This window comes from Streptomyces sp. NPDC091272 (genome assembly GCF_044757485.1).
GTDB lineage: Bacteria > Actinomycetota > Actinomycetes > Streptomycetales > Streptomycetaceae > Streptomyces.
Genome location: NZ_JBIVVC010000005.1, coordinates 455,183 through 510,737 on the forward strand (window position 1 = coordinate 455,183; position 55,555 = coordinate 510,737).

51 protein-coding genes and 4 tRNA genes (1 of these 55 only partly in view) are annotated in these 55,555 nt (G+C 72.2%); 32 read left to right on the forward strand and 23 right to left on the reverse strand.

From position 1 onward, the window contains the following. On the forward strand, positions 1-855 hold the 3' portion of the coding sequence (locus ACIQM4_RS17580; RefSeq protein WP_401592151.1) for an ABC transporter substrate-binding protein. 177 nt of this gene lie to the left of the window's left edge; the window shows 855 of its 1,032 coding nt (coding positions 178-1,032); its start codon lies beyond the left edge, outside the window; the stop codon is at positions 853-855. Between the two features lie 156 nt (positions 856-1,011). Here the strand turns inward: ACIQM4_RS17580 and ACIQM4_RS17585 are convergent, their stop codons facing one another. Beyond that, on the reverse strand, positions 1,012-2,583 hold the full coding sequence (locus tag ACIQM4_RS17585; protein ID WP_401592367.1) for a beta-N-acetylhexosaminidase: 1,572 nt from the start codon (positions 2,581-2,583) through the stop codon (positions 1,012-1,014). A gap of 193 nt (positions 2,584-2,776) precedes the next feature. Between ACIQM4_RS17585 and ACIQM4_RS17590 the strand changes: the two genes are divergently transcribed. From ACIQM4_RS17590 to glmS, 3 genes are all read left to right on the forward strand, one after another. Beyond that, positions 2,777-3,652, forward strand: coding sequence for a DUF4429 domain-containing protein (locus ACIQM4_RS17590; RefSeq protein ID WP_401592153.1), 876 nt, complete (start codon positions 2,777-2,779; stop codon positions 3,650-3,652). 141 nt (positions 3,653-3,793) lie between these two features. Then, complete coding sequence (locus ACIQM4_RS17595) at positions 3,794-4,075, forward strand: hypothetical protein (protein WP_401592155.1); 282 nt, start codon at positions 3,794-3,796, stop codon at positions 4,073-4,075. 63 nt (positions 4,076-4,138) lie between these two features. Further along, positions 4,139-5,956, forward strand: a complete 1,818-nt coding sequence (gene glmS, locus ACIQM4_RS17600) for a glutamine--fructose-6-phosphate transaminase (isomerizing) (protein ID WP_401592157.1) — start codon at positions 4,139-4,141, stop codon at positions 5,954-5,956. Between the two features lie 224 nt (positions 5,957-6,180). On the opposite strand, the gene ACIQM4_RS17605 is transcribed toward glmS, so the two are convergent. Beyond that, on the reverse strand, positions 6,181-6,726 hold the full coding sequence (locus ACIQM4_RS17605; protein ID WP_401592159.1) for a universal stress protein: 546 nt from the start codon (positions 6,724-6,726) through the stop codon (positions 6,181-6,183). Between the two features lie 569 nt (positions 6,727-7,295). Here ACIQM4_RS17605 and ACIQM4_RS17610 point away from each other — a divergent pair. The 4 genes from ACIQM4_RS17610 to ACIQM4_RS17625 all read left to right on the forward strand — a co-directional run bounded on the left by ACIQM4_RS17610 (position 7,296) and on the right by ACIQM4_RS17625 (position 10,335). After that, positions 7,296-7,607, forward strand: a complete 312-nt coding sequence (locus tag ACIQM4_RS17610; RefSeq protein WP_401592161.1) for a hypothetical protein — start codon at positions 7,296-7,298, stop codon at positions 7,605-7,607. A gap of 499 nt (positions 7,608-8,106) precedes the next feature. After that, entirely contained in the window at positions 8,107-9,297 is a 1,191-nt protein-coding gene (locus ACIQM4_RS17615) for a helix-turn-helix domain-containing protein (RefSeq protein WP_401592163.1), read from the forward strand. A gap of 249 nt (positions 9,298-9,546) precedes the next feature. After that, on the forward strand, positions 9,547-10,161 hold the full coding sequence (gene orn, locus ACIQM4_RS17620; RefSeq protein ID WP_401592165.1) for an oligoribonuclease: 615 nt from the start codon (positions 9,547-9,549) through the stop codon (positions 10,159-10,161). 101 nt (positions 10,162-10,262) lie between these two features. Continuing rightward, positions 10,263-10,335: transfer RNA gene (locus tag ACIQM4_RS17625), tRNA-His, on the forward strand. A 62-nt stretch (positions 10,336-10,397) separates the two neighbouring features. Here ACIQM4_RS17625 and ACIQM4_RS17630 read toward each other — a convergent pair. After that, positions 10,398-11,477 (reverse strand): LacI family DNA-binding transcriptional regulator, encoded by a 1,080-nt coding sequence (locus ACIQM4_RS17630; RefSeq protein ID WP_401592167.1) that lies wholly within the window; start codon positions 11,475-11,477, stop codon positions 10,398-10,400. A 200-nt stretch (positions 11,478-11,677) separates the two neighbouring features. Between ACIQM4_RS17630 and ACIQM4_RS17635 the strand changes: the two genes are divergently transcribed. Genes ACIQM4_RS17635 through ACIQM4_RS17650 form a run of 4 tightly spaced genes read left to right on the forward strand, consistent with a single transcriptional unit; the run spans position 11,678 to position 16,478 of the window. Then, entirely contained in the window at positions 11,678-13,018 is a 1,341-nt protein-coding gene (locus ACIQM4_RS17635) for an ABC transporter substrate-binding protein (protein ID WP_401592369.1), read from the forward strand. 37 nt (positions 13,019-13,055) lie between these two features. Further along, complete coding sequence (locus tag ACIQM4_RS17640) at positions 13,056-14,105, forward strand: carbohydrate ABC transporter permease (protein ID WP_401592169.1); 1,050 nt, start codon at positions 13,056-13,058, stop codon at positions 14,103-14,105. Next, the gene (locus ACIQM4_RS17645; RefSeq protein WP_401592171.1) at positions 14,102-15,004 is read left to right on the forward strand and encodes a carbohydrate ABC transporter permease; all 903 of its coding nucleotides are present in this window, start codon (positions 14,102-14,104) and stop codon (positions 15,002-15,004) included. The genes ACIQM4_RS17640 and ACIQM4_RS17645 overlap by 4 nt, the downstream gene beginning before the upstream one ends. Before the next feature lie 55 nt (positions 15,005-15,059). After that, positions 15,060-16,478, forward strand: coding sequence for a GH1 family beta-glucosidase (locus tag ACIQM4_RS17650; protein WP_401592173.1), 1,419 nt, complete (start codon positions 15,060-15,062; stop codon positions 16,476-16,478). A gap of 35 nt (positions 16,479-16,513) precedes the next feature. Here ACIQM4_RS17650 and ACIQM4_RS17655 read toward each other — a convergent pair whose 3' ends face one another. Further along, complete coding sequence (locus ACIQM4_RS17655; protein ID WP_401592175.1) at positions 16,514-17,398, reverse strand: hypothetical protein; 885 nt, start codon at positions 17,396-17,398, stop codon at positions 16,514-16,516. A 181-nt stretch (positions 17,399-17,579) separates the two neighbouring features. Between ACIQM4_RS17655 and ACIQM4_RS17660 the strand changes: the two genes are divergently transcribed. After that, on the forward strand, positions 17,580-18,017 hold the full coding sequence (locus tag ACIQM4_RS17660; RefSeq protein WP_401592177.1) for an SRPBCC family protein: 438 nt from the start codon (positions 17,580-17,582) through the stop codon (positions 18,015-18,017). Positions 18,018-18,068: 51 nt separating this feature from the next. On the opposite strand, the gene ACIQM4_RS17665 is transcribed toward ACIQM4_RS17660, so the two are convergent. Then, the gene (locus ACIQM4_RS17665; protein WP_401592179.1) at positions 18,069-19,481 is read right to left on the reverse strand and encodes an ATP-binding protein; all 1,413 of its coding nucleotides are present in this window, start codon (positions 19,479-19,481) and stop codon (positions 18,069-18,071) included. Continuing rightward, entirely contained in the window at positions 19,478-20,191 is a 714-nt protein-coding gene (locus ACIQM4_RS17670; protein WP_401592181.1) for a response regulator transcription factor, read from the reverse strand. The genes ACIQM4_RS17665 and ACIQM4_RS17670 overlap by 4 nt, the downstream gene beginning before the upstream one ends. A gap of 123 nt (positions 20,192-20,314) precedes the next feature. Between ACIQM4_RS17670 and ACIQM4_RS17675 the strand changes: the two genes are divergently transcribed. Then, entirely contained in the window at positions 20,315-20,857 is a 543-nt protein-coding gene (locus ACIQM4_RS17675) for a hypothetical protein (protein ID WP_401592183.1), read from the forward strand. 110 nt (positions 20,858-20,967) lie between these two features. Here the strand turns inward: ACIQM4_RS17675 and ACIQM4_RS17680 are convergent, their stop codons facing one another. Both ACIQM4_RS17680 and ACIQM4_RS17685 read right to left on the reverse strand, forming a co-directional pair. Beyond that, entirely contained in the window at positions 20,968-21,873 is a 906-nt protein-coding gene (locus ACIQM4_RS17680; protein WP_401592185.1) for a spermidine synthase, read from the reverse strand. A gap of 83 nt (positions 21,874-21,956) precedes the next feature. Next, positions 21,957-22,712: a hypothetical protein gene (locus ACIQM4_RS17685; protein ID WP_401592187.1), complete on the reverse strand. Its 756-nt coding sequence runs from the start codon at positions 22,710-22,712 to the stop codon at positions 21,957-21,959. A 266-nt stretch (positions 22,713-22,978) separates the two neighbouring features. On the opposite strand from ACIQM4_RS17685, the gene ACIQM4_RS17690 reads away from it, so the two are divergent. After that, positions 22,979-24,448: a hypothetical protein gene (locus tag ACIQM4_RS17690; RefSeq protein ID WP_401592189.1), complete on the forward strand. Its 1,470-nt coding sequence runs from the start codon at positions 22,979-22,981 to the stop codon at positions 24,446-24,448. 79 nt (positions 24,449-24,527) lie between these two features. On the opposite strand, the gene ACIQM4_RS17695 is transcribed toward ACIQM4_RS17690, so the two are convergent. Beyond that, complete coding sequence (locus tag ACIQM4_RS17695) at positions 24,528-25,130, reverse strand: histidine phosphatase family protein (protein WP_401592191.1); 603 nt, start codon at positions 25,128-25,130, stop codon at positions 24,528-24,530. 163 nt (positions 25,131-25,293) lie between these two features. Here ACIQM4_RS17695 and ACIQM4_RS17700 point away from each other — a divergent pair, with 163 nt between their 5' ends. The 6 genes from ACIQM4_RS17700 (at position 25,294) to ACIQM4_RS17725 (ending at position 31,093) form a co-directional block, all read left to right on the forward strand. Beyond that, positions 25,294-26,457 carry a hypothetical protein gene (locus ACIQM4_RS17700; RefSeq protein ID WP_401592193.1) on the forward strand — a complete coding sequence of 388 codons (1,164 nt, stop codon included), beginning with the start codon at positions 25,294-25,296 and terminating at the stop codon, positions 26,455-26,457. Between the two features lie 241 nt (positions 26,458-26,698). Continuing rightward, positions 26,699-28,333, forward strand: a complete 1,635-nt coding sequence (locus ACIQM4_RS17705) for a hypothetical protein (RefSeq protein WP_401592195.1) — start codon at positions 26,699-26,701, stop codon at positions 28,331-28,333. Continuing rightward, a complete protein-coding gene (locus tag ACIQM4_RS17710) occupies positions 28,330-29,685 on the forward strand; it encodes an AAA family ATPase (RefSeq protein ID WP_401592197.1) in 1,356 nt (451 codons plus the stop codon). The genes ACIQM4_RS17705 and ACIQM4_RS17710 overlap by 4 nt, the downstream gene beginning before the upstream one ends. 124 nt (positions 29,686-29,809) lie before the next feature. Further along, complete coding sequence (locus ACIQM4_RS17715) at positions 29,810-30,154, forward strand: hypothetical protein (protein ID WP_401592199.1); 345 nt, start codon at positions 29,810-29,812, stop codon at positions 30,152-30,154. Positions 30,155-30,426: 272 nt separating this feature from the next. Beyond that, complete coding sequence (locus ACIQM4_RS17720) at positions 30,427-31,029, forward strand: hypothetical protein (RefSeq protein WP_401592201.1); 603 nt, start codon at positions 30,427-30,429, stop codon at positions 31,027-31,029. Further along, positions 31,020-31,093: transfer RNA gene (locus tag ACIQM4_RS17725), tRNA-Lys, on the forward strand. Before ACIQM4_RS17720 ends, ACIQM4_RS17725 begins: the two co-directional genes overlap by 10 nt. An 87-nt stretch (positions 31,094-31,180) precedes the next feature. Here the strand turns inward: ACIQM4_RS17725 and ACIQM4_RS17730 are convergent. Continuing rightward, positions 31,181-32,389, reverse strand: a complete 1,209-nt coding sequence (locus ACIQM4_RS17730; RefSeq protein WP_401592371.1) for a M6 family metalloprotease domain-containing protein — start codon at positions 32,387-32,389, stop codon at positions 31,181-31,183. Between the two features lie 617 nt (positions 32,390-33,006). Here ACIQM4_RS17730 and ACIQM4_RS17735 point away from each other — a divergent pair. Beyond that, positions 33,007-34,896: a putative bifunctional diguanylate cyclase/phosphodiesterase gene (locus ACIQM4_RS17735; RefSeq protein WP_401592203.1), complete on the forward strand. Its 1,890-nt coding sequence runs from the start codon at positions 33,007-33,009 to the stop codon at positions 34,894-34,896. A 3-nt stretch (positions 34,897-34,899) separates the two neighbouring features. Here ACIQM4_RS17735 and ACIQM4_RS17740 read toward each other — a convergent pair whose 3' ends face one another. The 4 genes from ACIQM4_RS17740 to ACIQM4_RS17755 form a co-directional block, all read right to left on the reverse strand. After that, positions 34,900-36,012: an LLM class flavin-dependent oxidoreductase gene (locus tag ACIQM4_RS17740; RefSeq protein WP_401592205.1), complete on the reverse strand. Its 1,113-nt coding sequence runs from the start codon at positions 36,010-36,012 to the stop codon at positions 34,900-34,902. Between the two features lie 217 nt (positions 36,013-36,229). Next, positions 36,230-37,669: a serine hydrolase domain-containing protein gene (locus tag ACIQM4_RS17745; RefSeq protein ID WP_401592207.1), complete on the reverse strand. Its 1,440-nt coding sequence runs from the start codon at positions 37,667-37,669 to the stop codon at positions 36,230-36,232. Between the two features lie 172 nt (positions 37,670-37,841). Next, positions 37,842-38,558: a decarboxylase gene (locus tag ACIQM4_RS17750; protein ID WP_401592209.1), complete on the reverse strand. Its 717-nt coding sequence runs from the start codon at positions 38,556-38,558 to the stop codon at positions 37,842-37,844. A gap of 1 nt (position 38,559) precedes the next feature. Next, complete coding sequence (locus ACIQM4_RS17755; RefSeq protein ID WP_401592211.1) at positions 38,560-39,531, reverse strand: decarboxylase; 972 nt, start codon at positions 39,529-39,531, stop codon at positions 38,560-38,562. 106 nt (positions 39,532-39,637) lie between these two features. On the opposite strand from ACIQM4_RS17755, the gene ACIQM4_RS17760 reads away from it, so the two are divergent. Together ACIQM4_RS17760 and ACIQM4_RS17765 are read left to right on the forward strand one after the other, a co-directional pair. Then, positions 39,638-40,588, forward strand: coding sequence for a D-2-hydroxyacid dehydrogenase (locus ACIQM4_RS17760; RefSeq protein WP_401592213.1), 951 nt, complete (start codon positions 39,638-39,640; stop codon positions 40,586-40,588). After that, positions 40,581-42,014 carry an amidase gene (locus ACIQM4_RS17765; RefSeq protein ID WP_401592215.1) on the forward strand — a complete coding sequence of 478 codons (1,434 nt, stop codon included), beginning with the start codon at positions 40,581-40,583 and terminating at the stop codon, positions 42,012-42,014. Before ACIQM4_RS17760 ends, ACIQM4_RS17765 begins: the two co-directional genes overlap by 8 nt. A gap of 18 nt (positions 42,015-42,032) precedes the next feature. On the opposite strand, the gene ACIQM4_RS17770 is transcribed toward ACIQM4_RS17765, so the two are convergent. Further along, a complete protein-coding gene (locus ACIQM4_RS17770) occupies positions 42,033-42,965 on the reverse strand; it encodes a D-alanyl-D-alanine carboxypeptidase family protein (RefSeq protein WP_401592217.1) in 933 nt (310 codons plus the stop codon). Here ACIQM4_RS17770 and ACIQM4_RS17775 point away from each other — a divergent pair. Then, positions 42,922-43,131: a hypothetical protein gene (locus ACIQM4_RS17775; protein ID WP_401592385.1), complete on the forward strand. Its 210-nt coding sequence runs from the start codon at positions 42,922-42,924 to the stop codon at positions 43,129-43,131. The two genes, ACIQM4_RS17770 and ACIQM4_RS17775, sit on opposite strands and share 44 nt — an antisense overlap. Before the next feature lie 106 nt (positions 43,132-43,237). On the opposite strand, the gene ACIQM4_RS17780 is transcribed toward ACIQM4_RS17775, so the two are convergent. From ACIQM4_RS17780 to ACIQM4_RS17790, 3 genes are all read right to left on the reverse strand, one after another. Further along, a complete protein-coding gene (locus ACIQM4_RS17780; protein ID WP_401592219.1) occupies positions 43,238-43,825 on the reverse strand; it encodes a hypothetical protein in 588 nt (195 codons plus the stop codon). An 81-nt stretch (positions 43,826-43,906) separates the two neighbouring features. After that, the gene (locus tag ACIQM4_RS17785; protein WP_401592221.1) at positions 43,907-44,491 is read right to left on the reverse strand and encodes a hypothetical protein; all 585 of its coding nucleotides are present in this window, start codon (positions 44,489-44,491) and stop codon (positions 43,907-43,909) included. Between the two features lie 102 nt (positions 44,492-44,593). Next, positions 44,594-45,094, reverse strand: a complete 501-nt coding sequence (locus ACIQM4_RS17790; protein WP_401592223.1) for a DUF3830 family protein — start codon at positions 45,092-45,094, stop codon at positions 44,594-44,596. A gap of 105 nt (positions 45,095-45,199) precedes the next feature. Here ACIQM4_RS17790 and ehuB point away from each other — a divergent pair, with 105 nt between their 5' ends. The 6 genes from ehuB to ACIQM4_RS17820 all read left to right on the forward strand — a co-directional run bounded on the left by ehuB (position 45,200) and on the right by ACIQM4_RS17820 (position 49,360). Next, positions 45,200-46,096 (forward strand): ectoine/hydroxyectoine ABC transporter substrate-binding protein EhuB, encoded by an 897-nt coding sequence (ehuB, locus tag ACIQM4_RS17795; RefSeq protein WP_401592225.1) that lies wholly within the window; start codon positions 45,200-45,202, stop codon positions 46,094-46,096. Beyond that, entirely contained in the window at positions 46,093-46,776 is a 684-nt protein-coding gene (gene ehuC / locus ACIQM4_RS17800; RefSeq protein WP_401592227.1) for an ectoine/hydroxyectoine ABC transporter permease subunit EhuC, read from the forward strand. The genes ehuB and ehuC overlap by 4 nt, the downstream gene beginning before the upstream one ends. Further along, complete coding sequence (ehuD, locus tag ACIQM4_RS17805; protein WP_401592229.1) at positions 46,773-47,426, forward strand: ectoine/hydroxyectoine ABC transporter permease subunit EhuD; 654 nt, start codon at positions 46,773-46,775, stop codon at positions 47,424-47,426. Before ehuC ends, ehuD begins: the two co-directional genes overlap by 4 nt. After that, entirely contained in the window at positions 47,416-48,198 is a 783-nt protein-coding gene (gene ehuA, locus ACIQM4_RS17810) for an ectoine/hydroxyectoine ABC transporter ATP-binding protein EhuA (protein ID WP_401592231.1), read from the forward strand. Before ehuD ends, ehuA begins: the two co-directional genes overlap by 11 nt. 252 nt (positions 48,199-48,450) lie before the next feature. Continuing rightward, positions 48,451-49,221 (forward strand): IclR family transcriptional regulator C-terminal domain-containing protein, encoded by a 771-nt coding sequence (locus ACIQM4_RS17815; protein WP_401592233.1) that lies wholly within the window; start codon positions 48,451-48,453, stop codon positions 49,219-49,221. Positions 49,222-49,286: 65 nt separating this feature from the next. After that, positions 49,287-49,360 (forward strand) — tRNA-Lys (locus ACIQM4_RS17820). 42 nt (positions 49,361-49,402) lie between these two features. Here the strand turns inward: ACIQM4_RS17820 and rfbB are convergent. The 5 genes from rfbB to ACIQM4_RS17845 all read right to left on the reverse strand — a co-directional run bounded on the left by rfbB (position 49,403) and on the right by ACIQM4_RS17845 (position 55,059). Further along, positions 49,403-50,356, reverse strand: coding sequence for a dTDP-glucose 4,6-dehydratase (rfbB, locus tag ACIQM4_RS17825; RefSeq protein WP_401592235.1), 954 nt, complete (start codon positions 50,354-50,356; stop codon positions 49,403-49,405). A 180-nt stretch (positions 50,357-50,536) separates the two neighbouring features. Further along, positions 50,537-51,472 carry an SGNH/GDSL hydrolase family protein gene (locus tag ACIQM4_RS17830; RefSeq protein WP_401592237.1) on the reverse strand — a complete coding sequence of 312 codons (936 nt, stop codon included), beginning with the start codon at positions 51,470-51,472 and terminating at the stop codon, positions 50,537-50,539. 257 nt (positions 51,473-51,729) lie between these two features. Continuing rightward, positions 51,730-52,323: a lytic polysaccharide monooxygenase gene (locus tag ACIQM4_RS17835; RefSeq protein ID WP_401592239.1), complete on the reverse strand. Its 594-nt coding sequence runs from the start codon at positions 52,321-52,323 to the stop codon at positions 51,730-51,732. A 241-nt stretch (positions 52,324-52,564) separates the two neighbouring features. Continuing rightward, positions 52,565-53,839, reverse strand: coding sequence for an SPFH domain-containing protein (locus tag ACIQM4_RS17840; protein ID WP_401592241.1), 1,275 nt, complete (start codon positions 53,837-53,839; stop codon positions 52,565-52,567). Beyond that, positions 53,836-55,059, reverse strand: a complete 1,224-nt coding sequence (locus ACIQM4_RS17845; RefSeq protein WP_401592373.1) for a peptidoglycan-binding protein — start codon at positions 55,057-55,059, stop codon at positions 53,836-53,838. The genes ACIQM4_RS17840 and ACIQM4_RS17845 overlap by 4 nt, the downstream gene beginning before the upstream one ends. A 197-nt stretch (positions 55,060-55,256) precedes the next feature. Here ACIQM4_RS17845 and ACIQM4_RS17850 point away from each other — a divergent pair. Further along, positions 55,257-55,330: transfer RNA gene (locus ACIQM4_RS17850), tRNA-Lys, on the forward strand. Positions 55,331-55,555: the final 225 nt, after the last annotated feature.

The window sequence follows — 55,555 nt, forward strand, 5'->3', positions numbered from 1 at the left end:
AAGGTCGAGACGAAGTCCTTCCCGAAGAACATCGTCGCCTTCACCGGCACGGCCGCGGCCCTCCACGACTACGGCATCGAGGTCAAGGGCGTCTTCGGCCCGACCAAGGGCAAGGACGGCAGGGCGGACGTCCAGGCCGGCGACATGGACGTCTCGAAGGTCGAGGTCATCGGCAACGTCTACGGCGAGTTCGACGTGGAGAAGTACGCCAAGCTGATGCCCGAGCTGCTGGTCACCGACATGTGGCAGAAGGACGTCCTGTGGTACGTCCCCGAGCAGTCCGCCAAGAAGATCGCCTCGCTCGCCCCGAGCGTCGCCCTGTGGGCCTCCGGCACCAACATGGAGAAGGCCCTGGCCCGCCGCGCCGACCTGGCCGCCTCGCTCGGCGCCGACCTCAAGGCCAAGAAGACCGCCGACGCGAAGGCCCGCTTCGAGAAGGCCGCGGCCCGGCTGCGCGCCGCCGCGAAGGCGCACCCCGACATCAAGGTCATGATCGGCTCCGCCTCGGCCGAGCTGTTCTACGTCTCGCTCGCGAAGATGAGCGCCGACACGCTCTACTTCCAGGAGCTGGGTGTGCGGTTCATCGAGCCGAAGGTCGACGCCCAGGGCTTCTTCGAGAGCCTGAGCTGGGAGAACGTCGGCAAGTACCAGCCCGACGTCATCATGATGGACAACCGCTCGGCGGTCCTGCAGCCCAAGGACATCGCGAACAAGCCGACCTGGGCCGGGCTGGCGGCGGTCAAGGCGGGCCAGGTCGTCCCGCGCGTCACGGAGCCGATCTACTCCTACGACAAGTGCGCGCCGATCCTGGAGGACCTGGCCAAGGCGATCGAGACGGCCAGGAAGGTCTCCTAGGCCGGGGCCCGTCCGGGCGGGGTGGGCCAACCCGGGGGGGCTCGCCTGCACGCTGGGCGGGGTGGGGGCGTGCGGGTGCGTCGCGGCTGGTCGCGCAGTTCCCCGCGCCCCTGAAAGCCTGCCCCCGAGCCCTCGCCCCTCCCGTTCGTTCGTCTCCTACTCGTTGACCCACGGCACCTGCGGTGACCGGTAGAAGTCGATGCCCATTGCCGTCAGCCGCGGGCCCTGCTGGGCGAGCCGCGTCTTGTACCGGTCCCAGTCGTGCGTGGCCTCGGGCGACCAGCCGAGCTCGGCGACGCCGGGCAGCCGCGGGAAGGCCATGTACTCGATCTCCTCGGACGTCCGGATGTTCTCGGACCAGATCGGGGCCTCGACGCCGAGCACGGAGCCGGGGGCCGCGTCCTCGATGTACGTGCCCGGGTTCCAGTCGTACGAGCGCTGCGCCTCGACGTAACCGGCCCAGGCCAGGCCGGGCTTGGTGTTCTTGTTGTACTTCATGTCGAGGTAGGTGCGGTCGGCGGGCGAGATGACGACCTGCACGCCGTTCTCGTGCGTCGCCTCGGCCACTGCCTTGCGGTCCGCGGCCGCCCCCTCGGTACCCCAGTACTGCATGATCGCGCCCTCGACCGGGTTCGCGGAGGCCAGCTGGTGCCAGCCCATCACCCGCTTGCCGTACTTGCCGACGATGGCCTGGGCCTTCGTCATGAACTTCACGTAGTCCTCGTGCGGCGTCGCGTGCGCCTCGTCGCCGCCGATGTGGATCACGTCACCCGGGGTCATCCGGGCGATCTCTCCGATCACGTCGTCGAGGAACTTGTAGGTGAGGTCCTTGTCCACGCACAGGGAGCTGAAGCCGACCTCGGTGCCGGTGTAGAGCGGCGGGGCGACGCCGTCGCAGTTCAGGTCGGCGTACGAGGCGAGGGCGGAGTTCGTGTGGCCCGGTGTGTCGATCTCCGGGACCACCTCCATGTGGCGGTCGGCCGCGTACCTCAGGATGTCCTTGTACTGGGCCTTGGTGTAGTAGCCGCCGGGGCCGCCGCCGACCTGCGTGGAGCCGCCGTACGTGGCGAGCCTCGGCCAGGAGTCGATGACGATGCGCCAGCCCTGGTCGTCGGAGAGGTGCAGCCGCAGCTTGTTGACCTTGTAGAGCGCCAGCTGGTCGATGTAGCGCTTGAGCTGGTCCACGGTGAAGAAGTGCCGGGCGACGTCCACCATCGCGCCGCGGTAGCCGTAGCGCGGGACGTCCTTGATGGTGCCGCCCGCGACCTGCCAGGGGCCGTGCTGCCTGGTGGGCCGCTCGACGGCGGCGGGCAGCTGCTGGCGCAGGGTCTGGATGCCGTGGAAGAGGCCGGCCGCCCTGCGCGCGGTGATGGTGACGCCGCCGCGGCCGGACTCCAGCCGGTAGCCCTCGTCACCGAGGGACCGGTCCGAGGTGAACCTCAGCCGGATGCCGTCCCGGCCGTCCTGCGCGGTGACCGGCAGCGGGTACCCGGTGGAGGGACGCAGCACCTTCGCGAGCGCGTCACCGACCTTCTTGGCGTCCGCCGAGTGGCCCACCCTGATGCGGGTGTGCGCGGAGATCGTGTACGCCGGGCCACCCGCCTGCACCGAGGCAGGGGCGGGGACGATCTGGCCCAGCGGGCGGGGTGAGGCCTGCGCCGGTGCGGCGGACCCCTCGCCGGGCGCGGCGCCGACGGCGGCCGTGCCCGCGACGGCGACGAGCAGCATCGGGGCGAGGAGGCGGGAGATCGTACGACGGTGACTCACAAGCGGTCCCTTCGAGGGGGCAGCGCGGCTGTGGCATGTACGTATCAGACTGGGGGCGGGAACTCATGGCTACCGCCCAAGTCACGGGCAGGTCAAGGGTTTAGACCAATTCCGGACACCTTCGGCACCCCCGTTCGGTGCGAGAATCCACCGTATGGCGGAGATTCTCCAGAAGGACGGTACGTGGACCTTCGACGGCGACACAGTGCGCGTCGTCCCGGGCAGGGGCAGCCGGATCCATCCGCTCCGACAGGCACTGGGCGAGCTGGAGGTCCCGCTGACCGCCCTGGCCGGCATCGCCTACGAGCCGGGCCGCAAGGGCGGCGGCCTGCGGCTCCGGCTGCGCGAGGGCGCGTGCCCGCTGCTGCTGGCGGCGAGCGGGCGGCTGCGGGACTCCGCCGACCCGTACCGCCTCGCGGTCGAGCAGGACCGTACCGGGGTGGCCGAGTACTTCGTGGACGAGGTCCGCACCGCACTGCTGCTCGACCAGGTGCCGACCGAGCCGGCGGACCGCTTTCTGCTCCCGGGCCCCTCGGTGCCGGTCTCGGGCGGTGGCGGGGACGGCACCGCCTCCTTCGAGGGGGACGGCGTGCGGCTGTCCTGGAACTGGAAGGCGGAGGAGTCCAAGTCGTCCGGCGGGCCCGTCACGCTGCCGCTCTCGGAGATCACCGGGGTGGAGTGGCTGCCCGCGATCGGCCTGGAGAACGGCCACCTCCGCTTCCTCACGCCCCGGACCGGGGGCACGGCGCCGGCCCCCAAGTACGACCGGTACTCGCTCGACCTGTGGGGGCTGTCGAAGAAGGAGTACACGGCGGCCCTGGTCGCCGCCGCCGTGCTGGCCCGCCTCCCGCACCCGGCGACGACGACCGGGCCCGCCGCCGCACCCGTCCTGGAGCAGCCGGCGCCCGTCACCGACGACCACGACACGCTGTTGCGCCGTCTGCGTGAACTCGGCGAGCTGCACCGGGCCGGAGTTCTGACCGACGAGGAGTTCAGCACGGCGAAGCAGGCCGTCCTGAAACGCCTCTAGTCCCGGGAGAGTTGCCGCCGGGCACCGGAGCAACGGCCCCAGGTACAGACCAAGGGAAGCAAATAACGTGATCAAGAAGAATCCTGCCCGATAACGGGCAGGATTCTTGCATAAGGCCATCGGCTGCCCCAGTATCGACGAGTGCTCGAACGCCGTACGCCGTCCTCGCACGAGGACCTCATCGACCACCTGGTCCGCTCCACCGCGCTGCCGCGCGGCGAGGCAACCCGGGTAGTGCTCGACGTACTGGCGTACTTCGACGAGACGACCGAGGAATTCGTCCGCCGCCGCCACCGCGAACTGCAGTCCGGCGGCGCCGTGAACGCGGAGATCTTCGACCGGATCGCGGCCGAGCTGCCGCACCGCGCGGTCGCACCGCCGGAGCTCTCGCTCCGGCAGCTGCGCCGCCTCGTCTACGGCTGAGCGGCCCCGGCCGGGCCGCCCGGCACCGGACAGCACCACAGACAACTCGGAGGGCAAGACCTTATGTGTGGAATCGTCGGTTACATCGGCAAGCGTGACGTGGCACCGCTGCTCCTGGAGGGCCTCCAGCGCCTGGAGTACCGCGGCTACGACTCCGCGGGCATCGTGATCACCAGCCCCAAGGCGACCGGCCTGCGCATGGTCAAGGCCAAGGGCCGGGTCCGTGACCTGGAGGCCAGGATCCCCAAGCGCTTCGCCGGCACCACCGGCATCGCGCACACCCGCTGGGCCACCCACGGCGCGCCCTCCGACGAGAACTCGCACCCGCACCTGGACACCGAGTCCAAGGTCGCCGTCGTCCACAACGGCATCATCGACAACGCGGACGACCTGCGCGCCAAGCTGATCGCCGACGGCGTCGTCTTCGCCTCCGAGACGGACACCGAGACCGTCGTCCACCTGATCGCCCGCGCCCAGGCCGAGACCCTGGAGGAGAAGGTCCGCGAGGCGCTGCGCCACGTCGAGGGCACCTACGGCCTGGCCGTCATGCACGCCGACTTCCCCGACCGCATCGTCGTCGCCCGCAACGGCTCCCCCGTCGTCCTTGGCATCGGCGAGAAAGAGATGTTCGTCGCCTCGGACGTCGCCGCCCTCGTCTCGCACACCCGCCAGATCGTCACCCTCGACGACGGCGAGATGGCCACCCTGAAGGCCGACGACTTCCGTACGTACACGACCGAGGGCTCGACCACATCGGCCACGCCGACCACCGTGGAGTGGGAGGCCGAGTCGTACGACATGGGCGGCCACGACACGTACATGCACAAGGAGATCTCCGAGCAGGCCGACGCCGTGGACCGCGTGCTGCGCGGCCGGATCGACGACCGCTTCTCCACCGTGCACCTGGGCGGCCTCAACCTGGACGCCCGCGAGGCGCGCGGCGTGCGCCGGATCAAGATCCTCGGCTGCGGCACCTCGTACCACGCGGGCCTCATCGGCGCCGGGCTCATCGAGTCCCTGGCCCGCATCCCGGCGGACGCCGAGCCCGCGTCCGAGTTCCGCTACCGCAACCCGGTCGTGGACCCCGACACCCTCTACGTCGCGGTCTCGCAGTCCGGTGAGACGTACGACGTGCTGGCGGCCGTGCAGGAGCTCAAGCGCAAGGGCGCCCGTGTGCTGGGCGTCGTGAACGTGGTGGGCTCGGCGATCGCCCGCGAGGCCGACGGCGGCGTGTACGTGCACGCGGGCCCGGAGGTCTGCGTCGTCTCCACCAAGTGCTTCACCAACACCGTCGTCGCGTTCGCGCTGCTCGCCCTGCACCTGGGCCGGATCCGCGACCTCTCCGTCTCCGACGGCAAGCGGATCATCGAGGGGCTGCGCAAGCTGCCCGCGCAGATCACCGAGATCCTTGAGTCCGAGGAGCAGATCAAGAAGGTCGCCGAGGCGTACGCGGGCGCCCAGTCGATGATGTTCATCGGGCGCGTGCGCGGCTACCCGGTGGCCCTGGAGGCCTCCCTGAAGCTCAAGGAGATCTCCTACATCCACGCCGAGGCCTACCCGGCCTCCGAGCTCAAGCACGGCCCGCTCGCGCTCATCGAGCCGGCCCTGCCGACGGTCGCCATCGTCCCCGACGACGACCTGCTGGAGAAGAACCGCGCCGCCCTTGAGGAGATCAAGGCCCGCAGCGGCCGGATCCTGGCGGTCGCTCACCGCGATCAGGAAAAGGCCGACCACACCATTGTGGTCCCCAAGAACGAGACCGAGCTGGACCCGATCCTGATGGGCATCCCGCTCCAGCTCCTCGCCTACCACACGGCGCTCGCCATGGGCCGCGACATCGACAAGCCGCGCAACCTGGCGAAGTCCGTCACGGTCGAGTAGTCACCACGGGCGGTACGTGAAGGGCCCCGCACGCCGTGTCGGCGTGCGGGGCCCTTCGCGCGGTGCGGCACGGCGGGTGGGGCCCCTTGCGCGGTACGGCCAGGCTCACGGCGCGTGGGGCGGGGTGCGGCCCGGCGCGCGGTACGTCCAGGCTCACGGCGCGCGGTACGGTCCGGCTCCTGGCGCACGCCAAGGCCCGGCCCACGGTGCGCGGTGCGGCCCGGCTAAGGAATGACCACGACCGGGCGCTGCGCCCGCTTCGCCAGCCGCCCCGCCACCGATCCGAACAGCCGGCCCACCAGGCCGTGCGTCGAGCCCACCACGATGGCGTCGGCCTCGTACTCCCGGCCGACCTCCTCCAGTTCGTGGCAGATGTCGCCGCCGCGCTCGACCAGGATCCACGGCACCTCGGCGAGGTAGTCCGCGCAGGCCAGTTCGAGTCCGAGCACCTCGGTGCGGTGGTCGGGCACGTCGACGAAGACGGGTGGTTCGCAGCCCGCCCAGACAGTGGTGGGCAGCCGGTTGGCGACATGGACGATGATCAGCCCCTGGCCGAGCCGCATCGCCATGCCGATGGCGTAGGCGAGTGCCCGCTCGCTGGAGGTGGAGCCGTCGAAGCCGACGACGACACCGTGCCGGAAGGCGGGATCGCAGGGGTGACGTGTGTCTTCGCGCGCGTGGAGGTCGCCGCTCGTCCCCAGGCCGTATTCGGCGGTGGGGTCGGCGACCTGTTTGCGGTTCGCGGGTTCGGGAATCTCGTGACCGGCCATCGGTGTCTCGGCGTCTGCATCCTCAGGAGAACTACACGGGGCTTACGGCAGGAACAACGGGTGCGACTCGGCCCCGATCGGCGGAGCTGTCCGGGAATCATCTTCCCAAGCCCATACCCCCAAGGGTACGGCGGCACTCCTCCGCTGCCCAGTGTTCGCAGGCGAGCGGCGTTCCAGGAGCATGCACGACCCCGGCCGGTATCGCAATGCCCGCTGCCCTGTACAGCTGTCTTTGTCCGGTCGGCACGCACTCGCGGGGACCGCCCCGCGCGAGCCCTGCCGGCCACCCGTGCGGGCCCTTCCAACCCGCCCCGCGCGAGCCCGGCCGGCCGCCCCGTACGCCCGTGGGCCTGCCCTCCGCGCAGACGTGTGCCGCTGCTCCGAGCAACCGGCCCGGCACGTGACCGTGAGGACCGCACGTTCGTTGGTCAGGCTCCCCGCCCCCGCGCCCAGGAGGTAGTCGCGCCGTGCCCGGCCCCTCACCCTTCTCGTCGCCCTACGGCCACGACCGCACCCGCGGACACCAGGCGCCCCACGGGCCACAGGGCACTCCTGGACACCCGCGGCCCGTGGAAACACAGGGGCCCGGCTCCTGCGCGTCCGTCGGCTCGGTCGGGGACGTCGTGCGCTGGGCGGCCTTCAGCTGTCTGCTCGTACCGGTGGTGCTGGTCGGGTACGGAGCGCCCGTCGGCGGCGCCGCGGCGGCGGCCGCGGGACTGGCCGCCGGCACCGCCGTCTGCCGGGTGCTGCTCCACCGGTCGGCGCGCACCGCGCCCCGCGCCCCGGATCCCGCCGGTGACCTCCAGGCGGGCACCCACCGCGGCCGGCACAGCAGGACCGGAACCGGCGCACACCGTGGTGGTCGTAAGGCGGATTCGTGAGCATCTCGCCACGAGCACGGAGCACGGGAAGAACTTCGTGTGAAATCGTGGCGGGGAGGTCACTCACCGCAGGGTCGTGCGCCGGGTGAGTGACGGGATCGCACACGCGCGCCCGTAGCTTTTCAGCCAACTTCGCGTGCACCCCCGCGCCTTGCCGGAAGGCCCCCTCAACCCCCGTGCGACCAGGGAAGAAAGGACCGCTCGCCGCCCGCGCACCCTACGGGGACGGGCCATGAGCGAGAGGCGCACTTCCCTGCGGCGCCCGGGAGTGGAACGCTTCCTGATCGAATGCTTCGCGCCAAGTTGCCATGTCGACATAGTGCCGGTTTCGGAACTTGTCACGACGGCGCCATACGACACAGTAGATTCGATCTTGGGTTATTCGACGGCGGGGGAACCGTGCAGGACCTAGAGGGACTGCGACTTCAAGGAGCAGTGTGCAGGAGCCACAGGCCCGTCACGATCAGGGAGCCGCGACCACCGAGGGGGGCTTAGCGCCATGAGCCAGGACTTGGCCGCACCGTCGGAGGCCACCCGGAAGCTCTCCGGGCGCCGCCGCCGGGAAATCGTTGCCGTGCTGCTGTTCAGCGGGGGGCCCATCTTCGAAAGCTCTATCCCGCTCTCGGTGTTCGGCATCGACCGGCAGGACGCCGGGGTGCCACGCTACCGGCTGCTGGTGTGCGCGGGCGAGGAAGGACCACTCCGTACCACCGGAGGCCTCGAACTGAGCGCACCGTACGGCCTGGAGGCGATGAGCCGCGCCGGGACGGTCGTCGTGCCGGCCTGGCGGTCCATCACCTCCCCACCACCCCCCGAGGCGTTGGACGCGCTGCGTCGCGCGCACGAGGAGGGCGCGCGGATCGTCGGGCTGTGCACGGGCGCCTTCGTGCTCGCCGCCGCCGGTCTGCTCGACGGCCGCCCCGCCACCACGCACTGGATGTACGCACCGACGCTCGCCAAGCGGTATCCGTCGGTGCACGTCGATCCGCGCGAGCTGTTCGTCGACGACGGGGACGTCCTGACGTCGGCGGGCACGGCGGCCGGAATCGATCTGTGTCTGCACATCGTGCGGACCGACCACGGCACGGAGGCGGCGGGAGCACTCGCGCGGCGGCTTGTCGTGCCACCGAGGCGCAGCGGCGGCCAGGAGCGCTACCTCGACAGGTCTTTACCCGAGGAGATCGGCGCCGACCCGCTGGCCGAGGTCGTCGCCTGGGCGCTGGAGCACCTGCACGAGCAGTTCGACGTGGAGACGCTCGCGGCGCGGGCGTACATGAGCCGCCGGACCTTCGACCGCCGGTTCCGTTCCCTCACAGGGAGCGCGCCGCTCCAGTGGCTGATCACCCAGCGGGTGCTGCAGGCGCAGCGGCTCCTGGAGACGTCGGACTACTCGGTGGACGAGGTGGCGGGCCGCTGCGGCTTCCGCTCGCCCGTCGCGCTGCGCGGGCACTTCCGGCGCCAGCTCGGGTCCTCCCCGGCGGCCTACCGGGCGGCCTACCGGGCGCGCCGGCCGGCCTCCGACCCCGTCGCGCTGGGGTCGTCCGCGCTCGCGGACGCGGTGCCGCAGCAGGTGCGCAGGGCCGCCGCGGCGGCGAGCGCCCCGGTGCAGGGGGCGACCGCGGTCACCGGCGGCGCGGAGAACGGAAAGCTGGGCTCGGACGTGTACGCGCCGGGCGGACGGCTGCGGTAGAGGCGGGGCGCGGGCGTCCGGGCGGACGCCCGCGGTAGGAAAGGGGCGCGGGCGGCGAGGTCCGCCCGCGCCCCGCCGCCGGTCGCGGGGCGCGGACAACCTCGTGGCCGAGGGGGGCGACCTCGTGACCGAGGCACGACCTCATGGCCGGGGCACGACCTCGTGGCCGGGGGGCGACCACACGGCCGGGGGCCGGGCCGGGCCGGGCCGGGGGGCCGGATCCGTGGCGTACGCCATAGGGTGAGGCGCATGAACGATCGCATGGTGTGGATCGACTGCGAGATGACCGGGCTCTCGTTGACGGACGACGCACTTATCGAGGTGGCCGCACTGGTCACCGACTCGGAGCTCAACGTGCTCGGCGAAGGCGTGGACATCGTGATCCGCCCGCCGGACGCGGCCCTGGAGACCATGCCGGAGATCGTGCGCCAGATGCACACCTCCTCCGGCCTCCTCGACGAACTCGCCGCCGGCACCACTCTCGCCGACGCCGAGGCGCAGGTCATGGCGTACATCAGGGAGCACGTCAAGGAACCGAAGAAGGCCCCGCTGTGCGGGAACTCCGTCGGCACCGACCGCGGCTTCCTCGCCCGCGACATGCGCGAGCTGGAGGAATACCTCCACTACCGCATCGTCGACGTGTCGTCGGTGAAGGAGCTGGCCAGGCGCTGGTTCCCGCGGGCGTACTTCAACAGCCCGGACAAGAACGGCAACCACCGGGCGCTGGCCGACATCCGTGACTCCATCACCGAGCTGCGCTACTACCGCGAGGCCGTCTTCGTGCCCCAGCCGGGGCCGGACTCCGACACCGCGAAGAAGATCGCAGCGAAGCACGCCGCCCCCGCGGGGGACGGCAAGAAGTAGCCCCGCGCGGGCCCTGGACCGGCCTGCGCAAACCTGGGCGCGAGCACCCTCGCGAACCCTGTACACTTTTTCTCAGCCGGTCACGAAAAAGACCGGTCACGGTGGGTGTAGCTCAGTTGGTAGAGCACCTGGTTGTGGTCCAGGTGGCCGCGGGTTCAAGTCCCGTCACTCACCCTGTGAGACGAAGGCCCCGGTTCGAAAGAGCCGGGGCCTTCGTCGTGTCCGTACCCCGCCCCCTACGAAGACGACCTCGCCACCAGTTCGGTGGGCAGCATCAGTTGTGGCTGGGGCGGGCGGGGGGCGCCGACCGGGAGGGTCGTGCGGGCGATCTCGGCGAGGAGGGTACGGGCCATCACGCGGCCCATCTCCTCGATGGGCTGGCGGACGCTGGTGAGCGGCGGGTCCATGTGGCGCGCGATGGAGGAGTCGTCGAAGCCGACCATCGCGATGTCCTCGGGGACCCGGATGCCGCGGGTGCGCAGTACCTGGCGGGCGCCGGACGCCATGACGTCCGAGGCGACGAACACCGCGTCGGGGGGCGGGCCCTGGGTGAGCAGGGATTCCATTGCCGCCCGGCCGCCCTCCTCGGTGAAGTCGGCCGGGGCGATCAGTGCCTCGTCCACCGGCAGGCCCGCCTCGGTGAGGCCGTCGCGGTAGCCGGCGAGCCGGCACTGGGCGCCGTAGACGTCCAGGCGTCCGGTGATGGTGGCTATCCTGCGCCGGCCGCGCTCGACCAGGTGGGCGACCGCCTGGCGGGCGCCGGAGACGTTGTCGGCGTCGACCCACGGCAGCGGTTCGGTGGCGGAGCGGCGGCCGCTGATGACGGCGGGGATGTCCAGCTCGGAGAGCAGGTCGGGGAGCGGGTCGTCGGCTCGCAGGGAGACCACCAGGACTCCGTCGACGCGGTGGCCCGCCAGGTAGTGGGCGAGCCTGCCGCGTTCGCGGTCGCTGCCGACGATGGTCAGCAGGAGCTGCATGTCGGTGTCGGCGAGTGCGGCGCCGACGCCCCGCAGGATGTCGGAGAAGTAGGGCTCGACGAAGAAGCGGTGTTCGGCCTCGGGGACGACCAGGGCTATCGCGTCCGTGCGGTTGGCGGCGAGTGCCCGGGCCGCCCGGTTGGGCACGTAGCCGAGTTCCGCCACGGCCGTCTCGACGGCGGCCCTGGTGCGCTCGCTGACCCGGGGGGATCCGTTGATCACCCGGGACACCGTGCCCCTGCCGACGCCCGCGCGCGCGGCCACCTCTTCGAGCGTGGGCCGGCCCGCGCCGCGTCCGCCCCTGGCGGCATTCCGGCCACCCGTTTCCCGTAGTTCCACTGAACCGACCCTCCCAGCACGTCCGCGCTTGTGTACGACCGCATTTCACACTCGTACACGCGTGTGTGACGCCAAGTCTCGCTGTCCGGTGCCTTGACACCCCCGCGGGGAGCCGCGAACCTTCAACACATCACTCGTGGGAGCGCTCCCACCGTACCTGACCCATCGGGCTTCAGGAGGTCGCAATGAAGGTCACCGTCATGCGCAGGACCAGTTCCAGAAACGCTGTCGCACTCTCCGCCACCGTCGCCCTGCTGGGCGGCGTGCTGCTCTCCGGCTGTGCCTCGGACGACTCCCCGTCCGGCGGCGCCACCGCCGGTTCGGGCAGCACCGCCGCGGGCCAGCAGGGCAAGACCGTCCTGCGGGTCGGTGTCTTCGGCGCCTTCGGACTGAAGGAGGCCGGACTGTACGACGAGTACATGAAGGCCAATCCTGACATCGTCATCGAGCAGAACTCGATCGAGCGCAACGAGAATTACTACCCGCAGCTGCTGAACCACCTGACCAGCGGCAGCGGCCTCTCCGACATACAGGCCGTCGAGATCAACAACATCGCCGAGGTCACGGCCACCCAGTCCGCCAAACTGATGGACCTGGGCAAGACCGAAGGGGTGCAGAAGGACGCCTTCCTGCCGTGGAAGTGGGCGCAGGGCACCAGCAAGGAGGGCAAGACGGTCGGCCTCGGCACGGACGTCGGGCCGATGGGCATGTGTTACCGCAAGGACCTCTTCCAGAAGGCCGGGCTGCCGACGGACCGGGAGGCGGTCGGCAAGCTGTGGGCCGGTGACTGGCGCAAGTACCTGGAGGTCGGCAAGCAGTACAAGGCCAAGGCTCCCGCGGACACCAAGTTCCTCGATTCGGCGTCCGGGCTGATGGCGGCCGTCACCGGTGGCTCCGAGAAGCGGTACTACGACGCCGACGGCAAGGTGATTTACAAGTCGAACCCGGTGGTGAAGGAGGCCTGGGACATCGCGGCCGAGGCGGCGGGCGCCGGGCTGACCGCCAAGCACCAGCAGTTCCAGAAGGGCTGGGACCAGGGCTTCGCCAACGGCCAGTTCGCGACCGTGTCCTGCCCGCCGTGGATGCTCGGCTACATCCAGGACAAGGCCGGCGACTCGGGCAAGGGCAAGTGGGACGTGGCGGCGGCACCCAAGCCCAGCAACTGGGGCGGGGCGTTCCTGACCGTCCCCGAGGCCGGCAAGAACAAGGAGGCCGCGGCCAAGCTCGCCGCCTGGCTGACCGCCCCGGCGCAGCAGGCCAAGTTCTTCGCCGAGCGCGGCAGCTTCCCGAGCGCCCAGGCCGCGTATTCGCTGCCCGAGGTGTCCGGCGCCAAGCACGAGTACTTCAACAACGCGCCCATCGGCGAGATCTTCTCGAAGGCGGCGAAGGGTGTCCCGGTCCAGATCCTCGGCCCGAAGGACCTCGTCATCGCGCAGAACCTCGCCGACATCGGGATGCTCCAGGTCGACCAGAAGGGGCGTTCCTCCGAGGAGGGCTGGAACGCGGCGGTGAAGGCGATCGACAACGCCCTGGACCAGTGAGCCACGACAAGAACCGGATCGGGAACGGTGAGCGCCGATGAGCAGCGTGAGCAGTGAGTCCGTCCCGGCCTCCACCCCCTCCTCCTCCCCGTCCTCGTCCGGCGGGGAAGAGGAGGGGGCGGGCCGGGGCGGGCGCCTGGGCAGGAGCACGGCGGCGCCGTCCGCGTGGCGCAGCCGCCGCTACCGCTGGGACATGAAGTGGAGTCCGTACGCCTATGTGGCGCCGTTCTTCGTCTTCTTCGTCGCCTTCGGTCTCTTCCCGCTCCTCTACACCGGCTGGGCCTCCCTCCACCAGGTGGAGCTGACCGCGCCGACCGACATGAACTGGGTGGGGCTGCGCAACTTCAGCCGGCTGATGAGCGACGAGTTCTTCTGGAACGCGCTGCGCAACACCGTCACCATCGGTCTCCTCTCCACCGTTCCGCAGCTGGTGATCGCGCTGGGCATCGCTCATCTGCTGCACTACAAGCTGCGCGGCTCCTCGTTCTTCCGGGTCGCCGTCCTCACCCCTTACGCCACGTCCGTCGCGGCGGCCACCCTCGTCTTCGTGCTCCTCTTCGGCCGCGACTACGGGATGATCAACTGGGCGCTGGGCATGGTCGGCGTCGACCCGGTCGACTGGCAGAACGGCAGCTGGACCTCGCAGCTCGCCGTGTCCACCATCGTCATCTGGCGCTGGACGGGCTACAACGCGCTGATCTACCTGGCCGCCATGCAGGCCATCTCCCCCGACCTGTACGAGTCGGCGGAGCTGGACGGGGCGTCGCGCTGGCAGCAGTTCCGGCACGTGACGATCCCTTCGCTGCGCCCGACGATCCTCTTCACGGTGGTCGTCTCGACGATCGGTGCGACGCAGCTGTTCGGCGAGCCGCTGCTGTTCAGCGGCAGCGGGGGTGCCACCGGCGGCTCGGAGCACCAGTTCCAGACGCTGGGCCTGTACCTGTACGAGCAGGGCTGGGTGAACCTGCACCTCGGGCGGGCCTCGGCCATCGCCTGGACGATGTTCCTGATCCTGGTGCTGATCGGGCTGGTCAACTGGCTGATCTCGCGACGGCTGAACAAGAGCGAGAAGGGATCCCGGTCATGAGCACGACGGCCGTACGAGAGGTGCGGAAGGCGCAGGACCGGGGGCCTGGGCAGACCCGCGGGGTCCGCAAGGCCGGCAGGCAGCGGCACGCGGGGAAGCTGACCTACGCGATCCTGATCGTCTTCACGGTCGGCTCGCTCTTCCCCCTGGTGTGGACGGCGATCGCGGCCTCCCGCAACAACACGCGGCTGGCCCAGACCCCGCCGCCGTTCTGGTTCGGCGGGAACCTGTTCAAGAACCTGGGCATCGCGTGGACCGACGCGAACATGGGCACGGCGCTGCTGAACACCACGGTGGTGGCGGGCGCGGTCGCGGCGGGCACGGTGCTCTTCTCGACCTTCGCCGGTTTCGCCTTCGCCAAGCTGCGGTTCCGCTTCAAGAGCCTGATGCTCCTGCTGGTGATCGGCACGATGATGGTGCCGCCCCAGTTGAGCGTCGTACCGCTGTACATGATGATCGCGAAGCTCCAGTGGACCGACCAGCTCCAGTCCGTCATCCTGCCGACGCTGGTGAGCGCCTTCGGGGTGTTCTTCATGCGGCAGTACCTGATGGAGGCGCTGCCGACCGAACTGATCGAGGCGGCCAGGGTGGACGGCGCGAGCAGCATCAGGGTGATGTGGCACATCGTCTTCCCCGCCGCCCGGCCCGCGATGGCGGTGCTCGGCATGCTGACCTTCGTCATGGCGTGGAACGACTTCTTCTGGCCGATCATCGCGCTCACGCAGAACGGCAGCCCGACGGTCCAGGTGGCGCTGACCGGGCTCGGCCGGGGCTTCATCCCCGACCAGTCCGTGATCATGGCCGGTGCGCTGCTCGGCACGCTGCCGCTGCTCGTCGCGTTCGTCCTCTTCGGCAAGCAGATCGTCGGCGGCATCATGCAGGGCGCGGTCAAGGGCTGAGCCCAGCCCCTGCCGGCTTCTTCTCATTTCACCTACCCGATACGGGAGTTGACGCATGTCCACTGCGAGCTTGCCGCCCGGCCACTTCCCCGAGGACTTCATCTGGGGTTCCGCGACCGCCGCCTACCAGATCGAGGGCGCCGTGCGCGAGGACGGCCGCACCCCGTCCGTCTGGGACACCTTCAGCCACACCCCGGGGCGTACCGAGAACGGCGACACCGGGGACGTGGCCTGCGACCACTACCACCGCAGGGCCGACGACGTGGCGCTGATGGCGGACCTCGGCCTGAACGCTTACCGCTTCTCGGTCTCCTGGTCGCGGGTCCAGCCGACCGGCCGCGGCCCGGCCGTCCAGAAGGGCCTGGACTTCTACCGCGCCCTGGTCGACGACCTCCTCGACCACGGCATCACCCCCTCCCTGACCCTCTACCACTGGGACCTTCCGCAGGAGCTGGAGGACGCGGGCGGCTGGCCCGCCAGGGACACCGCGCACCGGTTCGCCGAGTACGCGGGCCTGGTCGCCGGGGCGCTCGGCGACCGGGTGGAGATGTGGACCACCCTCAACGAGCCCTGGTGCAGCGCCTTCCTGGGGTACGGGTCGGGGGTGCACGCCCCCGGCCGCACCGACCCGGTGGCGGCCCTGCGCGCCGCCCACCACCTCAACCTCGCGCACGGCCTGGGCGCGCAGGCGCTGCGCACGGCCCTGCCTGCGCGGGCCCGGATCGGGGTCAGCCTCAACCCCAGCGTCGTACGTCCGCTGACCTCCTCGCCGCAGGACGCGGACGCGGCCCGGCGGATCGACGCGCTCGCCAACCGGGTGTTCAGCGGCCCGATGCTCCAAGGCGCCTACCCCGAGGACCTGTTGGTGGACACCGCCACGCTCACCGACTGGTCGTTCGTCCGACCGGGCGACGAGGCGACCGCCCGGCAGCGTCTGGACATGCTGGGCATCAACTACTACACCCCGGCGGTGGTCTCGCACACCGCCGTCCCCGACGCCCCGCGCTCGGACGGACACGGCGCGAGCGAGCACTCCCCCTGGCCCGCGGCCGGCTCGGTGGCCTTCCACCAACCTCCGGGCGAACGTACGGAGATGGGCTGGTCGGTCGACCCGTCCGGGCTGTACGACCTGCTCGTGCGGTACGGGCAGGAGGCCCCGGGCGTCGCCCTCTACGTGACCGAGAACGGCGCCGCGTACGACGACAAGCCGGACGCGGACGGCACGGTGCACGACCCTGAGCGCATCGCGTACCTGCACCGCCATCTGGACGCCGTGCAGCGGGCGTTGACGGTCGGCGCCGATGTGCGCGGGTACTTCCTGTGGTCACTGATGGACAACTTCGAGTGGGCGTACGGCTACAGCAAGCGCTTCGGCGCCGTGCACGTGGACTTCGCGACACAGGCACGCACGCCGAAGTCGAGCGCACGGTGGTACGCGGAGGTGGCCAGGACGGGGAAGCTCCCGGAGCTCTGAGGCGACCGGACCTTGCCGGCACCCGGCCGCCGGGGCTACCGCCGCCGGCCCGCGTCGTCCGTCAGGTCGGCCGTCCCGGCGGCCGGGGGCGCCTTGACCTCTGCCTTCGTGCCGAAGTCGGAGAGCTCGAAGACCGTCCGCACGGAAAGCTTCTTGGGGGTGGTGGAGTCGGCCCCGGTCCCCTCGGGGGCGGTGAAGGTCATGTCGGTCTGCTGGCGGGCGATGCGGTGTGCGTCGTCGAGCCAGAGGTCGACGGGCAGGGTGGGGCCGATCTGCTTCCTCAGCCGCGCGCCGTCCGGCAGCCGGCTGACGTCGACGCTCGCCCGGTAGTGGGTGGTGTCGGTGTCGCCGATCCGCTCGGCGCCGAGCTCCCGGACGCCCTCGCCGGTGACGCCCCGGGCGAGAGCGGTCAGCCCGGCGGGGTCGCCGACCTGGCCGCCGCCCTGCTGCGGGGCCGCCTTCGAGGGATCGATCCTGATCCAGGGCTTCTTGCCGGGTACGGCGGCGCGCCGGGCAGCCGGCACCTTCTGGTAGACGATCCGCTCGACGACGCGCTGCTCGACCTTCTCGCCCTCGGCGCTCAGCGTCAGCACGCTGCTCCCGCGGGCGAGATCGACCACACCCTCGCCGTCGACCGCGGTGGCCCTGCCGTCGGCGGTGGTCTGGACCCGCAGGACCATGCGGGCACTCCCCGCGTCCAGCGTCTTCCGGTACGCATCGCGCACGGCGGCGGCGGCCCGGCCGTCGGACGGCCCGGGGGCGGCGGACGTCCCGCCGGGGCCCGGCCTGGGTTCGTTGCCGTCGCAGGCGCCGACGGCGGTCAGTGTGAGGACCGCGGTCGCGACGCTCGCACCGGTCCGCAGACGGTTCCGTGGCTTGCCGGCCGTCTTCGTACGGTCCGTTACGCGGTCCCGGCGCATCTGCGAGCCTCCGCCCCCTGATTCGTTCCTGAAGCTGTTCGTTCCTGCGGAGTTCCGGGTGCCCGCCGGCCTGCGGATCACACCCGGTGCGCGGCTGCGTCACAGCGGTAATCGCAGGAGGGGAAGCGGGTAGGCGGCACCGGGACAGCGCATCGCACCTGCCTCAAGGAGGACCCGCACCATGTCGTCTTCGATCGTCGAGACCATTGACGTCAACGCCCCCGTGGCGGACAGCTGGGCACTGTGGAGCGATGTCACCCAGTGGCCCACCTTCCTGTCCCACGTCCAGCGGGTCGATCCGATCGACGCCAACACCTTCTCCTGGTGGCTGCGGCTGCCGGGCGCGGACAAGGCGTTCACCGCGGAGCTCACGGAGGTGGTGGCGGAGGACCGGATCGCGTGGCGGACCACGGCGGGCGTGCAGCACGCGGGCGTGGTGACGTTCCACCGGCTGAGCGACACGACCAGCCGGGTGGCGCTCCAGATCGAGTACGAGCCGCACGGGTTCGTCGAGCACGTGGGCGCACTCACCAACCTGGACAAGACGCTGGCCAACTACGACCTGGGCCAGTTCAAGAGGCTGGTGGAAGACCTGGCGGCGCATCACCTCACGGCGTGAGGGCGGCGGCGGGAGACAGGGACGGCGGCGGCCCGGGGCCGCGGAGGCCGGTTAGAGCCCCGCGGTCCTGCGGGCCGCCGGGCGGCGCCTGCGCACCACCCGGTGTCCGCGTCGCCCCGTGCGCGCCGCACGGCCCCCGTGCAGTGCCAGCCAGATGCGGATCTCCGTCCCGCCGAGCACCGAGTGCCCGATACGGACGTCACCGCCCGTCGACTCCGCGACCCTGCGCACGATGTCCAGTCCGAGCCCCGTCGACCCCGCCTGCTCGCCGCTGTTGCCGCGGGTGAGGGCGGCCTCGGGGTCGGCGATGCCGGGGCCCGCGTCCGAGACCAGGACGAGCACCGCGTCCTCCCCGTTGTGCACGTCCAGCGAGAACGGCGTGCCCTCCGGGGTGTGCCGGAAGACGTTGCCCAGCAGCGCGTCCAGCGCCGCCGCGAACTCGGCGCGGCCCACCGGTATCCGGACCGGCCGGTCCACGCCCGCCAGCCGGACCTCACGGCCCTCGTCCTCGGCGAGCGCCGACCAGAATCCCATCCGTTCGCGCACCACCTCGGAGACGTCGCACCCCGCGCCGGGGCCGGGCACCGGCTGGGTCTGCGGCCGCTGCTCGCGCGCCGTGCGGATGATCGTGTCGACCTCGCGCTCCAGCTGCTCGACGGCCGCCCGCGTCTGGTCGGCGGCCGGTCCTTCCCCGAGTGAGGCGGCGTTGAGGCGCAGTACGGTCAGCGGGGTGCGCAGCCGGTGCGAGAGGTCGGCGGCCAGTTCGCGTTCGTTGGCGAGGAGCTGCACCACCTGGTCGGCCATCGAGTTGAACGCGACCGCTGCCGACTTCAGCTCGGTGGGCCCCTCCTCGGGGACCCGCGCGCCCAGTTTGCCCTCGCCCAGGTCCTGGGCGGCGCCCGCCAGCCGCTGGGCCGGCTGGACCATCCGTACGCCCAGCCGGTCGGCGACCGCGACCGAACCGACGATCAGCGCGAGTCCCACCCCGGCCAGTACGAGCCATGCCGTCGCGACGCCGTTGCTGACGTCCTCCTCGGGCACGAAGACCTCGACGATGGCGATGTCGCCGCTCGCGAGGGCCGTCGGCTGCAGCAGGGCGGAGCCTCCCGGGGCCTTCGCCGTGTAGGCGCGCCCGATCCGCTGGGTCGCCTCGACGTCCTCGACGGAGGCCCGGCGGATGCCGATCTCCTGCGCCTGACCGGCGATTCCCGGTTCGTCGGAGGCCGGGATGTGGATCGCCATCCAGCCCTTGCTGCCCGGTTCGGTGATCGCCATCGCGCGGGTCAGCTGCTCGCGGTCGGTGGTGATGGACAGGGTCGGGCCGATGGAGGCGGCCTGGCGTTCCGCGCCGGAGAACGCCCGGTCCCCGGCCATCTCCCTGATGACCAGGCCGAGCGGCACCGCGAACGCCACCACGACCATCGCCGTGACCGCGAGGCACACCTTGACCAGCGCCCACCTCATGCGGTGGCGCCCGGCGGTGCGGGGAGCGGCGGTTCGAGCTTGACCCCGACGCCCCGAAGAGTGTGCAGATAGCGGGGGTTGGCGGCGGTTTCACCGAGTTTGCGACGCAGCCATGACAGATGCACGTCGATGGTCTGGTCGTCGCCGTAGCTCTGCTGCCAGACCTCGGCGAGGAGTTCCTTGCGCGGTACGACCACTCCGGGCCGTCCGGCGAGGAAGGTCAGCAGGTCGAACTCGCGGCGGGTGAGGTCGAGCCGGGCCCCGTCCAGCTCCGCCTGCCGGCGCAGCGGGTCGATGGCGAGACCGCCCACGTTGATGAGCCGCGACGGCGGCTCGGCGCCGGCCGAGGCGCGCGACCTGCGCAGCACGGCGGCCATCCGGGCCGACAGGTGCTCCACCGAGAAAGGTTTCGTCAGATAGTCGTCGGCGCCGTCGTTCAACAGCCGTACGATCTCCGCCTCGTCGTCCCGTGCGGTCGCGATGATCACCGGTACGTCGGTGATTCCGCGCAGCATCTTGAGCGCTTCGGCCCCGTCCAGGTCGGGCAGACCGAGGTCAAGGATGACCACGTCGAAGCGGAAATGAGCGACCTCGCGCAACGCCTCCAGGGCAGTGCCGACGCTCCGCACGGTGTGGGAGGCCTCGGTCAGGTGCCGGATGAGGGCGGAGCGCACGAACTGGTCGTCCTCGACCACGAGCACACTTGCCATGGAACGGCACCGTACGCCATCCGGCGGATCCCCATCCGCGGGGGACGGCGCGGACCCTCCCCCGGTGGGGGACCCTCCGTCCCCGTGGGACAGCAGTGGTGCGCGTGGTGCAGGATGGCCCCGATGCGACGAGGACTCATACATTCCGGAGCGTGGCTGCTGGCCACCGGTGCCGCCGTCACCCTTTCGTGGTGGGGCGTCCATGCCGTGATGGCGGGCACGGCGTACGACCCGCCGCGCGCCCTGCCGATCCCGGCCGCGCCCCCGGAGCCCACCGTCACCCCGCAGACGTCCCCGCCGCGCTCCTCCTCCACCCACCGGCCGACCCACGCCCAGACCCCGTCGGCGAAGAGGTCCACGCCCCCTCCCGCAGGCCGTCCCGCCCCGTCCCCGACGCCGCCCGCCGCCGGCACCCGTACGCCCTCGCTGCCGCCCGCCGCGACGGGCGAGCTGAAGTCGGTCAACACGGTGGCGGGCCGGGTGGTCTTCTCGATGGAGAAGGACTCGGCCACCCTGGTGTCCGCGACGCCGACCTCGGGGTGGGCCATGCAGGTGTGGAAGGACCCGTCGTGGATCCGGGTGGAGTTCACGGCCGGCGGCGCCAAGCTGTCGGTCTTCTGCACCTGGCACGACCACGCGCCGACGGTCGAGGTCGTCCAGTCGTGAGCGGCGGCGCTGCCTGAGGACCGTGGGCGACGGGTGCCGTGCGGGTCGCTCGGAGGCGGTGCGCGGCACGGGGTGCCGTGCGGGTCGCTCGGAGGCCGTGCGCGGCCGGGTTACTTGAAGACGGAGGGCGGCGGGGCAGGGGACGGCTGCGCGCTCGCGTCGGTGACCGGCACGGCTCCCCCGGTGAAGTCCGTCAGGTCCCGGCCGTGCTCGACCCGCCCCGGATGCGGGTCGGTCGCCACCCGCCGGGTCCAGTCGGCGAGGGGCAGTGCCAGCTCCGAGCCGAGCAGTACGGCGTTCCCGAACCGCTTGCCGCGCAGTACGGCCGGGTCGGCGGCCAGGGCGAGGTGCGGGAAGACGGCCGCCGCGGTGGCGATCTGGCCGCGCAGGTGGGCGAGCGGCGGCCCGTCGGCGAGATTCGCCGCGTACTGTCCGCCGGGCGCGAGGACGCGTCGTACCTCGGTCAGGAACTCGGTGCTGGTCAGGTGGGCGGGCGTACGGGCGCCGCTGAACACGTCGGCGATGATCAGGTCCGCCCAGCCGTCGGGGAGCCTGGCGAGCCCCTCGCGGGCGTCGGTCCCCCGCACCCGTACCCGGGCCGCGGGGTCCAGTGGAAGCTCCCTGCGCACCAGTTGGGCGAGCGCGGTGTCGATCTCGACGATCTGCTGGGTGGAGCGGGGCCGGGTGGCGGCGACGTACCGCGCCATCGTGAACGCGCCGCCGCCGAGGTGAAGCACCTGGAGCGGCTGCTTGGCCGGGGCGATCAGGTCGACGACGTGGCCGAGCCTGCGTTGGTACGCGAAGCCGAGGTGCGCGGGGTCGTCGAGGTCGACGTGCGACTGGGGCGCGCCGTCCAGGAGCAGGGTCCAGCCGCGCGGGCGGTCCCGGTCGGGTATCAGCTCGGCGAGACCGCCGTCGACCGTCTCGACCACGGACTCGGGGGCGGAGGCGCGCTCGCGCCGCCTGCCGCCTCGGCCCGCCGACGTCGAGGCCGCGGCCTGGGATTTCTTTGCCACCCGGCCAGTATCGGCGTACCGCAGGACATCGGCGCACCGGGGGAGGTCGGCGTACCCGCGCCGCTGACGCCCACCGGTCCGCGTCAGCGGCAGCGGTCGGCCGCCTCGATCAGCCGGGCCGCCTCGCCGAGCGCCCTGCGCAGCGCCTCGGGGTCGGTGACCGGGACGGTGCCCGTGGTGGGCGGCAGCAGCCAGTCCGTGCCGGTGACGGGGGGCTCGGCGATGTGCGGTGCGGTGGTGTCGGTGTGCGCGGGAGCGGGCCGGGGCGCGGTCCGCGCCGTGGCGGACGTGGCTGTCCCCTCGCCGTCCTCCGTGCCCCCGCCCTCGTTTCGGCCGGCCGGCCGGGGCGGGAGGTCGAAGGAGACCCCCCGGCCCAGTGTCTGCGTACAGGCGCTGCCCGGCATGTCCCAGCCGTCGGCGGTGCCGGGCGGCACCAGGAAGCCGACCGTGTCGCACGGGCCGTCGTGCAGCACCGGGCCGACGGCGGAGGAGCCCGGCCCCGTGGCGTCCGCACAGGCGGCGGAGGAGCGGCGCAGGATGTCCACCGCCTCCAGTCCCTGCCGGGCGGGGACGGTGACCAGGTCGAGGGGCTCGGGGCCGAAGACCTCGGGGCCGAGCTCCTCGGAGCCGGGCCACGCGGCCCCGGGGGCGTCGTCGGGAAGGGCCGACATCTCGGGCGTCGTGCTGCACTCGGTGGTCGGCCAGTGCTGGGCGGTCGCGTGGGACGCGGAGGCGGATCCGGGCGTCCCTCCGACGGGAGCGACCGCGGCGCCGCGTGGCGCGGACCCGGGCCCGCCGGGAACTCCTGCGGTGTCCGAAACGGCTTCCACTGTCTCCATGCCGGCCTCCAACAAGGGAACTCTCCTCGCTCGGGAGGGAGTCGCACCCCCTCCGTTCCCTGTCAACGCGCCAACGGCGTCAACGGCTACGGCGGCACGCCGCCGCAAAGGATGGCAGTTCATGGCAGATCGGGGATGAGATATCCGGTTTGTAGGCAAACTCCGCGTGTTGGTGTCGTCACAGCCGGTACGTTCATGCCCCGCCGGGGGTGGACCACCCGCCCCGGCGGCGCACTGTCGCACCAGCCGCCAGAGAGGCCCGGCCAATGGCGTCGTCATCAGTGAATCACCGGCCGTCCCGTCCCAATCTCGTCTTCCGGGCCCTGCGGGGACACCGCTCACCGGGGGAGTTCGCCGCGGCGGTCCGCCGGGCCGCCCGCGAGATCGGCGAACAGGTGGCGTGCGACGCCCGGTACGTCGGGCGGGTCGAGGCGGGCGAGATCCGTTGCCCGAACTATGCGTACGAGCGGGTTTTCCTCCATATGTTCCCGGGGCTGGCGCTGACCGACCTCGGGTTCACCGACCGGGACTCGGTGCGCGGCCGCAGGGCGCGCGGCGGCGCCCGCACTCCCTCGCCGCACCCCGGTACGCCCCCGGGTGCGGCCGTCGCCGGGCCGGCGGGGAGCGGACCCGGCGGGCCAGGACCACACGTTTCCGACATCGACGAGGAGAGCGACGTGTTGCGTCGCGCGTTCATGACCGGCGGGACCGTCACGGTGGCGGCAGCCGCCACGCTGGGGCCCGTCGGGTATCTGGGAACCGCCTTCGCGAACCCCCCGGCGGGCCTGCCCGGCAGAGCCACCGGCTCACCCACCGACACCTTCCCCGGACGGCCGGGGGCGAGCGAGGCCGCCGCGGTGGAGGAGGCGGTCCGGCAGATCCGGCTGTTGGACGACCGGCACGGCGCCGACGCCCTCTACCGGCACACGGGCAAACCGCTGCGGACCGCGTACGCCCTGCTCGACGCGGGGGCCGCCCGGCGCACGGTGTCGGACCGGCTGTACCGCGCCGCGGGCGAGCTGGCGCTGTCGGTGGGCTGGCTGGCGCACGACTCGGGCAGCTTCGAGGAGGCCCGCTCGCACTACGCGGAGGCGCTGGCCACCGCGCGGGTGGCCGGGGACCCGGGACTTGAGGCGCACGCGTTCTGCAACACGGCGTTCCTGGCCAGGGACGCGGGCAGGCCCCGTGAGGCACTGCGGGCGGCGCAGGCGGGGCAGCGCGCGGCGGGCGGAACGGGGTCGGCGCGGCTGAAGTCGCTGCTGACGCTGCGCGAGGCGGCCGGCTGGGCGGCGCTTGGCGACCGTACGGGCTGCGTCGAGGCGCTCGTACGGGCCAAGTCGCTCTTCGACGCCGGGCCTTCGGAGCAGGACCCGGAGTGGATGTCCTTCTTCGGGCCCGCCGAGCTGGCGGGCCTGGAGGCGCAGTGCTGGTCGGCGCTGGGCGACTGGCGGCGGGCCGCGCGGCACGCGCACCGGGCCGCCGCACTCCAGGACCCGCACTTCACCCGCAACCTCGCCCTCTACAGCGCCGAGCTGGCCGACGACCTGGCCAGGGCCGGCGTGCCCGACGAGGCCGCCGCGGTCGGCCAGAAGGTGCTCGACCTGCTGGAGCAGGTCCAGTCCTCCCGGGTGCACACGATGCTGGCCGGGACGTTCCGGGCACTGCTGCCGCACCGGCGCTCCCCCGCGGTGGGCGCGTTCCTGGCCCGGCACGCGAACACCGTGCGCCGTGCCTGAGCGGGACGCGGAACCCGGCCGGGGCCCCGGGTCCGGGCACAGCGCCCCGCCCGGACCGGCCGCGACGCGGCCGGACCGCTCAGCGCGCGGCGTCCAGGTGGCCGGTGTCGTTCCACCGCTCGACGGCGGGTTCGCCGTACGCCCAGCCCAGCACGGACAGCGAGGTCGGGTCCAGGCGGATGTGGGCGCCGAAGCCGATGCCCAGGCCGAGCCAGCGGGCGCCGATCGAGCGCAGGATGTGCCCGTGCGCGAAGACCAGCACGTCGCGGTCCTCCGAGCGGACCCACTCGATCACCTCGTCGACGCGGGCGGTCACGTCGGCGATGGACTCGCCGTCCGGGGCCCCGTTGCGCCAGATCATCCAGCCGGGCTGGTGGGCGTGGATCTCGTCCGGCTTGAGGCCCTCGTAGGAGCCGTAGTCCCACTCCATGAGCGCGTCCCAGTTCTCGGCGCGGTCGCCGAACCCCGCCAGGTCGCAGGTCTCGCGGGCCCGGACCAGGGGGCTGCTGCGGACCGCCACGCCGGGCAGGCCGCCCCAGGGCGCCCGGTGCAGCCGTTCGCCGAGCATTTTCGCGCCGTGGCGGCCCTCGTCGAGCAGCGGAATGTCGGAGCGGCCGGTGTGCTTGCCGGTCAGCGACCATTCCGTCTGACCGTGCCTGGCCAGCAGGATGCGGGGTGCCATGTCGATCTCTCCCTGGACGCCGAGCGAGGTGGGCCGTACGGCATCAGGCCGTACGGAAAGAGGGCTTTCGGGCCGGAATGGGGCCGGCCCGTTCCATCATCGCGCACCGGGTGGGCGAACGGATGCGGGGGTGTTGTCAGTGGTGGATGCGAGACTTCCGAGGGTGAACGCAACTCTGGGCAGCGGACCCGACCCCACACCTCCGCCCGTACGTCGCGAAGCACGCCACGCCCCGGCCGTTTTGGAGCAGGTTCCGGTGCGGCGGCGGCTCGCCGAGCTGCGCGGCGCCGCGGTCCCCCCGCACCCGCTGGACGCCCGCGCGCTTGCCGCACTGGCCGCGAACCCGGGGTGCGAGCGGCGGACCCTGCTGGACGGGGCGGGGGTGAACAAGGCGGCCCTCGCGCAGGCGTTGGGTTCGCCCGCCGCCCTCGGCCAGTCGCAGTTCGCGTTCATGCGCGGCAACGCGTTCGAGGCCCGGGTGAAGTCGGACGGCGCGGCGGTCCTGCTGCGGCTGCTGGGGGTGGAGGACCCGTCGGGGGCACTGACGCCCGACGTCTCCGCGGCCGGCCCCGAGGGGCGTACGGCACGCACCGCGCTCGCGCTGCGGGAGGCGACGGCGGCCAAGGCGTGGACGCTGCTCGACCATCCGATGCTGGCCCTGGAGGTCGCCGGCACACCCGTGTACCTGGAGCCGGACGCGGTGGTGGTGCACCCGGACGGCCACTGGACGGTCGTCGAGATCAAGTCCTTCCCGATGCTGGACGGTTCGGCCGACGCGGCGAAGGTGGGCGCGGCCGCCCGGCAGGCCGCGGTGTACGTGCTGGCGTTGGAGCAGGTGGCGGCGAAGGTGGCGGGCGCGGAGGTCGGCCACCGGGTGCTGCTGGTCTGCCCCAAGGACTTCTCCAACCTGCCGGCCGGCGCGGTCGTCGACGTCCGTAAGCAACTCCAGGTGACCCGGAGGCAGTTGGCCCGGATGCACCGGGTCGAGGAGCTGGCGGCCGCGGTCCCGCAGGGCACCACCTTCGACCCTTCGTCGTGCTCGGCGCAGGAGCTGGCCGCCGCGGTGGAGGCGGTGGACGCGGCATACGCACCGGAGTGCCTGGCCGCGTGCGAGCTCGCCTTCCACTGCAGGGAGCGGGCGCGCTCGGCGGGAGCGGTGGAGACGCTGGGGCGGGGCGTGCGGGGAGAGCTGGGGGGCCTGACGACGGTCGAGGAGGTCCTCGACGCGGCGGCGGGGGTGTCCGGCGACCCCGCCGACCCCACGGTCGCCACGTTGCGCCGCGCGGCGGCCCTGCGCGCCGACGCGCTGGCCGCGCGGGGGACGTGAGGACCGTGCCGGGCGGGACAGGTCCGGCGCGACGTCGGGTGCCGGCGCGCGGGGACCGTGCCGGGCGGGACAGGTCCGGCGCGACGTCGGGTGCCGGCGCGCGGGGACCGTGCCGGGCGGCTCCCCCGTTCCCCGCGACCCTGACCGCCCGTCCCCGCGTTCCCCCGCGCCCCTGACTGCCCGTGGCCGCCTCAAGCGGTCCGGTCGTCCCGACTCCCCCGAAAGGCAAGTCCACCCGCCCATGTCGCTGATCAATACCCTCGCCCGGCTGGAAGCCACCCGCAGCGGTCGCGCCCAGCCCCTCGCCACCGTGCGGCACCGGCACCTCGCCGAGCGGCCCCTGGTGGTCGTCCCGCTCACGACCGCCGGTGAGGCCGGTGCACCCCTCGGCGCCCTCGTCGGGACGGACCGCGACGCCCCTCGGCTGCTGTCCGTCGCCCAGCCCCGCGACCGCGACCTGCGGTTCGCGTTCCTCGCCGAGCTGGCCGACGCCGTCCTGCCGTACCTCGACTCGTTCGCCGACGACACCGAGCCCGCCGAGCGGAACGAGAGCGACCCGGAGACCGGCAAGCGCGTCAAGGTGGAGGTGGAACTCTGCCGGGACGCCCCGCAGATCGTCGTGCCGAGCCGGGCCGGCGTCGAGTACGTACGACTCCTCGGCCGGTCCATGCGCTTTCGCAGGACCGCCGAACAGGACCCCGACACGCCCTATCCCGCACCGCCCCACATCCCCCTCCTCGGCCGCTGGCTCACGCACTACGGGGAGCGGGCCCGGGTGCCGGGATCCGCCCTGCTGCTCGCCGCGACCGACCTGCTCGGCAGGCACTGGGCCACCGGACAGAGCAGCCTGGAGGACCAGCACCTCGGGGCGCTGCTCGCCTGGCTCGCGCCACGGGACGGCGAGAGCGACGGAGCGCGCGCCGCACTGCACGCCGAGACCGCACGGGACGCGCGCGGTCAGCTGCTGTGCCCGCCCGCGGGGCCGGCCACCGACCCCGCCTTCGACAACGCGCTGCTCGCCCCCGCCGTCGACGCCTACGACCTGGCCCGCCGGCGGTTCGCCGCGGCCGAGGACGGCGGGAGCGCCGACGCCACCCTCGGTGAGCTGTCGGCCGCCGAGCGCCGCATCCGCGAGCTGCTCGCCACCCAGCTGCGGCCCACCTGGGACTCCGTCTGGCAGGCGCTCGACCTGCTGCGGACCCTGCCCGAGGGGGTACGGGCCGGGGAGCGCTGGACCAGGGACCGCTGGTCGTACACCGGCCACCGGGACCGGGTGCGCGCCGGGGAGCCGCCGCAGCCGCGCCTGGACAGCGCGGTGGGCGCCGCCCAGAAGCTCGCCGCACGGGAGACGGAACAGGCCAGGCTTGAGGCGCAGGAGGCACTCGACGATCCGCTGACGATGGCGGCCAGACGGCTGTCGGGTGAGGCGTTCGACAGCGAGGTGCTCGGTGTCGAGATGAGCTGGAGCGAGGGGAAGCGGCCCGCGCCGCGCCCGCTGGTGACCGTACGGACGACGGACCTGCCGCAGCTCGGCGCGGAGGAGGGGGTGAAGGTGTACCGGTCGCTGGACGGGAAGGCGCAGAGCGCCGAGTTCGTGGGGTGGGCCGCCGAGGGCGTGCTGGTACTGCGCGTCGTCAACGCGATGGGCCGCGCCAAGGAACCCGCGCCCGGGTCGGTCCCCGCGGCGGGTGACCGAATCTGCTGGACCCTGTTCCCGCACGACCAGCGGGGCGGCCCGCAGCTGCCCGACCCCGAGGACACCCCGTGGACCCACGGCGGCCCGCCGGGCACGGAGGGCACCGACGCCGCGCTGGGCACCGGCGGGCCGACCCTCGCGGAAGCCCCCGACCCGGTCACGCCGGAGGACCTGCTGTGAACACCGCTTCCCCGTACGCCGACCCGGACTTCGACCCCGGCGCCGAGGCGTCCCGCGCCACCGCGGCGATCCTGCACGACACGCTCCACGGCACCCACCGGGGCGTCGTCGTGGACTCCCCGCCGGGGGCGGGAAAGTCCACCCTCGTCGTGCGCGCCGCCCTCGAACTGGCCGCTGCCGGACGCCCGTTGATGGTCGTCGCGCAGACGAACGCCCAGGTGGACGACCTGGTGCTGCGGCTCGCCGAGAAGGAGCCCGAACTGCCCGTGGGCCGGCTGCACAGCGCGGACCCCGACCCGTACGACAAGGCGCTGGACGACCTCGCGAACGTACGGAAGTCCGCGAAGGCCGCCGACCTCGCCGGGCTCGACGTCGTCATCTCGACGGCGGCGAAGTGGGCGCACGTCAAGGGGGTCGAGCCCTGGCGGCACGCGATCGTCGACGAGGCGTACCAGATGCGCTCCGACGCGCTGCTCGGTGTGGCGAGTCTCTTCGAGCGGGCGCTGTTCGTGGGCGACCCGGGGCAGCTCGACCCGTTCTCGATCGTCGGCGCCGAGCAGTGGGCGGGCCTCTCCTACGACCCGTCCGCGAGCGCGGTGAGCACGCTCCTCGCGCACAACCCGGAACTCCCGCAGCACCGGCTGCCGGTGTCGTGGCGACTGCCCGCGTCGGCCTCGCCGCTCGTCTCGGCGGCCTTCTACCCGTACACGCCCTTCCGCAGCGGTACGGGCCCGGACGACCGGAAGCTGACCTTCGGTGTGCCGTCGGACGGTTCGGCCGTCGACCGGGTGGTGGACGAGGCGGCGGAATCCGGGTGGGGGCTGCTCGAACTGCCCGCCAGGCACACGCCGCGCACCGACCCGGAGGCGGTGGGCGCGCTCGCGCAGGTGGTCCGGCGGCTGCTCGACCGGGGTGGCGCGGCGCTCAGCGAACGCTCCCCCGACCCCGCACCGCTCACCCCGGCCCGCATCGCGGTCGGCACCGCGCACCGCGACCAGGCGGCGGCGGTACGCAGCGCACTGGCCGGCCTCGGTGTGACGGGTGTCGCCGTCGACACGGCGAACCGGCTCCAGGGCCGGGAGTTCGACGTGACGGTGGTCCTGCACCCGCTGTCGGGCCGCCCGGACGCCACCGCCTTCCACCTGGAGACGGGGCGCCTGTGCGTCCTGGCCTCCCGCCACCGGCACGCGTGCATCGTGGTGTGCCGCGAGGGCGTCACGGAACTGCTCGACGAACACCCCTCGACGGAGCCGGTGCAACTGGGTGTGACGGTGAAGTTCCCGGACGGCTGGGAGGCGAACCACTCGGTCCTGGCCCACCTCGCCGAACACCGGGTGCGCATGACGCACTGACCGCACGCCGGGCGCAGAGGCCGCGCGCCGGGCGCAGCCCGACCGGCCGTGAGGCGTACTTGCGCGCACCCGGACAATGGATGGTGGCCGTCTGCCCCCTGGGCGGCCGAAAGGGAGGAACCTCATGGCGGAAACCGAGCCGAACCAGCGGCGACTGCGCCCCGCACCGCTGCTCTTCGAGCCCACGGACGCGTCCGCCGATCCCGAGCACTTCTTCGACCTGGAGTCGATCGAGGACCCGAGGGAGCTGCTGTCCCGGGCCACCGAGCTGACCCACGCGTTCCGTGCGGCGACGGACCGGGCGGTGGAGTTCCAGGCCGTCGCGGCGGCGCAGCTGGCGGACCCGAAGCGGTTCGACCGGCTGACGGCCGCGGACATCGCGGAGCGCGCGGAGTGGACCGAGGACTACGCGAAGAAGATGGTGGAGTTCGGCCGCGGCCTGCTGCGGGACGGCACACCCGGACAGTAGGGGACGGGCCCTGCGGGCCGCCCGGGGTGTCGCCTTGCGAACCGCCCGGGGTGTCGCCCTGCTCGGGGCCGCCTGCTGTCGCCCTGCTCGGGGCCGCCTGCTGGCGCCCTGCCCGCACCACCCGCGCCGCCCCACGGGCCGGAACCGGCCACCGCGGCCCGGATGCGCTGCTGGCATATGCGACGACGGCAAGATACTCCCTTCCGGTGCACCCTGTCCCCGTTTTCGGCAACTCTCGGAAACGGTGTGATCACCCCCAGTACACCTGGAGCATGACCACCCACACCCCCACAGCCCTGCACCCTCCGCTCGTCACCGCCCCGCCCCGGCCGCACGCCCCCGCCCCCGCCCTGGACCGCGTCACCGCGTCCGGGGCCGCCTGGCTGGCCTCCGCCTCGGCATATCCCCGCAGCACGCTCTCCGCCTGGGAGGCGCGCCCCGCCGTGCCCGCCGTGCTGCCCTGCGGGACCGCCTTCGACGTGGTGAACGTGCCCGCCGTGTTCGGCCGCCGGATGCTCGACGCGCTCTGGGCGGACGGCCCCGGCTCCGGCCCGGTGGCCGAACAGCGCGGGCGGATGCTGCTCCTCACGGTCCCCGGCACCGCCCAGCGGCTGCCCGCGCTGCTCCGCTGGGAGCGCCGCGCCGAGCACGTCCCGCCGCTGCTGTGTCACGGCACGGGCGACGCAGTGACCGTGCCCGCGCTGGCACCAGGACCGGAGAAGGGGCCCCGGTGGGTGGTCGCGCCCGACGTCCGCCACCCCTGGCTGCCGGGCCCGGAGGTGATGTTCTGGGCCTGTGTGCGGGCCTCGCGGTTATCGATTTTTCCTCCCGCCGATCAGAGTGCTAATGTCTACGACGTCAGCAGGCGCCGCTAGCTCAGTTGGTTAGAGCAGCTGACTCTTAATCAGCGGGTCCGGGGTTCGAGTCCCTGGCGGCGCACAGACGGAAAAGGTCCCCCGAGCTTCGGCCCGGGGGACCTTTTCGTTGCCCTCCGGCGCCGGTCGCGGGGGAAACTGCGCGCTCCGGCTACCCCGTGGTGACCTGCACCGTCCACCCGCCGGACCTGGTGCGGTCCGCCACCTCCACCTTGGTGCCCTGGTCGGTCACCGTGAACGTCTCGCCGACGCCCAGCGGCGCGTCCGCGAGCGGCGGGTACACCGAACGGTCCCAGCAGGCCTCGGTACGCGGATGGGTGTCCACCACCTCGATCGGCCCGCCGCCGGACGGCGCGCCGTTGCGCACCCGGTAGATCAGTACGCCCTCGACACAGGCGTCCCTGTCGTTGCCCGCGCCGCCGCGCGCCTCGATGGCGAGCGCGGTGTTCTCCCCCGTACGGACGACCGCGAGGCGTGTGTTGCCGCGCTGGCCGCCGGCCGGCGCGGGGGCGGCGAGCGGGTCCAGGGTGAGCCGGCGGGTGCCGCCCCACGGCACGCAGGCGACCTGGCCCCCGTCGAGCCAGCCGAGCTTCCACTTGTGCCAGCCGAAGGGCTCGGGGGCCAGCCCGAACTGGCTGCCCATGACGTCCCAGTCGCCGACGTAAGTGTCCCAGTCCCCCTTGCCGTCGGTGGGGCGGTGGTAGAGGTCGGGCAGGTCGAAGACGTGCCCGGTCTCGTGTGCGAGCACGTTGCGGTCCGGCGGGTGCTTCTCGAAGACGGTGACGATACGGCGGATGTCCGTGCCGTCGGCGCGCAGCGGGGAGTCGAAGTTGACCACCTTCGTCGCGTCCGAGTCGACGCCGGGGGCGTCCGGGTCGGCGACCAGGTAGACGACGTCGTACCGGGAGAAGTCGACCTTGCTGTCGGCGGCGGCCACGGCGTCGCGCAGATAGGTGCTGCGCCGCTCGGCGCTCCAGTCGCGCTGTATCGCGTACGAGGTGGAGTCGGCCGGCATCTGGACCCAGTCCGCCGTCGGGTGCGGTTCGAGGCGGAACTTGCCGTACGAGGCGCGCCGGAAGAAGTCGCTGGTCGCCGGGAAGTGGTCGGCGGCGAGTTCGCCGGGAGTCACCAGGGGCTTCGAGTCGGGGAACGACAGGAAGACCATGACCGCGTCGAGGGTGCGGACCGGGCGCGGGTAGTTCTCGTTCCAGGTGTCGAGGCCCAGCGAGTGGTGGGCGCCGGTGCGGGGCAGGGCGCACGGCCCGGCCGCCTTGGCAGCGGCCGCAGGTCCCGCGACGAGCCCGGTCGCGGCGAGGGCCGCCAGGGAGGTCACCAGGGCCGCGGTGCTGCGCAGCCGCAGCCGGGACCGGTACGCGCCACCGGACCCCTGCCCGCCGTCCCTGCCGGACCCCTGCCCGCCGTCCCTGCCGGACCCCTGCCCGCCGTCCCTGCCGGACCCCTGCCCGTCACCCCCTCCGGGCACCCCGCCGCCGCCCCCGGCAGACGTCCTGCCGTCACCCTCGCCGGGGCCCGTGCCCCCTGCGGGTACTTCCTCGGGCACTCCCCCGGGTGTCAACCGGTCCAGCACATCGACCTCCGGGCCCTCCGCTGCGGAATTCGGAACACCTCACCCACATTGTTCGTATTTGTGGGTGAATGCCCTGTTCCAGTGCGCCACTCGGGTGCCTGCGGCACGCCGCGGCGACACCCCGGCGGCTCACGGAAAGTCACAACCGGTCAGGAGGGGATCAGGTCAAGGCAGACCCGCGCAGAAACGATCGGCCCGTCCGGGCGGCCCGCCCCGTCACCCCGTACCCGAAGGGGCTCCCGCGGCGGCGGAGCTGGATCGGCCGTCGCGGCAGCCTCTATGATCGGCACACTTTCCCGCGTGGAACGCGCCTCAGGACCGCCGACATCAGGACCCCCGACATCACCCGACGAAACCTGTACGACTCCATCGCCCTGCGGGAGCACACCGTGAGCGGAATCCCCGAAGAGTCCGGTTCAGGCCACGACGCCGTCCCGCCCGCCCCTCTCGTCCCCACTTTCGTCACGGAGCGTCATCACCTGCACCGCGACGACGTACCCGACGGACCCGGGTCCGGCGGGTACGGGGTGCCGGGCGGCCCCGCCGATCCGCACCCCCGTGACGACGCCGGCGTCCGCGACTACCGGGCCGCCTTCCGCGCCGCCCAGCTCGCGATGGCCCTGATCACCCCCGCCGGCACCGTGCTCGCCGCGAACGAGGCGCTCGGCGGGCTGCTCGGCGTCGATCCCTGCCTGCTGGCCGGCACCGAGGCCGCCGAACTGGTGGACCTGGCGTCCGACGCCCGCACCTGGCACGCGTACCGCGAGGTCCTGGACGGGCGGCGGCTCCGGTTCCGCTGCACCCGCCGGCTAAAGCACCGCGACGGACACGCCCTGTGGGTGGAGGTCGCGCTCGCCCCGGTGCCCGACAGCACGAACGTCCTGCTGTCGGTGTCGGACATCAGCGACTGGCGCGAGCTCCAGGCCCGGCTGCGGCACCACCAGATGCACGACCCGGTGACCAGGCTCCCCAACCGCGCACTGTTCTTCGAGCGGCTCTCGGCCGCGCTGGAGACATCGACGTACGAGCGCGGCGGCACCGGCCGGATCGGGCTCTGCTATCTCGACCTGGACGGCTTCAAGGCGGTCAACGACACGCTCGGGCACCGGGTCGGCGACCGGCTGCTGACCGCGGTCGCGACCCGGCTGACCCGGTGCGCGGACCAGGGCGGTCACGGACCGGGCGGCGGGTTCCTGGTGGCACGGCTCGGCGGTGACGAGTTCGCCCTCCTGGTGGAGGACTCGACCGGCACCGAGCAGCTGGCGGAACTGGCGGAGACCGTACTGACCGCCCTTCAGCAGCCGTTCGACCTGGCCGGGCAGCGGCTCTCGGTCTCCGCGTCGATCGGCGTGGTCGAGCGGCCGGCCGCGGGCACGTCGGCGACGGGGCTGATGCAGGCCGCGGACACGACGCTGTACTGGGCGAAGGCGGACGGCAAGGGCCGCTGGACTCTCTTCGACCCGGAGCGCAACGCCCACCGGATGACCCGGCAGGCCCTGTCCTCGACGCTGCGCCCGGCCCTGGAGCGGGGCGAGTTCGTACTGGAGTACCAGCCGCTGGTGGATCTGGAGGGCGGGCTGGTGCGCGGGGTGGAGGCCCTCGTGCGGTGGCGGCACCCGCAGTTCGGGACGCTGGCGCCGAATCGCTTCATCGGTATCGCCGAGGAGGACGGCTCGATCGTCCACCTCGGGCGGTGGGTGCTGCGCACGGCGTGCCGGCAGGCCCGGCAGTGGCAGAAGGACCACCCGCGGACCGAGCCGCTGTTCGTCTCGGTGAACGTGGCGGTGCGCCAGGTCTGGGACTCGGACCTGGTCGCCGACGTGGCCGACATCCTCGAAGAGACGGGCCTGGCACCGGAGTTGCTCCAGCTGGAGCTGACCGAGTCGGCGGTGATGGGCTCGGCCGGCCGGCCCCTGCAGGCCCTCCAGTCGCTGAGTGACATGGGCGTCCACATCGCGATCGACGACTTCGGTACCGGGTACTCGAACCTGGCATATCTGAGCAGGCTGCCGGTGTCCGTGCTGAAGCTGGACGGCTCGTTCGTACGGGGCTTCCAGGACGAGGCCCATCCGAACCCCGCCGACGAGACGATCGTCGAGGCCCTGGTGCAGCTCGCGCACCGCCTGGGCCTCACCGTCACCGCGGAGTGCGTGGAGACGGCGGGCCAGGCGGCACGGCTGCGCCGGATCGGCTGCGACACCGGCCAGGGCTGGCTGTACTCACGGCCGACGGCACCGGACCGGATCGCGGCGATGCTCTGCGAGCGGACGGCCTCCTGAACCTCAGGAGGCGGTGGGCAGGCCGTACGCGTCGGCGATCAGTTCGTACGAGCGGACCCGGACCGCTCCCGTGTGCGCGTTGGCGGTGAGCATCAGCTCGTCGGCCCCGGTGCGCTTGGCGAGGTCGTCGAGGCCCGCGCGGACGGCGTCCGGCGTGCCGTGGACGACGTTCGTCAGCCAGCCGTCGACGAACTCCTGCTCCAGGGAGCTGAACCGGTACGCGGCGGCCTCCTCGGGCGTGGGGATCAGGCCGGGGCGGCCGGTCCGCAGCCGGAGCATGTTGAGTGCGCCGGTCAGGACCTGGCTGCGGGCCTCGGCCTCGTCGTCGGTGGCGAGCGCTGAGACACCGATCACCGCGTACGGGGCGTCCAGGGCCGCGGAGGGCCGGAAGGACTCGCGGTAGAGGTCGAGGGCCGGGATCGTGTTCTGCGCGGAGAAGTGGTGCGCGAACGCGAAGGGCAGGCCGAGGGTCGCGGCGAGCCTGGCGCTGAAGCCGGAGCTGCCGAGCAGCCAGACCTGCGGGGTGTTGCCGTGGCCCTGGACCGGCCCGGGGACGGCGTGGATCCGGGAGTACGGGTGGCCGTCGGGGAAGTCGTCGGTCAGGAACCGGGTCAACTCGGCGAGCTGGCGCGGGAACTCGTCCGCGCCCTCGTGAGGGTTGTCGCCGCGGCGCAGCGCTGCGGCGGTGGCGCCGTCGGTGCCGGGGGCCCGGCCGAGGCCGAGGTCGACACGGCCCGGGGCCATCGCCTCCAGCGTGCCGAACTGCTCCGCGATGACGAGCGGCGCGTGGTTCGGGAGCATCACGCCGCCTGAGCCGAGCCGGATGCGCTCGGTGTGGGCTGCGAGATGGGCGAGGATCACGGCGGGCGAGGAGCTGGCCACCCCGGGCATGGAGTGGTGCTCGGCCACCCAGTACCGGTGGAAGCCGCGCGCCTCGGCGAGCTTCGCGATCTCGACGCTGGTGCGCAGCGACTCGGTGGGGCTGCTGCCGACGCCGACGGTCGCGAGGTCGAGGACGGAGAGGGGGGTGGGGGCGGACCCCTGGACGGTGGCGCGGACGGGGTGGGGGGCGGGGCTGGGTTCCACCGGGGTCTCCTCCTGCGGGTGGGGCGTCATGCGTACTCCCGAGTACGAACAGGAGGGGCACTCCGGATATTCCCCGCCGGGCGGGCGGGACGGGCCGGGTGCGCGTGTTGAATGCCCACACCCGGCCGGGTGTGCCGGGTGGCGCCCGCTCCCGCCGGGTGCCCCCGCAGTGGCGCCCGCGCCGTCACGCGCCGGGGCGGCGGCCCGTGCGGCTCGACGGGCGACGGGCGACGGGCGACGGGGACCGTCACACCTTCGGGGCCGCCCGCATGCCCACGTACACGCACGCCGTCCCGTCGAGAAGCGTGGCGAAGACCACCGGCATGTAGTCCTCGCTGAAGGACGCCCCGGCGCCGGTCCCGGCGAAGACCGTGTCCGTGACCGGGAGCAGGTCCACCGAGAGCGGCGGCGAGAAGTCCGCCATCCCGTCGACGAACTCGTAGCGGAGGTGGCCCTCCGTCACCGTGAGGACCACACCCGCGCGGCGGTAGACCCCCACCAGGGGCGCCCAGTCGACGGCGACCGGCCGGGCCGGCGGACCGAACGGCTCCGGCATCGTGACGTCGGCCAGCTCCGCGAGGAGCTCGCGCATCAGCGCCGTGTAGACCAGGCGGGCGCTGCCCCCGTTGGTGAGGAGGGCGACGGCGACCCCGGCGGAGGGAACGACCCGCAGATAGGCGTACTGGCCGATGGACGCGCCGTCGTGGCCGTAGCCGGGCGTGCCCTGCCAGTCGTACAGGGTCCAGCCGAGGCCCCAGCCGTCCGAGCTGACGGTCCACTTGTCGGGGACGTCGGTCTCGCGCCGCTGCATGGCGGCGACGGCCCCGGCGGAGAGGATGCGGGTGCCGTCCTGCGCGACGCCTCCGTCGAGGTGCATACGGGCCAGCCTGACCACGTCGGACGCGCTCGCGATGACCCGCCCGTAGGGGCCTGCCGAGCGGGGCATCATGTCCCACGCGGGGGCGGGGTCGGGCAGCTCGCCCGGCTCGCCCAGGTGCCCCATCGCGGCCCGGAAGGCCAGGGCCTCCTCGGGGAGGGTCATCGTGTGCGTGGCGCCCAGCGGGACGAGCAGCCGGGACCGCAGCGCCTCGTCCCAGCTCTGGCCGGTGAGGACTTCGACGATGCGGCCGAGCACGTTGTAGCCGACGCTGCTGTAGGAGACGGCCGTCCCGGGAGGGCAGTCGAGCGCGACCCCGGCACTGGCTTCGACGTACCGGGCGAGGCAGTCGTCACCGCGACCGCTGTCGTGGGTGAAGTCACACGTCAGCCCGCTGGTGTGGGAGAGGAGCTGGCGGGTGGTGATCCGCTTGGTGGCTTCGGGGTCGGCGGTGTCGAACTCGGGGAGGACGGAGACGACCGGGGCGTCGATGTCGAGTTCGCCGCTGTCGGCGAGCTGCATGACGAGCGTGGCCGTGTAGAGCTTGGCGACCGAGCCGAGCTGGAAGACCGAGTCGGTGGTGGCCCCGACCCCGGTGCCGCGGTGCAGGACGCCGGTCGCGAGCTGGTGGACCGTGCCGTCGACGAGGACGGCGAGCGAGGCGGCCGGTACGTGGTGGGCGGCGCAGAGCTCGTCCAACCTGGCCTGCCAGCGGCCGAGTTCGAACCGGCGGCCGGCCGAGTCCCTGCTCCCCCAGGCTCCGCCGGCCTGCCACTCGCCCTGCTCGTTGAAGCTGGTGTACTCCGTCATGACCGCCCCGTTTCTGTGGACCGGACGCCTGCCGCGTCCCGATGCGCACACTGTACGCACAGCGGAACGGTGTGCGCAACAGGGCGGTGAAAAGGCGGCCCGGAAGGAGTGATTCCCCTTCCGGGCCGCCCACTTGACCTCTCCGCGGCGACGGACCCACGGCCCTGCGCGACTACCCGCCGAACAGCGCCCCCAGCCTCGGCGCCCGCACCGTGCGCTGCGCCAGCCGCAGGCCCTCCCAGACCGTGACCTGGTTGGCCGTCAGGACCGGCTTTCCCAACTCCCGTTCCAGTTCGACGAGATGTTCGGCCGTGTGGAGCGCCGTGTCAGGCAGCAGCACCGCCTGCGCGTCGGGATGGTCGCCCGCCCTGGCCAGTGCGAGGACCTCCGCGCGGCCCCAGGTGCCGACCTCCGCGGCGGTGATGATTCCGCTGCCGCGCGTCGAGGCGACCTCCGTGCCCGCCGACTTGAGGAAGTCGTGGAAGAGGTCCGCCACGTCCACCGGGTAGGTCGCCGCGACCGCGACCCGGCTCACCCCCAGCTCCCGTACCGCGTGGGCGAAGGCGAAGGACGTCGAGGACGCGGGCAGGCCCGCCGTCCGGGCCAGCTCGCGGATCTGCTCCTGGGCGCCGTCGTGACCGAACACGAAACTCGCGCTCGTACACGCCCAGACCACCGCCTCCGCGCCGGCCAGCCGCAGCTCCTCGACGCCCGCCGCCAGCCTGTCCGCCGAGCCCATTTCGAGCAGCGCGTCGACGCGGTGCGCGTCCGTGCCGATGTCCGTGTGGACGAGGGGCAGCCGGACGTCGGGGGCGGCGAGCATCATCTCGATGCGCGGATAGTCGTCCTCGGCGGAGTGGCCGGGGTAGAGGAATCCGATCGCTGTCATGTCACTTCGGTCCTTCCTGCTCGGGGAGCGGAGGGGGGTCCTGGAGCGTCGGCGGGAGGGCGGCCGGCCCCGCGGCCGGCGGCAGCACGTCCGGGAACGGCGCGAGCGCCTGCGGGAACACCTCGTCCGGCGCGAAGATCTCCCCCTGCGCGAAGACCTGGCCCCGCGCGAGCGCCTCGGGCACAGCCGCCGGGGACTGCGGCAGCACCGTGGGCAGCCGCGGCCCGGTGGCCATCATCAGCTGCTGGTACGGGCCGACCGCCCGTGCTCCGAGCTTGCGCAGCGCGGACCACATGGTGACCTGGTTCGCGGAGATCACGGGCATCCGCAGTTCGGCCTCCAGCTGCGGGATCACGTCGTACGTGGGGAGGTTGGTGCAGCTGATGAAGAGGCAGTCGGCCGCGCCGACCACCGCCTGCCGCGCCATGTCCACCACGTCCCGGTAGGGCACCTTCCAGATGTGCCGGGTGAGGCCGAGGAACTCGCGGCCCGTCACGACGATTCCCGCTTCCGCCAAGTACTCCTCCAGGGACCGCGTCACCGACTCCGTGTACGGGGTGACCAGGGCGATGCGTCGTGCGCCCAGTTCGCCGAGCGCTTCGATGAGCGCGCCCGACGTGGTCACCGACGGCAGGTCCCCGGCCTGGGTCTCACCGGCCCGGGACATCGCCTCGCACATGGCGCGTTCCCCGGTGGTGCCGCCGACAAAACTGCCGGATGTGCAGGCGTACGCGATCACCTGTGGTTCGACGGCGATCAGTGCCCGGACGGCTTCGCGGAGCGTCTGGTGCTCACTGACCAGCCGGGCGAGGTCGAGGCTGACCTCGACGGGGACGTAGGGGGTGCGGGTGAGGTGGAGGGAGACGCCGTCCGGCACCCAGCGCCAGAGCTCCCGGTCGAGTGCGAAGTCGAACGGGGCCACCACGCCCACGCCGCGCTGCGGCTGTGGCCCACCGAGAAAGTCAATGTCCAATGCGGCCCCCAGGAACGGGTGTTGACGACCGTGGGTTGCGGGTACGAGTGTGGTCGATCCGTACACCATCTGTGTATGTCAGACGTTACGAAACGGTTTCTCCGCCATGAGTGATGTGACCCTTCTCGTCCTCGACGCCGAACCGCTGCCGCGCCTTGGCAGCCTGACCGGAAGGACCCGCATTCTGCACGGTGACGAGTCGACGATCAGTAGTCAACTCCCCGAAGCAGATGTGCTGTTGGTGTGGGACTTTTTTTCCGACGCGGTACGGCGCGCATGGCCGGGCGACGGCGCACGCCCGCGCTGGGTGCACACCGCGAGCGCCGGGGTGGACCATCTGATGTGTCCGGAGCTCGCCGCGTCGGACACCGTCGTCACCAACGCGCGCGGCATCTTCGACCAGCCGATCGCGGAGTACGTCGCGGGGCTGGTCATCGCGGCGGCCAAGGACTTCAACGGGACGAACGAACTCCAGCGGCAGCGGCGCTGGCGCCACCGCGAGACCCGCCGGGTGGCGGGCACCCGGGCCGTGGTGGTCGGCTCCGGGCCGATCGGGCGGGCGATCGCCAGGACCCTCGAAGCGCTCGGGGTGGTCGTCGCCCTGACGGGGCGCACCGCGCGCCCCGGCGTGCACGGGCCGGACGAGCTGGTGCCGCTGCTGGCGCGCGCCGACTGGGTGATCTGCGCGGCGCCGCTGACCGACACCACCCGGGGCATGTTCGACGCGCGGGCCTTCGACGCGATGAGCCCCGGGGCGTACTTCGTCAACGTGGGGCGCGGCCAACTGGTCGTGGAGCAGGACCTGCTGGCCGCCCTCACCAAGCGGTGGATCGCCGGGGCCGCGCTCGACGTCTTCGAGCAGGAGCCGCTCGATCCCGGGAGCCCGCTGTGGGACGTCCCCGGGCTGACCGTCTCGCCGCACATGAGCGGGGACGTGGTCGGCTGGCGCGACGAACTGGGCAGTCAGTTCCTGGAGTTGTACGACCTCTGGGAGAGCGGACGGCCGCTTCCGAATGTAGTCGACAAGAATGTTGGGTACGTCCCCATGCATGACTGAACCGACGGAACCGACCGCGTTCACCGCACACCAGCTCCTCGGTGCCTACGAGAAGGGCGAACTGTCGCCCGTGGAGGCGACCCGTGCGGTCCTCGAACGGGCCGAGGCGATCCAGCCCTCCCTGAACGCCTTCGTCTCGATCGACCACGCGGGGGCCCTGGCGCAGGCCCGCGCCGCCGAGGAGCGATGGCGGCGACGGGAGCCGCAGGGCCTGCTCGACGGCGTCCCGGTGACGGTCAAGGACCTGCTCCTGACGGCGGGCACCCCGACCCTGCGCGGTTCGCACGCGGTGGCCGAGGCGGGGAGCTGGAGCGAGGACGCGCCCTCCGTGGCGCGGCTGCGGGAGCACGGGGCGGTCCTGGTCGGCAAGACCACCACCCCGGAGTTCGGCTGGAAGGGCGTCACCGACTCGCCGCGCTTCGGGGTCACCCGTAACCCGTACGACCCGGCCCGCACCTCCGGCGGGTCGAGCGGCGGGAGTGCCGTGGCCGTCGCGGCCGGGGCGGCTCCGCTGTCCGTGGGCACGGACGGCGGCGGCTCGGTGCGCATCCCGGCCTCGTTCTGCGGGATCTTCGGCCTGAAGCCGACCTACGGCCGGATACCGCTCTACCCGTCAAGCCCGTTCGGGACACTCGCGCACGCCGGGCCGATGGCACGCGACGCGGCCGACGGCGCGCTGCTGCTCGACGTGCTGTCCGGGACGGCGGACTGGCGGGACTGGTCGCAGTCCCCGGTCCCCGACGGCGCACAAACCGCCGGCGCCGGCCTGCACGAGGGGGTGCGCGGGCTGCGGGTGGCGTACTCACCGACCCTCGGCGGCCAGGTGAAGGTCGCCCCGGACGTCGCCGCGGCGGTACGCGCAGCGGTCGGCAGGCTGGCCGGACTGGGGGCGTACGTGGAGGAGGCGGACCCCGACCTCGCGGACCCGGTGGAGGCCTTCCACACCCTGTGGTTCAGCGGGGCGGCCCGCGTGGTCCAGCGCTTCGGCCGCGACCAGCGGGAGGCCCTGGACCCCGGGCTGCGCGAGATCTGCGCGGCGGGGGCGCGGATGAGCGCGCTTGACTACCTGGCGGCGGTGGACGCCCGGATGGCGCTGGGCCGCCGGATGGGCCACTTCCACACGACGTACGACGTCCTGGTGACCCCGACCCTTCCGACGACGGCCTTCGAGGCGGGGGCCGAGGTGCCTAGGGGGTCGGGGCTGCGCAGGTGGACGGGGTGGACGCCGTTCACGTACCCGTTCAACCTGACGCAGCAGCCGGCGGCGACGGTGCCGTGCGGGCTGGACGGGAGCGGGCTGCCGGTGGGGATACAGGTGGTGGCGGCCCGGCACCGGGACGCGACGGTGCTGCGGGTGGCGCAGGCACTGTACGAGGCGGGGGTGGCGGCGATCCCGGGGCCGGGGGCGGGGTCGGGAACCCTGTAGGGGCTGGCCGGGTGGCGGCTAGCGCTTGAAGCCGTGGTCGAGCAGCCTGCCCGCGTCCTTGGCGCGGTTCACGTCCGACGAGGAGGCGAGCAGCGTGCCGTAGAGGGTCTTGCCACCGCGCTGGGCGGCGAAGACCAGGCAGTACTTCGCGTTCGGGCCCGACCCCGTCTTGATCCCCAGCGTGCCCTTGTAGCTCCTCAGCAGCGGGTTGGTGTTGGTCCACGCCATGTCGCGGTGGCCGCCGGACCTGGTGAGGGTGCGCTGCTTGGTGGACGTGGTCCGCACGACGGCCCGGAACGTCGTGTTCTTCATCGCGCTCACCGCCAGCTTCGTGAGGTCGCGGGCCGTCGAGTAGTTGCCCTTGCCGCCGCCTCCGTCGAAGGAGTCGAAGTGCGTGTTCTTCAGGCCGAGCGAGCGTGCGGTGGCGTTCATCTTCCCGATGAACGACTTCACGCGCGCGTCCCGCGTCCTGCCCGTGCCGAACTTGTCCGCCAGCGCGTACGCCGCGTCGCAGCCGGACGGCAGCATCATCCCGTACAGCAGCTGCCGGACGGTGACCTTGTCGCCGACGATCAGACGGGCCGACGAGGCGTTGTTCTTGACGATGTAGTCGCTGTACGCCTTCTGGATCGTGACCTTGGAGTTCAGGTCGAGGCCCTTGGCCGCGAGCACCACCTTCGCCGTCATGATCTTGGTGGTGGAGCCGGTGGGCAGCCGGGTGTCGGCCCCCTTGCCGTAGAGGGTCGCTCCGGTGCCCGCGTTCATCAGGAAGGCGCCCTTGGCCGTGACCGTGGGGGCCTTGGGCGCGGCGAGCGCGGCGCCGAGCGCGGCAGGGGTGACGGTGGTGGTCACGGGCGCGGCCTGGGCGGGCGCGACAGCGACGCCCGCGGCCAGGACAGATCCTGCGGTGGCCGCGGTGACGGCGACGGCGCAGACGCGGTGCGCCCGCACCTTCGTGGGGGCATGTCGCCAGGTGGTGCTGCTTGCGTTGCTTGCGTTGCTTGCGTTGCTTGCGTTGCTTCCGTTGATTCCGTTGCTTCCGCTGTTCAAGGTGATTGCTCCAGATGCCCATATCGTGTGGCCACAGGGGGATGTCGCCTACCGGGCTGACGAATGAGACGGGCGCCGGGCACGGTCTCTGCCGGGATTTCCCACCGATCGCTCACCCGCACGGCCCTCTTCAGGCCACTTGGCCCCCGGGTCCTTCCGCCCGGCCGCCCGTGTCAGTCCTGCGCCGGGGGCGGGTCGGCCGTCAGCGCGACGAGGCGGGCCTCCAGCCGTTTCTGACGGGCCTCGGTGCGCGCCACGAGACCGAAGGGCGAGGCCAGGTAGCCGCCGGCGGCGAGCGCCGCCACGGAGAGCAGCACGTTCCCGAGTTGAAACTGCAACAGGGCGACCAGCAGCAGCAACACCGCGCCGACGGGCCGCGTCCAGCCAGCCCCCGCCGCCTTGCTGTTCTGCATCCTGAGCAGCTGGACCATCGCTTCCCTGGCCACCGGGTCGCTGGGTACGTGCTCCCGCCGGGAGAGCCGCATCACCACCGCAAGCTTGCGGTGCGTCAGGCCCGTCTCGGACCTCAGCCGGTTCAGCATCCTGGTGTTCGCCCAGATCACGAACGCTGTCAGCACCAGTGCGACGGCGCTCACCCGGATCCCGGGCCCCGTACCGAACATGAGGCCCACGGCCGACACGGCGCAGGCCCCGAGGACGAACACCGCGTTCCCGGCCCACCGCGCGTCGTGCCAGCGCCACTCCCCCTCCCAGTCGACGTCACTGCCACGGGCCTCGTACTCGCCGGGTCTCGCGTCCATGTCCATGGGGGTTCTGTCCCTCCGTACTGTTCCGGATGTCCGGCGGACGGTACGGAGCGGGCCGGAACAATTCAACGGGGTTCACATGCCGGGCATTTGCGCACGGGGTTCCTCAAGGCGGGCCACCGTGCGGGAAATCCTCGCGCTCGTACGGCGCAGGAGGAGACCGGTGATGGCGAAGAAGACCGCCACGCCGAGCCATGCGCAGGACGGCCACCAGTGGCCCTGCAGGCCTTGGGTGACCGCGTTCAGGAGCTGGGCGGTGATCACCACGGGGTACGTCCAGCGGTTGTGCCGGGCCGTCCGCAGATACCTCCGGCCCAGCATCAGCATCGCCGCCCGCGCCTGCGGCCCGTCGGGAATGCGCCCGTCCCGCAGACGGCGGTTGAGCACCGGTAGCGAGCGGGCGGGGGCTCCGGCCTCCGCGGCCACCTTGCGTCCCAGACGCACCCCCCAGGGAGCGCAGGCGGCCATGATCACGGCGCAGGCTCCCGCCACCCACAGCACGAAGCCCCCGTACATCCACACCCACACACCCACCAGGGCGGCCGCGACCGCGATCACCATCGCGGACGCGGCCCAACCGGAGTCCCACCACCGTCTCTCCGACTCCCAGTCGAAGCCCAGCTCCGGTTCCAGGTGCGATGCGGGCGGACTGTCGTGCATCGGGTGCTCCTTCGGGTCGGCGGTCGGCTGTTGCGCCGTACCGCTCAACCCCCGTGCAACGGCGCCGGGTTCGTGTTCCCCCGACTCCGCCGCGCACCCTCCTCAGGCCCGCCGGAAGCTCAGCGTCTCGCCGACCGCGCCGGTTCGCCACAGGTCCTGGCAGGCGTCGGCCATGGCGTCGAGGCCCGACACGACCGTGCCCCAGACGATGCCGGGCACCCAGCCCTGGTCGCCGTTGAGGAGCAGGTTGTTGCGCTCGTAGAAGAGGGCGAGGTCGACGATGGTGGGGCGGTCCTGGCGTACGTGGTCGGCGGAGTAACCGTGCGAGCCGGTGGCCAGTTGGGTGCCGGCGAAGGAGAAGTAGCAGAGGTCGCCCGGGATGGGGGTGACGGTGGGGTTCTCCAGCGGGGGCTCGGCGGCGGCGAAGGACGGGAAGAGCGCGTAGATCTCGTTGCGGGCGTACTTCGCGTGGTAGACGTCGCCGCCGAGCGGGAGGGCGTCCCAGACTGCCTGGCAGGTGATCGGGGCCTTGTCGTCGAGGAGCTTCGCGGTGCAGCTCACACCGCGCTTGTCGAGCGATATATCCACGAATCGGTCGGTCATCTTCCCATCGTGCGCAGAGCTTTACTCCCGTCAAGGGGGCATCTGCGGCCCCGGCGGCCGGAATTGATCGGAGTAGAAAGTGCGCACTTGGGTAGCCGCGCGCCCATGGCTCCTACGAGAAGTGAAGAGAGTAGAAAGCGACGGCCGATATCCAGGCGGATTCTCCTGGCGGGCGGAGCGGCACTGGGCGCGGCGGGGGCGCTCGGGGTCGCGGGGTGCAGCAAGGTGCCGACCGGGGACACGCTCGCCCGGCTGAGGTCCCAGGGCATCGTGCGGATGGGCATCGCCGGTGAGGCACCGTACGGATTCATCGACGAGCAGGGGAACTTCACCGGCGAGGCGGTCGAACTCGCGAAGGTCATCTTCAAGCGGCTGGGGATCCCCAAGGTGCAGCCGGTCGCGACAGACTTCTCCTCGCTGATCCCGGGCCTCAACTCCCAGCAGTTCGACGTCGTGTCGGCCGGTATGTACATCAACAAGGACCGGTGCGCGCAGGTCATCTTCGCCGATCCGGAGTACCAGATGCTGGACTCCTTCATCGTGCCGAAGGGCAACCCCAAGAAGCTCACCTCGTACCAGGACATCAAGCGGACCGGCACCAGGATGGCCACCGGCACCGGTTACGCGCAGATCGACTACGCGGTCGCCGCCGGCATCCCGGAGAAGGACCTGGTGATCCTCCAGGACCCGGTGGCCGGCCTGAACGCCGTGGAGTCCGGACGCGTCGACGTCTTCGCCGGTACCGCGCTGACCGGGCGCGGCGTGGTCAGGAAGAGCACGAAGGCGGAGGCCACCGAGCCGTTCGCGCCGCTGGTCGACGGCAAGAAGAAGATCGACGGCGGCGGCTTCGCCTTCCGCAGCCTGGACGCCGAACTGCGCGACGCCTTCAACGTGGAGATCCACAGGATGAAGAAGAGCGGCGAGCTGTTCCGCATCCTCCAGCCGTTCGGCTTCACCAAGTCGGAGATGACGACGCTGACGGCCAAGGAGCTGTGCCGATGAGCGCGGGACTGTGGCAGCACTGGATCCTGCCGGGGATCTGGACGACCGTGCAACTGACGGTTTACTCGGCCCTGCTGGCCGCCTTCGTCGCCTTCGTGACCGGCATCGCGCGGACCCACCGGCTGTGGATCGTCCGCTTCCTGGCGGGGGCCTACACCGAGGTGTTCCGCGGCACGTCGGCGCTGGTGCTGATGTTCTGGCTGTTCTTCGTGGTGCCGGGTCTGATCGGCTGGGCGTTCGTGCCCATGTGGGCGGCGGTGCTCGCCCTGGGCCTCTCCTACGGTGCGTACGGTGCGGAGGTCGTACGCGGCGCGCTCGCCTCGGTCACTCCCGCGCAGCGCGAGGCGGGGGTCGCGCTCAGCTTCACCCCCTGGCAGCGGATGCGGCTGATCCTGCTGCCGCAGGCGGTGCCGGAGATGATCCCGCCGTTCAGCAATCTGCTGGTCGAGCTGTTGAAGGGCACCGCCCTGGTGTCGCTGCTCGGCATCGGCGACGTGTCGTTCGCCGCCTACCTGGTGCGGCTCGCCACCCAGGAGAGCGCGCAGATCTACTCGATCACCCTCGTCATCTACTTCGTGATCGCGTTCATCCTGACGCGCGGCATGAAGGCGCTGGAGCGCAGGTCCAAGGCCGGGATCGGGATTGACGTGAAGGCGCAGATCTCCGGGGGTACGCGATGAGCAACTGGGACTGGTCCGCCGTCGCGGACTTCATGCCGCGCTTCTGGGACGGGGTGCTGCTCACCCTCCAGGTGCTGGCCCTCGGCTCGCTGCTGTCCTTCTCGCTGGGGCTGGTGTGGGCCTTCGGGCTGCGCTCGGCCTCGCGCTTCGTACGGTGGCCGGTGAACGTCGTCACCGAGTTCATCCGGAACACCCCGCTGCTGGTGCAGCTGTTCTTCCTGTTCTTCGTGCTGCCGGAGTGGGGCGTGCAGTTCTCGGCGATCACCACAGGCACCGTCGCGATCGGTCTGCACTACTCGACGTACACCGCCCAGGTCTACAAGGCCGGCATCGACGCCGTACCGGTCGGCCAGTGGGAGGCGGCGACCGCGCTCAGCCTGCCCACGCACCGCACCTGGTTCGCGGTGATCCTGCCGCAGGCGATCCGGCGCATCGTGCCCGCGCTCGGCAACTACGTCGTCTCGATGCTGAAGGACACGCCCCTGCTGGCCGGCATCAGCGTGCTGGAGATGCTCCAGCAGGCCCGGCTGGAGAGCGCGTCCACCTTCCAGTACACCGAGCCGCTGACCGTGGTCGGCCTCGCCTTCATCCTCATCGCCTACCCGGCGTCCCTTCTGCTGCGAGCCCTGGAGCGTCGTCTTGTCCGCTGAGTCCGTAGAGACCCCCCGAGTCCCCCCGACCGCCGGTGACCTGATCAAGTTCGACAACGTCACCAAGCGGTTCGGCAGGAACACCGTGCTGGACAACCTGTGCTTCTCGGTCAGGCCGGGCAAGCACGTGACCCTGATCGGGCCCTCCGGGTCGGGAAAGACCACCATCCTGCGGCTGCTGATGACGCTGATGAAGCCCGAGGAGGGCACCATCCACGTCAACGGGCAGCAGCTCTTCCCCTCGCAGGGCGAGAAGCAGCTGCGGGAGGTGCGCAAGAACATCGGGATGGTCTTCCAGCAGTTCAACCTGTTCCCGAACATGACCGTGCTGCGCAACATCACCGAGGCGCCGGTGCGCGTCCTCGGCCTGTCCAAGGACGAGGCCGAGCAGCGCGCCCGCGACCTGCTCGACCTGGTCGGCCTCGGCGACCGCATCGACGCCAGGCCCACCCAGCTGTCCGGCGGACAGCAGCAGCGGGTGGCGATCGCGCGTGCGCTGGCCATGCGTCCGCAGGTGCTGCTGCTCGACGAGGTCACGTCGGCGCTCGACCCGGAGCTGGTGGCCGGCGTCCTTGACGTGCTGCGCGACATCGCCCGTACGACCGACATCACCATGCTCTGCGTGACGCACGAGATGAACTTCGCCCGGGACATCTCGGACGACGTGCTGATGTTCGACTCCGGCCGGGTCATCGAGTCGGGCCCGCCGGAGAAGATCTTCGGCGACCCGGAGCACGAGCGCACCAGGGAGTTCCTGGGCGCGGTGCTCTGAGCACGGTGCGTGCGAGCGTGACCACGGGGGTTCTCCGAGACCTCTCCCCGTGACTCTCCGGCCGCCGAATGTGATCTGACTGCGGCATATGCCAGAGGTGCACGGGCCCAGTTCACGGGCCCCGTCCCCGAAAGCGCGCACGAGTCGGTTTGTCAACCCCCGCCCCTTCGGCGGGGGTTGACGGCTATCCTGGGACGACGACGCACGAACGACGCAGAACAGCAGAGCTCACGAGAGGCCCCGGGGGAAACCGTGCCGCTGAAGCCCGAGCCGCCGCAGCCGCGACAGCCGCAGCACTCGGTGCAGCACGCCCTGCGGGTGCTGGAATCGGTGTCCCGGCACAGCGACGGCGTCACCGACACCCAGCTGACCCGCGAGACCCGGCTGACCCCCGCCGAGCTTCGCCCGCTGCTGCTGATGCTGCGCCGCGAGGGGTACGTGGAACAGGTCGCCGACGGCACCTACGTCACGGGCGAGGCGCCCGACCTCGTCGGGGCGCCCGGCACCACCCGCCGCGAGCTCGTCGAGCTGCGCCTCCAGCAGACCCTGGACCAGCTGCGGGACTCGGTCGGCGCGGCGATCTACCTCGGCCGGTACGTCGACGGTGAGATCAAGGTGACCCGGGTCGCCGAGGGCCCGCTGACCCCGAAGGTCAACGAGTGGGTCGACTTCCGCTCCTCCGCGCACGCCAGCGCGGTGGGCAAGTGCCTGCTCACCCAGCTCGACCAGAACGGCCGCCGCGACCACCTGTCCCGGCACAGGACCGCCCGGCTCACCTCCAGGACCATCACCAGCGAGCGGGTGCTGTTCTCCAAGCTGGACAGCCAGCCGCCGACCGTCCCCGTCCTCGACCTCCAGGAGTACGCGCTGGGGACGGTGTGCGCGGCCGTACCCCTGACGGCGGGGGCGGCCGTGGGCTGCCTGGCCCTCTCCCTGCCGGTGGAGCACGCGCACCGGCTGCGCGAGGCGGCCGACGCGCTGAACCGCAGGGCCACTCCGATGGCGCTCTCGCTCTCCCTGTGACGGTCCGGCTACCTTTGGTGCCGGTCGCGAGCACCCCCTCGGACCAGGTACGATTTACGAGTCAAGCGCCGCTAGCTCAGTTGGTTAGAGCAGCTGACTCTTAATCAGCGGGTCCGGGGTTCGAGTCCCTGGCGGCGCACAGACGAAGGAAGGCCCCCGAGCGAGAGCTCGGGGGCCTTCCTCATTCCCCGTGGTTCGCCGCCGCCCGGTACCACTGCACCGTCTGCGCCAGCCCCTCGGCGAACGGCACCTGCGGCGCGTACCCCAGCTCCTCCCTGATCCGGGTGTCGTCCAGCGCGTACCGCAGGTCGTGCCCCCTGCGGTCCGCGACGTGCTCCACCAGGTCCGCGGGGGCGCCGGTCAGCTCCAGCAGCAGCCGGGTCAGCCGGAGGTTGGTGAGGGCGTTGCCGGTGCCGACGTTGTAGACCCGCCCCGCCACCCCGTTGGTGAGAACCAGGTGGAGCGCGCGGCAGTGGTCCTCCACGTGCAGCCACTCGCGGACGTTCTCCCCCGTGCCGTACACCGGGACGGGAAGCCCGGCGAGGAGCCTGGCGGTGAAGTTCGGGATCAGCTTCTCGGGGTGCTGGTGGGGGCCGTAGTTGTTGGAGCAGCGGGTGGTGCGGACGTCCAGGCCGTGGGTGCGCCAGTAGGAGCGGGCGATCAGGTCGGCGCCCGCCTTCGACGCGGCGTACGGGGAGTTGGGGGCGAGCGGGGAGTCCTCGGTCCAGGCGCCCTCGGCGATCGACCCGTAGACCTCGTCGGTGGAGACGTGGACGACCGGGCCGACACCGGTGCGCACACACGCTTCGAGGAGGTTCTGGGTGCCCTCGACGTTGGTCCGCACGAAGGCGCCCGCGCCGGCGATGGACCGGTCGACGTGTGACTCGGCCGCGAAGTGCGCGACGGCGTCGTGCCCCGGCAGCAGACCGAGCAGCAGCGGCAGGTCGCAGACGTCGCCGTGGACGAAGTCCAGCCGGGGGTGGCCCAGCGGCAGGTTGTCGGTGTTGCCCGCGTAGGTGAGCAGGTCGAGGACGGTGACCCGGGCGTCCTCGCAGCCGGGCAGCCGGCCGTCGAGGACCATGCGGACGTACGCCGACCCGATGAACCCGGCGCCGCCGGTGACGAGGATCTTCACCCGACGACCGTACCGCCCCCGCGCGGCGGTCCTGGCGGGGCCGCCGCGCGTCCTGGGCGCGGCGGCGCCGCCGCGCGTCCTGGGCACCGGCCCCGCGCGCACACCGGCGCCCGCCCGGTCTCCCGGTCGCGCCGGGCGGCCCCACGGTCTCCCGGTCGCGCCGGGCGCTCGCGCCGCCGGTCAGCCCTGGCGGATCGCGGCGAGCACCGTCGCCGCCTGGTGGTCGGCGCCGAGGCGGTTCGGGTGGAACGGCACGGCGGGGCCCGGCGGGTTCGTCGAGACGGGCAGCACCCCTTCGACCCACCTGGTGCCCGGGGGCCGGCAGACGTCGTGGCCGATGCTGCCGCTGTACGTGTCGACCAGTTCGACCCCCGTGTCGGCAGCGGCCCTGGCCAGCACCCCGTTCAGCTCCTTCAGCCGGGCGCCGAACCACTTGAGGTCCTCGTCGTGCACCTGGACGTACGGGAAGCAGCCGCGGTCGGGCACCGCCCCCGCGAGGTAGTCGACCAGCAGGATCCGCGCCTTCGGCGAGCGGGCCCTGATGCCCCGTACCGCCGCGACGATCTTCGGCTGCGAGTCGGCGATGCGCCTGGACATGAGGTCGCTGCCGTCGGGTGCCGTCCACGTGGCCCGGCAGGACACGCCGAGCGGCTCGGGCAGCACGTTGACGCAGTCGGTGACCGCGCCGGCGAGCCCGGCGTCGTTCCCGCCGATGCCGAGGGTGACCAGGTCGGTGGTCGGCGTGAGGCGGTCGAACTGGGGGTCGTTGGTGCCCGTCGCGATCAGCGGGAGGACGTTGACCCGCTGCGGTGCGACGAGGTGTTCGGTGGTGGCGGCCCCGCAGGTGGCGTCCCGGAAGGTGGGGATCGCGAGCTGCTCCGCGACCTGCTTGGGGTAGTTCCAGCTGCTCTGTGCGCAGCCGACGGGCGCGTGCGTGGAGTCGATGCCGATGACGGTCACGTCCGCCGACCAGGAGTCGCCGAGCGAGACGTACTCCCGGTAGGAGGGGGTGTCCTGCCGCTGCGCGGAACCGGCCGCGTGGGCGGCGGTGGGGACGGCCAGCGCGCAGGCGGTGAGGGCGGCGGCAGCGGCGAGCAGACGGCGTGCGGATCTCACGGTGGGCCTCCGGTGCGGCGAGGGGCGGTCGGGAGGGGCGGCGAACGGGCCGGGAGCCAGAACGTGACCGGGATGCGACTCCCGGGTTCCCGTACGTATCTAGACACCGCCGCGCGGGCTTTCTCCGCACCCCGCCGCCGGGTTCACCCATACGGAGTGAGCCGCCCCGTCGGCGTCGGGGCGGCTCGATTTCCTGCTACGGGCCCGTGCTAAGGGACCTCGGTGGGTACGGCCCGGCTGGCGGACTCAGAACTGACTCAGAACTGGACGTCCGAGCAGGCGTAGAACGCGTTGGTGGTGTCGGCCACGTTCCACACCGCCAGCACGACGTGCTTGCCCGACTTGCCGCCGGGGAAGTTCCCCTGGTGGGTCAGTGTCGCGGGCGGCTGCTTGCCGCCGTACGGCACGTTCAGGAACGGCTGCGGGTCGAGCGAGGCCCGGGTGAGCGGCTTGGTCGGGTCCCAGCCCTGCTTGGTGATGTAGTACCGGAAGTCCGACGTGGCGTGCCGCGCCGTGAACTGCCAGCGGAATCCGTAGCTCTGCCCCGCGCTCACCTTGGTGGCGGGCCAGTTCCCGCCGCGCGGGTCGTCCAGCTGCGCGAAGCCGGTGTTGCCACCCGCGCAGATCCGGCCGTCGGCGGGGCCGGAGGCCGGGAAGCCCTTGGGGCCCTCGACGCTCTGCGGTTCCCACTGGATGGAACCACAGCCGGTGACGGTGCCGTTGGCACAGAGTTTCTGGCGGCTGATCGGGGTGTCGGTGTAGCCGTGGCTGCTGGCGCTGCCGGTGGCGAGCACCGTACTGCCCGCTATCGCGAGACCGACGACAGCGGCACTCATTGCCTTTTTTCGCATGCTTCGCTCCAGGAGAACGTGGGGGAGTCCGTCGAACTGTGAGCTGTGCCGGCACGCGCGCGTGGTGGAGCGGCGCTTCGGTGAAGCACCGCCCCGATGGAACAGTTCCGCGCCGCCGCAGCGCCGCGGTGAAGCGCTGCCCGGGTGAGGCAGAACTTCCGGTCTAGACCAAGCCTCAATGTAGAGACGGGAGTTGAACATGTCCAGACCAATGTGCCAAGTCGCGCAGACTCGGCGGAACTCATCTGCTTTTGAGGTGGGCAACCGTCAACTCGCGCACCAGCGCTCTGCGTTCGTAATCGTCCGGCTCTCCCAGCAGTCCCCGTACGGTCAGCCGGCGCACGGTGTCCTCCACCGCGTCGACCACGTTCGCCAGCGCCAGGTCCCGCTCCTGGGCGTCCAGCGCGGCGAACTTCCTGCGGTTCATCGCCTCGGCGACCTCGGGCGCGTAGTCGATCCGCACCGGCTGCACCGAGAACACCTCGATTCCGGCCGCCGCCACCCGCGCGGCCACCTGCCGGGTGAGCGCGTCCCCGACCGCCGCCGTGTCCCGCAGCGTCCGGGTGCCGCCCGCACCCGCCCCTGCCGCGTCCACCGGATGCTGTGACGCCACCCGCGCCAGTGCCGCCTCGACCTGCCCGCGCAGACAACTCGCGTGATCGTCCACCGAGAACGTCGCGCGCGCCGTGTCGACGACCCGCCACACCACGAGGACGACGGCACGCAGCGCGATCCCGTCCCTGTCCACCACCGGCATCGGCTCGCTCCGCCAGTGCTTCAGCGTGACGTCAACCCGGCGGCGTGCCAGCAGCGGGCTCAGCCACACCAGCCCGGTCCGCCGCACACTCCCCCGGTACGCGCCGAAGAGCGTGAGCACCGAGACCTGCCCCTCCCGTCCCCGCGCCAGCCCGCCGAACGCGCACAGCCCCACGGCCACCAGCCCGGCCAGCACCGCCCACCCCGCGCCGCCGAGCCCGTCGAAGGTACGCACCGGCAGCCCGAGCAGCTCCCGTACCGGGCCCGGCAGCAGACCGGCCCACCACAGCACCGCCCCGCAACCGGCCGCGGCGCCGGACCCGACGGCCACCGCCACCCACCCGGGCACGGCGGGCCCGTGATGTTCGACTGGCCCGTGCGCCGTCGGGGCGGGGGACGCGGGGCCGTGCATCGCAGGGGCGGCGGACGCGGGGGCCCGGGACGCCGTGACAGGACATGCCGGAGCAGGCGATGCCTTCGCGAGGACAGGGACCCCCTGCCCCCGCACGGCCGGCCCCTGCCCCCGTACGTCCGGCCACTCCCCCCGCGCGGTCGACCCCTCCCCCCGCGCGGCCGACACCTTCTTCCGGCCGTCCGTCACTCTCTCCTGCTCGCCCGTCCCCCTGCGCCGTCCGACGACGGTCGCCCCCGACGGCACGGACGACGTCCCCGCCTCGTCGCGGAAGAGCAGGTGCACGGGGATCTCGGTCGTGGACTCGTAGCCGATCACGGGACGGCGCAGCACGGGTTCGCCCGTCATCGGGTCACCTCCGCCGCGCCCGTGGCGAACAGCCTGCGCCAGGTCTCGGGCCCCGGATAGCCGTCCGCCTCCTTGCCCCGCCAGCCCTGCGCCAGCTGGAACGCCTCGACATTGCGCCGGTCCGCCTCGCTCCAGCGCGGCCCCGGGCCCTGCGTGTAGTACTTGCCGAACCCCTTCGCCACGAGCTGCTTGCCCAGCTGCTCCACATAGGTGTTGGACTGCCCCGGCCTGAAGGAGCCCGCCCCGGGGAAGACGGGAGCACCGGGCGCGCCCTGGACCGCGGCGCCGCTGACGAGTCCCCTGTACCGGTACGCGAGGTAGCGGTCGGCGTTGTTCCAGTAGCCGAGCGGGGTGGCCTGCTTACGGGTCTTGGGCCGGGTCTGCTCGTAGGCGAGGTAATGGCCGTGGGTGTAGTCCGTCCAACCGCCGAAGATCGTCACGTGCGATCCGGCGTGCGGGTCGGACGCGTTGTGGAAGAGCAGGATGTCGCCGGGCTCCAGCTGGTCGCGGTCGATCTTCACCCCGTAGCCGGCCAGACTGCCGGTCCACTCGTTGCTGCCGAGCCCCCAGGCCATCGAGACGTAACCCGAGCAGTCCTGCCGGTAGCCGTCCGACCAGAACTTCTCCATGTCGTACGGCACACCGGACGCGACCCACTTCTTGGCCCGGTTGATGATCTCGGCCCGGGTGGCGGGCTTGAGCTTCGGCGCCGCGGACGTCCCGCCAGGCCCCGGCGCCCCGGTGGTGCCGGGGCCGGCGGGACCGCCGGGGAGGCCGCCGTGCAGCGGCGCGACCCGGCCCTGGGGAGCCGGGGCGTCCCACCACCCCTCCTCCCCCGCCCAGTCCCCCTTGTCCCTCCCCTTCTTCTTCTCACGATCCTTCTTCCCGTCGAACCGCTCGGTCCCCGCGGGTCGGTCCGTCCGCCCGGGTCGCTCCGTCCGCCGCGTCCGTTCGGACGGCCACGTCCGCTCGGGTCGCTCCGTCCGCTCGGGTCGCTCCGTCCGCTCGGGCCGCTCCGTCCGCTCAAGCCCCTCATCGATCCCGTGGCGGGCCGCGTGGCCGTGTTGTCCGTCACTCTCACCGCCGTGGTCCGCCGCCCCGGCCGGTCCGCCGCCGCCCAGCACCACTCCGGCGGCGGTGACCAGCAGCAGGGCGCGGCGTGCTCCGTGCACTGCCGCGTGACCCCCGTCACGTACCGGAAGAGACCTTGTCCTGCACACCCGGCGCCGGGCGGCGCATCCGGCGCAGGGACAGTCGGCTGCGGGCTGAATCTCCTGGAACTCGATCACGGGCACAGTGTCCCAACTGCCCGGACATAACGCATCTTGACGGTACGTATTATTAGCAAATGGACATCACGGGCGCCCACTGGTTCAAACCACTGCGGCACATCCGGTAGAGTTCTCCAAGTCAGCAGGCGCCGCTAGCTCAGTTGGTTAGAGCAGCTGACTCTTAATCAGCGGGTCCGGGGTTCGAGTCCCTGGCGGCGCACGCGCAACCGAGACCCTCCCACCACCGGTGGGAGGGTCTCGGTCATTCCCACGGTCCCGGGCCCTCCCCGGGACCGCCCCGGGACTCCGGCAGCCCTGCGATCAGCGACCCTTGCGATCACATGAAGAGTCGGGGAACCTATCCTGGAGCCCATGGCTCCAATGGGGCGGACGGTTCGACGAGTTGAGGCTCGGACGGCCGGCAGGGGGACGGCCGGGCCATGCG

Coding starts and splice junctions, on each gene's coding strand:
- ACIQM4_RS17585 (WP_401592367.1), bottom strand. CDS start 2,583: ATGCTGCTCGTCGCCGTCGCGGGCACGGCCGCCGTCGGCGCCGCGCCC.
- ACIQM4_RS17590 (WP_401592153.1), top strand. CDS start 2,777: ATGGCGGAGATTCTCCAGAAGGACGGTACGTGGACCTTCGACGGCGAC.
- glmS (WP_401592157.1), top strand. CDS start 4,139: ATGTGTGGAATCGTCGGTTACATCGGCAAGCGTGACGTGGCACCGCTG.
- ACIQM4_RS17605 (WP_401592159.1), bottom strand. CDS start 6,726: ATGGCCGGTCACGAGATTCCCGAACCCGCGAACCGCAAACAGGTCGCC.
- ACIQM4_RS17615 (WP_401592163.1), top strand. CDS start 8,107: ATGAGCCAGGACTTGGCCGCACCGTCGGAGGCCACCCGGAAGCTCTCC.
- orn (WP_401592165.1), top strand. CDS start 9,547: ATGAACGATCGCATGGTGTGGATCGACTGCGAGATGACCGGGCTCTCG.
- ACIQM4_RS17635 (WP_401592369.1), top strand. CDS start 11,678: ATGCGCAGGACCAGTTCCAGAAACGCTGTCGCACTCTCCGCCACCGTC.
- ACIQM4_RS17640 (WP_401592169.1), top strand. CDS start 13,056: ATGAGCAGCGTGAGCAGTGAGTCCGTCCCGGCCTCCACCCCCTCCTCC.
- ACIQM4_RS17645 (WP_401592171.1), top strand. CDS start 14,102: ATGAGCACGACGGCCGTACGAGAGGTGCGGAAGGCGCAGGACCGGGGG.
- ACIQM4_RS17650 (WP_401592173.1), top strand. CDS start 15,060: ATGTCCACTGCGAGCTTGCCGCCCGGCCACTTCCCCGAGGACTTCATC.
- ACIQM4_RS17655 (WP_401592175.1), bottom strand. CDS start 17,398: ATGCGCCGGGACCGCGTAACGGACCGTACGAAGACGGCCGGCAAGCCA.
- ACIQM4_RS17660 (WP_401592177.1), top strand. CDS start 17,580: ATGTCGTCTTCGATCGTCGAGACCATTGACGTCAACGCCCCCGTGGCG.
- ACIQM4_RS17665 (WP_401592179.1), bottom strand. CDS start 19,481: ATGAGGTGGGCGCTGGTCAAGGTGTGCCTCGCGGTCACGGCGATGGTC.
- ACIQM4_RS17670 (WP_401592181.1), bottom strand. CDS start 20,191: ATGGCAAGTGTGCTCGTGGTCGAGGACGACCAGTTCGTGCGCTCCGCC.
- ACIQM4_RS17675 (WP_401592183.1), top strand. CDS start 20,315: ATGCGACGAGGACTCATACATTCCGGAGCGTGGCTGCTGGCCACCGGT.
- ACIQM4_RS17685 (WP_401592187.1), bottom strand. CDS start 22,712: ATGGAGACAGTGGAAGCCGTTTCGGACACCGCAGGAGTTCCCGGCGGG.
- ACIQM4_RS17690 (WP_401592189.1), top strand. CDS start 22,979: ATGGCGTCGTCATCAGTGAATCACCGGCCGTCCCGTCCCAATCTCGTC.
- ACIQM4_RS17695 (WP_401592191.1), bottom strand. CDS start 25,130: ATGGCACCCCGCATCCTGCTGGCCAGGCACGGTCAGACGGAATGGTCG.
- ACIQM4_RS17705 (WP_401592195.1), top strand. CDS start 26,699: ATGTCGCTGATCAATACCCTCGCCCGGCTGGAAGCCACCCGCAGCGGT.
- ACIQM4_RS17715 (WP_401592199.1), top strand. CDS start 29,810: ATGGCGGAAACCGAGCCGAACCAGCGGCGACTGCGCCCCGCACCGCTG.
- ACIQM4_RS17720 (WP_401592201.1), top strand. CDS start 30,427: ATGACCACCCACACCCCCACAGCCCTGCACCCTCCGCTCGTCACCGCC.
- ACIQM4_RS17740 (WP_401592205.1), bottom strand. CDS start 36,012: ATGACGCCCCACCCGCAGGAGGAGACCCCGGTGGAACCCAGCCCCGCC.
- ACIQM4_RS17745 (WP_401592207.1), bottom strand. CDS start 37,669: ATGACGGAGTACACCAGCTTCAACGAGCAGGGCGAGTGGCAGGCCGGC.
- ACIQM4_RS17750 (WP_401592209.1), bottom strand. CDS start 38,558: ATGACAGCGATCGGATTCCTCTACCCCGGCCACTCCGCCGAGGACGAC.
- ACIQM4_RS17760 (WP_401592213.1), top strand. CDS start 39,638: ATGAGTGATGTGACCCTTCTCGTCCTCGACGCCGAACCGCTGCCGCGC.
- ACIQM4_RS17765 (WP_401592215.1), top strand. CDS start 40,581: ATGACTGAACCGACGGAACCGACCGCGTTCACCGCACACCAGCTCCTC.
- ACIQM4_RS17780 (WP_401592219.1), bottom strand. CDS start 43,825: ATGGACGCGAGACCCGGCGAGTACGAGGCCCGTGGCAGTGACGTCGAC.
- ACIQM4_RS17785 (WP_401592221.1), bottom strand. CDS start 44,491: ATGCACGACAGTCCGCCCGCATCGCACCTGGAACCGGAGCTGGGCTTC.
- ACIQM4_RS17790 (WP_401592223.1), bottom strand. CDS start 45,094: ATGACCGACCGATTCGTGGATATATCGCTCGACAAGCGCGGTGTGAGC.
- ehuB (WP_401592225.1), top strand. CDS start 45,200: ATGGCTCCTACGAGAAGTGAAGAGAGTAGAAAGCGACGGCCGATATCC.
- ehuC (WP_401592227.1), top strand. CDS start 46,093: ATGAGCGCGGGACTGTGGCAGCACTGGATCCTGCCGGGGATCTGGACG.
- ehuD (WP_401592229.1), top strand. CDS start 46,773: ATGAGCAACTGGGACTGGTCCGCCGTCGCGGACTTCATGCCGCGCTTC.
- ACIQM4_RS17835 (WP_401592239.1), bottom strand. CDS start 52,323: ATGCGAAAAAAGGCAATGAGTGCCGCTGTCGTCGGTCTCGCGATAGCG.
- ACIQM4_RS17840 (WP_401592241.1), bottom strand. CDS start 53,839: ATGACGGGCGAACCCGTGCTGCGCCGTCCCGTGATCGGCTACGAGTCC.